This window comes from Shewanella oncorhynchi, from assembly GCF_030848765.1.
Taxonomy (GTDB): Bacteria; Pseudomonadota; Gammaproteobacteria; order Enterobacterales; family Shewanellaceae; genus Shewanella; species Shewanella oncorhynchi.
The window spans coordinates 1,326,441-1,384,111 of sequence record NZ_CP132914.1 but is presented as its reverse complement, the minus strand read 5'-3'; the positions used below and the strand labels follow the sequence as shown (position 1 = coordinate 1,384,111).

Here is a 57,671-nt window from a genome sequence, read left to right as displayed (position 1 = left end):
TCCAAAACTATCATGAACCAATGCCATAGGCTTGTTTAATCTTAACTTGGTATTATGTAGTACGGCTGCATCAAGTGAGTGAATGCAAATGGGGGTAGCAGTTGTTGAAGTAGATTGAGCGTTAATCTCTTTAGTTCTTAGTTTAAGTTTAGTAGCTGTAACCTTCCCAAACACTCTGTAGTTTACTTTAACTTGTTCTGTTTTGTATTCTCTCACATTAACAGGGAAACCAGTAAGAGGGTTGTTATAAGCAATACCATCTCTTTTCTTAGCAACTAGGTTGAACAGTTTGTTTGACCAGTTAAGGTAGTTGTTAGAAGCAGGGAAAGTAATACCAACTTGTAAGTGAACTAAACGATAGAACATATTCTCTTCTTCTTTGGTGAACTCGTTAAGTAATTCAGGTGCAACTTCTAATAAAGTTTCTTTCACTGAATCAGATGTTGTTCTTAACTTGGCTCCATAATTCGCAACTAACATACTTGGAGATTTAAACACTTTACGTGAAAATGCTTCTGGGTATTTAGTAGCCTTAGCTAGTGCTGATTGGGCTGTTTGAAGTTTATCAAAGATTTCTTCTCTGTTTTGTTTGGCTGCTTTGAGTGCTTTAACTAAAGTTTTTAATAATTCGTTTTGATTCATGATGATGTTTCCTTGTTGTAGATTTTAGGACTAGGTTTCCCTAGCCCTTTGTTGATTAGATAGAGTCGATTAGATCAAGCAAATCTTGGTCTGTAAGTAGTGCTGCTTCTTCTGCATTTTTCTTCATAGCGTTAGCAGTAATCATGTAAGCATCTTCAAGTTTATCTTCTGTTGGGTTGATAACAGATGTAAGCTTTAATGATTGTTCGCAATGTTGTAGTAAGCCTTGGATTTGAATAGCTGAACTAGCAGCAAGTCTTTATTGGGCATCTAGTTTTAAATACTCTCTTATTTTGTTGGTCAGTGTGTTGATAGATTTTGTTGATACGTTTATCGTTTCTGTGTAACCGTCTGGAAAATCTTCTTTAGCAACAACACAAGTATCAAAGGTTTCAAAAGCGAATTTTTCAAGTAGTAGAGGGTATTCACCATTGTTGAACCTAGAAGAAGTAACAAGAGTTGGTTTGAATCGTGTTTTAGTTGATTGTGTATAAACTCTCTGTTCTACTCGATCCCTGTTAGTTACTCCGAACTTTAAGAATGTTTGGTTTCCGTCTGTCCATTCAACTATGTAGAAATGACCAGCTTTGTTTTTATCATAGCCATTTTGTTTACAATTAGGACAACCTCTTCCACCGATAAGATTACTCATACTTGCTTCCCATGTTCCATGTATAGGGCAGGATGCAATTAATTTTGTCCTATCTGTCTTATCTTTTCTTATATGTTCTGCAAAACCAAGCAAATCAAAATTCATATCTTTTGTAGCTTTAACAACTTCTTCAACCTTTTTGTGTATATCTGCTCTCGAGTGATTCCCAACTGACTCTCTATGGCAGCTTGGGCAGTTTGTTATTTTTTTGTTTAAGAAAGAATCAATTGTTGCTGTTTCCCAAAGTAAATTATGTTTGTTGCAAGTAACAGAACATTTAGTAGTCTTCTTTTTATAAGGTTCAGCCCAGCCATTAAAAGTTAGCCCATTTTCTTCACAAACCCTCTTAACTAAAACTTTGTATTGTTCTTCTGTCCATCGTGGAGCTTTAGAGCACCCACAAGGTTTGTATCCGTTTTGTAGATTACCAAGTGTAGTGTTGAAATAACCTTCTCCAAACATTTCAGAATCTTTAGAACAAGTTTCACAATACACTATATACTGCAAGGTTCTAGTTTGTGGTCTACGTGTGAACCCTATGAATTTGTAACCTTCATAATCTTCTTTCTCTACTTTGGTGTATTCACCGAAATCTTTTAAATCCATAATAACTCCTAAATCTTAAATACTATCTATTAAATCAAGTAAATCCTTATCTGTCAGTGTTACTGCTTGGTTGGCATTATCTTTCATTGCATTAGCAGTTAACATATAGGCATCTTCTAAACAACCTTTAGTAGGGTTAATAATTGAGGTTAACATCATTGACTGTTCACAGTGTTGTAATAAACCTTGGATAGCAATTGCACTACTACAAGCATCATAATAAGCAATTACTTTACTTTTATAGTTAGGGTTGGTAAGATGGTTGAAGTATTCAATAGCAAAGGAAATACCAGTGAAGATTTCATCTTTATCCAATAACTCTAAGAACTTGTTTGATTTGCGCAATACAAAATCAAAGATTAGTGATTGATTATCGTTGATAACTTTAATACGTTCAGATTTTAATTTCTTGGAGTAACCATCGAACATAGTTCCGAAACAGTATTTGAAGTTTTCAAAACCTTGTTCACTCATACGTTCAGCTTCATCGAAACTAACTAATGCTTTACAAAGATTGTTTCCTTGTGGGTGAAAATCAGAAGTGTAGTAATAAACACGATCATTAGCACCGACAAAGATAGGTAAGTAGATTGATTTGAAATCTTGATACTTAACAGCAATATCTAATGTGCGTCTGTTAGCTTGTGCTTTAGATACGCGAGATTGTGCATCTGTTACAGGAGCTTTAAGTTTTTCAATCTTCTTCTCTACAGAATCTGCTTTGGTTAACGCTTCTCTAATTTCCTTACTTAGTTCTTCTGAAACATCACCCTTTTCATATTGGTCTCTAAGTGTGTAGTAATCTTTCCAAGCTTCCTTTTCAACCTCTTTCAAAGCAATCAATTCATCTTTAATAGATTCAAAAGCAGCACTTAGTTTAACCTTCTCTTTTTGAATATCGTGAAAGAGATAATCTTTCAGTAGTTCAGGTTCTTCAAAGTTTAAACAATCAAGGAAAGTAAGTAAGTTAGTGTTGACACTATAACCTGTTTCTTGAATACTATTCTTTACTTGAAAGTAAGAAGGATTAGAAATAGAGTTGAAAACAACAGGGGAAGTATTAGAACCATAGAACCTTTTATGCAACTCTGAATCCACTGTAAGGTATCCACCATTCTTATCAAGTAAGTTCTTATGCTTAATAGGTTTAACTACCATAGGTTCAAAAGTATTTTGATTGCTTGCAACTTGTTCATCATACTTATCAACAATGTTCTGAGCTACTTCACTTGAGAACATAAGAACATTACCACGAGGTAAGTCATCAACATAAACTTCTTCTACGTTTGCTGCTTCTTCCACGTTTAACAGTGGGGATAGTTCAGCAACAGATCTAACAAACTCTAATGCACCAATAAACAAAGTGCTTTTATCTTCATAATCAACCTTATCCATTCTGTAAGTTTTTGTGATTGCCTTTTCCAATTCTTTAGTTATGTTTAAGATTGAAATAGGTTTACCAGAGAATAGAACAGTTACGATTTCATTAGCAGCTAAGAACGGAACAAGTTCATAAGGTTCAGTGGTGTAGTTAACTGCGTTAGGGTTCTGTTCAACAATATCGTTGTAAGCTTTGTTAACAGGGGCAATCAAGTTGTTCCAGATCGCTTTCTTCTTTGCTTTGGTGGTGATACCTTGTGTATAAGATTCTTCCCAGAAATCACGAGCAGTGATAAAGGTTTTGTTAAGTAGGTTATTGTAAGAAGGTTTGGAATCTGTTTGACCTTTACCTAGGTTAGCCATGAACTTGTTATAGGCTTTTTCTTTGTTCTCTTGTTCGATTTGTTGTTGGAGTTCAGTAAGAGTACAAGTAAGAGTGTTAGGGTTGATACGTAATTCTTGTTTTAATAGTGCAGTCATGATGATGTTTCCTTGTTGTTAGTATGGTAAGTTAGAAAATGATGAAATAGTTTGTGTTTGTGGTCTTCTGTCATACCTATCGTTTAATCTGGTTTGTGCTATTGCTGCGTAATCTATTTGAGGTTGTGATTCGTTCCAGCTTCTAAAATCTTGGTTAAGTGTTTCTACTACAATGTCCTGTATAACATCTTCAGGTTCAGGTAAGGTGTTTGTATCAACTTCAGTAGAAAATGTCTCAGAATCGTTCTCAGGGGTTTCTAGAGGTATTACAACAGTAACTTCCACTTCTTCTTGTTCTTGGATAGTTAAAGATTTAAAAGTGTAGATCACAGAGTTATCATATCTAGATTCTTTTTCTATGTAGCCCAAAGATACTAGCTTGTTAGTGATTGTAGATATGTCAGATTTCTTAGTTCCGCTTAACTCGCTTAAAGTTGCTAGTGATGGGTAACACTTCCATTGTCCTTCACTTAAACCAAAGAAGTGTGATAGATAGATAAACAAATTCTTTTCACGCTGGGTAAGGTTCAAAGCTTTAGCTGGGGTTCCTATAATAGTTTTAGTAATATCGAACTGGGTTTTCATAGTTTAGTATCCTTAGCCGCTAATGGGCTTGTTGGTTATTAGTGAGGGTTAATCTTGAGTTAAAAGCTCAACTAGATATTTGGTGATTGTCTGGCCTTCTGCTTCTGCCTTGGCAATTAGGTTCTCCATTGCTTCACCTTTCAGCTTGATAGTTACATAAGGTTGACCTTTGTATACTTTGGTTTCTTGTTGTTCCATAGTCTGTTCTCCGTTGTTTTGTTTCTCGTATATGATTTACAACCGATTTTCAAAAAACTTTCAAAATAATGAGGAGTTTTTTACGATATATTGAAAATAAATTGAAAATAGTTAAAAATAAGTAGGTTTTTACTAAGTGAGGGTATCTTAGATAGGGGAGTTTCACCCCTAAACTATTTACTTGCGAGCTATAGAAGAGTTCTCTGACGCTGTTAAGAAGCAGCATGTTTCTTTGCTGTAAACCTTCTTAGGTAGTTTCAAAGCAGCACACATAAGGTCTTTGTCAATCTCATAACGCTCTTCGTTTTCTAACCAATCGTCATAACCAATTAACCATTGGATGTCTTCACAGAAGTTTTGGAAGTTATGCCAATCAGTAGCAACAGTAACACCTTCGTAGGATTTGAACTCTTTAGGGCGGTTAGCTACTTGGTAGCAACGACGGATCATATTGTTCCACATGTGGTACTCACGTTCATGAGTTGCAGAGTTGTATTCACCTTCTCCCATGAAACCTACACCACAAACAGTAGGGTGTGTTGGATCTGAGGCAGTGCCAGCGTTAACACGATAAATGGTAGTAGTAGTTTCATAACCTGTATTGTGGAACTTAATCCAAACTTCACGCTTATCATAAAACTCAGTAATTGTAGCTTTACCGTGTTGTGTATCAATCTCAGTTCCGATTAAATGATGTGATGCATAAGGGCCATTAAAATATAAAGACATGATGTTTTACCTTGTGGATGAATTTCGTTGTTGTATACTTATTATTTACAACGGCAGACCCCCAAAAACTTACACTCAAAGAAAATAAATGTAGGTAGTGTTTAAACGCAATAGGAAGCATTTTGAGAAGGTTTGTACTTTTCACGTAGGGTATTACCTACTTTGGAAGTAAAGGCCACACAGAGCTTCTGAGAGGCCTTAGCGTTGATGTTTCATAAGGGTTTTAACTCATCCATAAGATTCTTTTTAAAGTTGTTCGATTTCCTTTATTTTGGTTCGAACTAAATCAGGAGTAATCCTATCTCCTTCAAAAACTGTTGCTAGTTTGTCCCTTGTTGCTGTGTAGTCGTACTTATCAACTATGTTTGCATTGAAGGGGTTTAAGTAATAACCGAAATCACGTTGGAGTAGATCAAAGGCTAGTGCTTGTTTGATAGTTCCAAAATGATAGAGGGCTTTAGCGAAATGTTTAGTTGTATCTTCACCTTCCCAATAGTAGAGAGGGTTGATCATACCTCTTGTATGTCCCTTACCTACTTTAACCATTTTAAGTAGTCCTAACTTCTTGAGTTTGTCGAACTGTCTTGTAATGGTTGTGTGAGAAGATATGTCCAATGTTTCAGCAATCCCCCTAACTCCTTGTAAGAAGCAGTTGTTCTCTTTGTTGAAGATAGTTGGATTGTTGAACATTGTGTTGTTTAGGTTAATTTGGTTTTCAGTTAAGCTTCCTTTCTGTGTCATTGCTCGATTCCTTTTCGATTTGTCCTATTACTTTGTTGTATTCCTTTGGGTATTGTTTTTGAAGGTATACTAACCTTTCAGATACTTTATTGTTTAAAGCTGTTAAAGATTCTATATTCTTTTGATGTGCTGCTTCTAGTTCATCAGCAAGCGTAGCGAATGGCATTAAGAACAGGATTACTGATAGTAGGTATTTATTCATTGTTAATTACTCCGCTACTGAATAGATGTTGTATAATCCAATACGTTGGACTGTAAGGTATCCCTTGTCGATTAGTTCAAGTAGACGATCACACACTGTTCTGCGATCCATTCCTGATAATTTGGCTAGGTCTTTTTGTGAACCGATGAAACCAGAGGCAATAAACGTGTATAGAATCTTTTGAGCCATTGTTAGGTTTTGATCTTGAAGGACTGACACAGGGATTGTAATTTCAGTGAAGTCTGTGTTGGTGGTGAATCGTGGCGTATTTCTTGACATAGTTATTACCCTCGTTGTGAAATAGTTGTGTTGCTTAGTTCATGTGGACTCATTCCCATAAGACAAGCTTTAAAGTTCTTTTTAGATTCCATCCAATCTTTTTTAAGTTGTTGGTAGTGTTTGGTTAGAATATCAAACTCTTCTAGTGTTAATTCATCTGTCATAAGATGGTTTAGCATCCGCTTCTTGTATAGGAAGGGTTCAGGATTAACTCTTTTGTAAAAGTTAGAAGATGTACATAGGTAGGTTTTAGTTAATTCTTCTAGTGTTCTCATTTAATCAATTCCTTTTGATGATACCTTTTAAACGCCATAGGAAGCATTCTAATAGGTTTTATTGTTTTAATGTATGGTTGGATAAATTAGAGGAGAAAGCCCCACAGATAGTTCTTTTGGGGCGTTCCTGACAGTATTCTTAGTTAGGTAATAAGTGTTCTTTAATTTGGGTGAAAGTCATACCAATAGATAGAAGGGTTTGGATCTGGATTTGTACTTTATCTAGGTTAGAAACAGATTGAATATCACCCATACGAACTAGGAAGTCTCTGTTATCTTCCCCTTTCAGCTTCTCACCTTGAATATCTTTCAGTTCATAACCAGTAGCAACACGGAAAGCTAGTTTAGCAAAGTTAGAATAAGCGAACTTGTTATCAGATACAGCTTGAATAGCGTCTGTCATTGCTCGGTAGCTTTTCTTTGCAACTTCACGCTGAACCTTTGCTACGCTTTGAGCTATGGCTAGGGCTGTGTCTACATCACCGTCAATCAATGCGCTAAACGCTGCGTTAACTGCGTAGGCGAAATCTGTTTGAATCCATTGTGAATAAGCAACAACAGCTTCTTGTGTGCCGTGCCTAGCCTCCTCTTTAATAGCTCCACCATGAGCCATTTTCACCAGTGTCGGTTTTTCGACACCGGAAGCCATTTTTGGTGGGCGGTTATTTTCACCAGTTAGTACAACCATCTTACCTTCATCTTCATAACGCTTAGAAAGTTTGTTATTCCAACGAGAGGGGCGCTTGCTTGGTTTGAGTTCAGAAGAAGCGTTGAAAATGTCGTTCATGTTGTAGAACTCAACACCATTGATTTCAACAGCGTTCAGGGTGGTTTCTTTGTTAGCAAAAGTAATAGTTAAAGTTTTCATTGTTTGTTCTCCTAAAAATGGTAGGTTCTTGTGTTTCGTATAAGTATTATTTACAGTTGGATTTTTCGAATACTTACAAGATTTGAAAATAAAGTTAGATAGTGTTTAAACGCTCTCAGACGCATTCTAAGAGGTTTTAATAGTAGGTAAGGTGTTTGCTTGTATTGCTTACGAACGTGCCTGAGAATGCTTCTCACTGCGTTTAAATGATGCTTTGTTGTAATGTTGTAATCATCTTGTTGATAGTAGCAATATCGTTGATGTTTAAAGCGAATTCTTTGATTTGTGAATAGTCCATTTGATGATTTCCTTATCGTTTGTGATGTTTGATGATGTATTGATTGTTTGCTCCTAATTAGTAAAAAGAAGCTGCTACTTAAAACAGCTTCTAAAACAACAAGGAATATAAATTAAAGTTCATCACGCTTTAATCTAATGAAGATAGACCCTCCCTCTTCGCTAGTGTACTGCGATTCTATTAGGTGAAGATTTATCTTAAAATTCTGTATAGGGTATAGGGGTGACTACTCCCCTTCGCTAGTGTGCTGCGATTCTATTTGATTAAAAGAAAGGGGTTGATTAATCCCCTCTTCTTTGATTTGGCCTGATTAAAGCTTTCATTAGAACAGAGGTGAATTACTCCTCTACGCTAGTGTACTGCGTTTCTTCTTTTGTTAGATTCAATCATGTTTTCACTACCACTTATAAAACAGCAAGTTTCTTTACTGTACAGTTTATTCCCACTTATCAAAGTGTCTTTGTCCAGTTCAATAGGATTGCGTGAACCAATAGATAGGTGTGATAGATACTGTTCATAACCTTTTAGTGTTGGTAGATCATTAGCAAAGTTTTGATAGTTGTGCCAACGTGGATCAACAGAACAATCTTTATAGGATGGGTATCTTCCAGAATAGCAACGATTTAAAATACCAATCCAAAGTGAATAAGTTTTAGTTCGTTTACCTCGGATTGTAGATCTATGCTTACCCTCACCCATAAAACCAATACCAAACACTGAAGGGTGGTAAGGATCTTTGGTTTCACCTTTTCGAATAATGTGGGGGTTTGCGTATCGAGTATAACCAGTGTTAAGAAAGGATATTGTTGCTAATCTAGAGTTGTGATATTTGACTATTTTAAGATTGCCGCACTTCTTGGTTTTATGAATAGTACCCTCAACCATATCAGCAGGGGTTTTCATACCAACTCGCTTGTTTCATTTCTACAATGTAATCAACGTTATCATCAGATAGGTTTTCTAGGATTGCCCAATCAGTGTTAGTAAAATCATCAATTTCATCGTGGATAAATTTGTATACTACATCAAATTCATAATCAGTTAAGTCAGTCATAGTTTAGATTCCTCTTGTTGTGAGTTAGGTACTAGGGAAAAAGGTTGTTTGCACTTGGGGCATTTGATTTCACGCTCTGTAACGTAATACCCACCGTGTTTATGCTTAGAACACCCTTCGTTATCGCATACCAATAGTTTAAAAGGTTTGGGTTGTGTGTAATTAATGGAATAGTTTGTTGTTTTCATATTAGTTGTTCCTTGTGGTTTGCCTTCGCTAGTATGCTGCGATTGGGCAAGCCCCTGTTAAGAGGCTTCGTATTGTGCGTATAGGCGAGCGATAAACTCGCAGCTTTGGACTAGGTCGGCTGAATGCGTGTGAGTATCAGGTAATTGGTTGTAGAAGGATTGCATCAGTCTAGGGTGAGTTAGACCGAAGTGTGATAGCCAATTGAAGGCTTGAGCCAAACTTGAATGAGCAGTGACAGCAGGAATCTCCATACCAGAGATACGAGCCATTTGGACTTCTGTGACGAACTCGTCATCTGTAGCAACGAATACATTAGACTCAAGGACGGCCATAGCTGCGTCACGCTTGCTTAGGAGGATTAGGGCTTTGTTTAGGCGAATCCAATGGGCGTAAAGAGAGCCTGAGCGTGAACGAGTCAACGTGAAAGAGACTTCAGAGAAAGAGCCAGTCAGGGTGCAAGTGTCGCCTTCGATGGTTACGTCGATTTCAATTTGGAAAAGATTAGGCAGAGTAACGCCTGTGCAGCGGCTATGTGATTTTACAACAGGGGCTGTGTCGGTGTGGATGGTGAGTGTTTGGAGTTTGTCGAAGAGTGTCATAGCGTGCGCCTCGTGGTTGCGTTTTAATTTATAAATACTATTTACAGCGGGAGACCCCCAAAAACTTACAAAAAATAAAAATAAATTTTAGATGTTCAGGAAGCGGCCTAAAACACATCAGGTTAAACGTTAAGATTAATAAGGTAGTTTATCAAAGAAATTGAGAACGTTGATTAGGGTGAGTTACAGAGCGTTTAAAAGGTATAACCTCTTCCATATATGGGTAAGTATTTAAAGTGAGCTACGCCCCCGACTAGGTTAGGGCACTGGGTTTTTACACGGAGAAAGGAGGTTCACTGTTAAGGAAGTCCTTCATGGGAGTTTCCTAGATGGGTATATATTCTTATTTATAGTTATAATAAATAATAGTTTGTTAAATAGTTTGTTAAATAGTTTGTTAGTTACCCCGTTTGGGGTATACCCTTTACCCTTTTTAGGGTATAGCCTTTACCCCGTCTGGGGTATAGGTCTTCCTAATTAAATACAACTATATCCTTTTCTAGGTATAGGTCATCTTTACAGTGTGCTTTTAATCTATAAATACGATTAAACCTTCCTTAGAAACACTTCTAAAGAATAAGTAATAATTAATAAATAGTAAATAATAAATAGAATAATACTTAACCCTACTGTCTTCCTCAGTAGTAGTCATAACATACTAACCTAACCCTTGGCCTAACGCCTCCAAAAGATTAGTATGCTTCCGCGTGACTTAGTAGCATAGGTCAGCGAGACTAGAAGTATTACGTCAATTTTTAATTGCTACATAGTATAGTTACAAAAATTTCTCTCGAAAGCTTACATCAAACCAAACTATTTTCACCAACAACCTTCACTCTGACCGTGTTTTAAATATGCAATATTGCATAATTAGAATTAACTGTTCAATACTGCATACTCAAAATTTGGTAAAAACGTCTATACGTGCATTTAGGTTGTTGGTTTAGTTTATTCTAAAATCCACTCTTTAATGATGTTCATACTTTCAGTGTGATAACCACAGATCTCTTTTATCTCCTCCTCTGAACTCTTCAAGAAATCAATGTATCTCTCTTTTCTACCCTCTGTAAAATCCCACTTAACACCAGATTGAATAGCAGAGGCTCTACCGATTAGATAGGCTTTCGAGATCAAGAATGTTTCTTCAGTGATGTAACCCTTTTGCCTACAAACCTCAGCCCAAGTAGCGTACTTATTGATTGTATCTTTTTGTTTATCAGCAATAACTGAAAAAGGAGTAGCAACCAGTAAACCTACTAATAGTAACTTTTTCTTCAAAACAAAACCTCCATAGATTGTTGAGGTTCATTGTTCTTTAGTCTATTTTGTAAGTCAAATCAACCTTCCCCAAAACCTACCTACTCAACATTTTTAAAAGCTTACAAAGAAATTACTTGCAAAGGTAATAAAAGGTTTACTATTATCTTCTCCAACAACTAACAAGGAGTCTTATTCATGACCACAGCAGCAGAGCTAACAGAAGCTTTACAAACAAACCTAGCCAATACAGAGCTTAGTTCAGACCACGGTAGAGCAAGTTTTGTATTAAGAAACAAAGCATCAGTTAAAGCTTTCGTAGAATCTTTTGATGACATTAGTAAAGTTGAGACAATGATTAACCTCCTCACAAAATGTGTTGAGGAAGTCAAAGATGCAAACCTTCTCAAAAAGGTAGAAGAGGCTAAACAGTTCCTAGCACTCGCAGGTATTACCGTAGAGCAGTTTAATGAATTAGTGGGCGGTACTACACAACCATCAGTGAAAAGATCCAGTTCTTTAGCAGGTAAGAAGATTGAAGCGGAAGTAGGTGTTATTCAATTCACCGATGCAAATGGTGTTACTCATAGAACTGGTTTAAAGACTCTCAAACGTCCTAAGACGCAAGCATTTAAAGATTTCATGGCAGCCCAAGGGTTGGACTACAAAATTGATTATGAGCGTTATTTGGTTGAACCAACACCTGAAGAGTTAGCAGGTTATGACGGTGATTTGAAGTTTGTGAAATTACTTCCAGAAGGCTACACAAGAGATTAGGAAAGGGTGTGTATGCATTGTGTATTCATGGTGCATACATTCTTGCATACAGGGGGTTTTTGATGGGGTTTGGGAGGAGAAAAAGGGTGCTGTTGAGATTCGAACCCTCGATGGGAGTTAAAGCCCATACTCCCTTAGCAGGGGAGCGCCTTCGGCCACTCGGCCACCTCTCCGCGTTTAACGCTTTAAATCAACAAGACGTATCTCGTTAACTATATTGGTGCGCGTGGAAGGAGTCGAACCTCCGACCGCCTGGTTCGTAGCCAGGTACTCTATCCAGCTGAGCTACACGCGCATGTTAAACGGTAAAACATTAATACGATTTAAATCATATTAATTTAAATTGGTGCGCGTGGAAGGAGTCGAACCTCCGACCGCCTGGTTCGTAGCCAGGTACTCTATCCAGCTGAGCTACACGCGCATGTTAAACGGTAAAACATTAATACGATTTAAATCATATTAATTTAAATTGGTGCGCGTGGAAGGAGTCGAACCTCCGACCGCCTGGTTCGTAGCCAGGTACTCTATCCAGCTGAGCTACACGCGCATTTTAACTCTTTGCTATAAGCAATTATCTACAAAATTTCTTATGAAATTCAAAACTGATGAGTTAAAGATTAACTAATGCAGAGATGGTGCGCGTGGAAGGAGTCGAACCTCCGACCGCCTGGTTCGTAGCCAGGTACTCTATCCAGCTGAGCTACACGCGCGACTTGTATCTAAATTTACTTTTACATCAAACACTAATAAAAAATGGTGCGCGTGGAAGGAGTCGAACCTCCGACCGCCTGGTTCGTAGCCAGGTACTCTATCCAGCTGAGCTACACGCGCACTGTTTTCTATCTTTAAGAAATGGCGGAGAAGGAGGGATTCGAACCCTCGATGGGAGTTAAAGCCCATACTCCCTTAGCAGGGGAGCGCCTTCGGCCACTCGGCCACCTCTCCGTTTTCTTGGCGCACATATTACTGTTTGACGAAAATAAGTCAAACCCTTTTTCCGAAACAGATTCCATTTGAACTGTTTTTAATCACATTGCTGTTATATCAAGCCAATGTATTGATTTACGCCAATCTTTCGGTCTGAAAAATAAAAAAGCCAGTTAAAAAACTGACTCTTCTGTTGCCGTAGTACGCTTGCCAAAACAAGGTACTAAAAGTTACCACCTTCCGATGGTGTACCTGATTTTTCAGATTGAATGCGTTGGTAGATTTCTTCGCGATGAACAGAAACCTCTTTTGGTGCATTCACACCAATACGCACTTGATTGCCTTTTACCCCTAGCACTGTAACTGTGACTTCATCACCAATCATCAGTGTTTCGCCAACACGACGAGTCAAAATCAGCATTCGATAGCTCCTTTATTTCTTAATTCAGCTTACACACGGCACTCATCCGGTAGATGGGCTTATTATAAGGTCAGCTTAGTACAAATTAATAGTATTCAATACTCAAACGGTTATTTAATTACACCTTATTTAGCTCGAAAGCGTGATGTAACGCCCGAACCGCCTTGTGTAAGTCCCTTTCATCGATAACGGTTGATAATTTACTCTCTGACGTCGTGAGTAACTTAGCATGAATAGTTTCATTACCCAAGACTTCTAACATCTTAGTCAATAATCCCATTTTTGCCTGTAAACCTTTGCCAACTAAAGATACTTTTGCACGTTGACGTTCGATAATCAATGGCCCGAGTGCGAGGCTTTCACTTAAGCCTTCGAGCTCATTAAGTAGAGTATCGACCTTAGCCTCAGCGAGCATAAAACTGACGCGACCCGAAGGATCATCCTCATGGATCCTCAATGGAGAAATAAATTCCACATCGATTTCCAATCGAGTTAAGCAGCCTAACAACGCTTGATAGCGTTCACTGGTGGTAAACAGCCCTTCAATCGTCAGCGTTGCCAGTGCCTTATTAATCGCGATACCTTGCACTAACGAGGCAATCGTTAATTCCGACTCGTCGCCAAACTGGATTAACGTCCCCTGCCCAGCTTCAAAGCTCGACAATACTCGCAGCGGTACGCGAAAACGCTCGGCGTATTCAACAGAATCGGGATGCAATACTTTAGCGCCGAGCTTTGCCATTTCGAGCATCACATCAAACCCAATCACATCGAGGCGACGTGCACTGCTATCAATATTCGGATCTGTGGTAAATACCCCAGCCACATCGGTAAAAATCTGGCATTCATCGGCTTCTAACGCTGCCGCTAAGGCTACTGCAGTGGTATCTGAACCACCGCGTCCTAAGGTGGTCACTTCGCCTTGAGGATCGATGCCCTGAAACCCTGCAACGATCGGCACAACACCATCGGCAAGCAAAGACTGCAAATATTCAGTATCAACTCGCTCAATGCTGGCGCGGCCAAATTGACTATTTGTATGAATTTGCACTTGATCGCCCGTAAGGGATTTTGCTTTTATGCCGCGACGTTGTAGCGCCATCGACATCAAAGCAATACTCACTTGCTCACCCGTCGATACTAGCATGTCTAACTCGCGCGCCGAGGCGCGCGGATTAATTTGTGCTGCAAGTGCAAACAGGCGATTCGTCTCACCCGCCATCGCGGATAAAACTAAGACTTGCTGCTCACCATTGTGAGCTGACTTTGTAATCTGCTCAGCGACCGCTTCGATACGTTCAATAGAACCCACCGAAGTGCCGCCGAACTTTTTCACAAAAAGCTTGCTACCACTAAGCTTTCGTTTTTGGGGCACAGCAACCTCTTAAGCTAGACGCTCAGTAATCCAAGGTAATACTTGAGCCAATGCCGCATCCAGATTTTCTGGCTGGCTACCGCCCGCTTGAGCCATATCAGGACGACCACCGCCTTTACCGCCCACTTGTGCAGCGACCATAGCGACGAGCTCACCCGCTTTGACTTTACCGATCAGATCGTTACTCACACCCGCGATCAGGTTAACTTTCCCTTCCTGCGCTGTACCAAGCACGATAATGGCCGATTTCAATTTCTGTTTTAATTCATCTTGCAAGCCGCGTAATGAACTTGCCTCAACGCCGTCTAATTTTTTGATCAGTACGTTAACGCCATTAACTATAACGGCATCGCCCACTAAGTCTGCACTCGCTGCGGCCGCTAGCTTATCTTTCAGCTGCGCCATTTCTTTTTCGAGTTGCTTCATCTTATCGAGCTGCACTTTTAACTTAGCCACCACTGAGTTGGCATCACCTTTCAATAAGGCTGCAGCTTCTTCCAGTTCAGCTTGTTGCTGCGCCACAAAAGCCATAGCGGCAGCACCAGTCACGGCTTCGATACGACGTACACCTGCAGCAATACCCGCTTCTGAGGTGATCTTAAATAAGCCGATGTCGCCAGTGCGGCCCACATGTGTACCGCCACACAATTCGATAGAGAAATCGCCCATAGTCACAACACGCACTTGTGAATCATATTTCTCACCAAAGAGTGCCATAGCGCCTTTCTCTTTAGCTTCATCTATGCCCATTTCAGCGGTTTTTAGCTCATGGTTACGACGAATTTGAGTGTTAACTAATTCTTCAACTTCTTTTAATTCAGCAGCTTTTACACCTTCGAAATGGGAGAAGTCAAAACGTAAACGCTCAGGATCAACCAAAGAACCTTTTTGCGAAACATGAGTACCGAGCACTTGACGCAGTGCGGCATGCAGTAAATGCGTAACAGAATGGTTTAACTGAGTACGGTGACGCAGTTTTTTGTCCACTTTCGCTTCAACAACTTGGCCAACACTCAAGCTACCAGTAGCCAAAACACCTTGATGGCCCGTTGCTTGACCATACTTTTGCGTATCGTTTACCGTAAACTCAATACCGTTCGCAACCAATTGGCCCTTATCGCCTACTTGACCGCCAGATTCCGCGTAGAAAGGGGTTACATCGAGCACGACAACGGCTTCATCACCCGCTTTGATCGCCGTCACTGACTCACCATTTTGATAAATCGCGGTGACCTTAGCTTGACCCGCTAATTCGGTGTAACCACTAAATGCAGTTTCAGCATCAATTTTCAGCGCAGCGTTATAATCTGCACCAAAGTTACCGGCAGCTTGTGCGCGGCTACGTTGCTCAGCCATGGCGACTTCAAAACCTGCTTCATCGACAATGATGTTGCGCTCACGGCAGACATCAGCGGTCAAATCCATTGGGAAGCCATAGGTGTCATACAGCTTAAATACGGTTTCACCGTCTAAGGTGTCACCTTTCAACTCGTTTAAGGCAGTATCTAAAATGCCTAAACCACGTTCAAGCGTACGAGCAAATTGCTCTTCTTCCGCTTTCAGTGCTTTTTCAACAATCGCTTGAGTCTCAGCTAACCCTTTTGCTGCATCGCCCATCACCGCAATCAAAGACGGAACCAGCTTGTAGAAGAAAGCTTCGGTCGCACCTAACTTGTTACCATGGCGAACTGCGCGGCGAATAATACGGCGCAGCACATAACCACGGCCTTCGTTCGACGGCATAACGCCATCGGCAATTAAAAATGCACATGAACGGATATGATCGGCAATGACTCGCAGCGACTTTTCAGATAAGTCACTAACACCAATGACCTCTGCGGCTTTAGCAATCAAAGTACGGAAAATATCGATTTCGTAGTTAGAATGTACGCCCTGCATAATCGCAGCAATACGCTCAATCCCCATGCCTGTATCAACCGAGGGCTTAGGCAAAGGTAACATTTCACCCGATGCTTGACGGTTGTACTGCATGAAAACGATGTTCCAGATTTCGATGAAACGGTCGCCATCTTCTTCAGGACTGCCTGGACGTCCGCCCCAAATATGATCACCATGGTCATAAAAAATCTCAGTACATGGACCACAAGGACCGGTATCACCCATTTGCCAGAAGTTATCTGACGCAAAGGCAGCACCTTTATTGTCACCGATACGTATGATGTTCTCGGCAGCGACACCAATTTTTTTATTCCAGATTTCAAAGGCTTCATCATCTGTCTGATAAATAGTGACGCACAGACGTTCCTTCGGCAGCTTTAACGTTTCAGTTAAAAAAGTCCAGCCCAAACGAATCGCTTCTTCTTTGAAATAATCTCCAAAACTGAAGTTACCTAGCATTTCGAAAAAGGTGTGATGACGTGCTGTGTAGCCAACGTTATCCAAATCGTTATGTTTACCACCTGCGCGTACACAACGTTGAGCAGTGGTCGCACGCGTATAATTGCGTTTGTCCATGCCAAGAAACACGTCCTTGAACTGGTTCATGCCTGCATTGGTAAATAAAAGTGTGGGATCGTTGCCTGGCACTAATGAACTACTGTCCACAACTTGATGACCATTGCTGCGGAAAAATTCGAGGAAAGCGCTTCTGAGCTCTGCTGTAGTTTGATACATGAAATCATCCTGAATTGGGTAAGCATTACCAGCTACGCCTTAGGCTAGCCGTATTTCTATTTGCCCAGCATTATAAGCAGACTAAGGAAGGACGACCAGTCTTGATTGGTGATATACACATCAGGAATTTAATATTTTAGCGTGAATCGCCCACACCAGAGTCACTAGAAGCAAAACGACAGGATAAAGCACAAATAAAGACGGCGTAAGTTTATCGCGGCACGGACAATATTTAGGCAAGTGAGTCTAATGTGAAGTATGAAATTGACAATACCCATTGATGATATTTAAATGAGCTTTTACAGTATTAGCTTCAAATTTAATAATCTTCATCGAGATCATTGGGATCTGAATCTAGTGCGTAAGTGATTTGATCGTAGCTAAAGCCTTGGCCCATTAAAAAACGCACTCGTTTGGCCTTTTCCTTTGCGATGAGATCCCGAGCTTTAGAGCCCTTCACTTCTGTTACGCGAGGTACACCGTATTTCTTGGTGGCTTTATCTTTTGCTAGCTCAAACCAGTCACAATCACAATTAACCAAAGCGGCTTCAATACAGTCTTTAGATAAGCCTTTCTGTGCGATTGCTTGGCGGATGCGTATTGCACCGTGGCCTCGACTGATGTGGCTACGCACCAATAGTTCGGCATAGCGAGCATCATTAATAAAACCGGAGGATTCGCAAGCATCGAGTACAGGTTCGATATCGTTAAGTTCGAAACCTTTTTCGAGCAATTTATCGCGGATTTGTAAACGGGAATAATCGCGGCGCGCTAACAGCGCGACCGCAATTTGATGGGCTGACTGACTCAGAATACTTCGCCTGTCTCTAAATCAATATTATCCTCAATGCTATCATCAGCTTTGGCAGCCAAGGCACTAGGATTGCTCAAAAGCAACTCACGTAGCGTCTTGTCAATTTCAGCAGCAATAGCTGGGTTTTCAGTCAGATATTTGCCAGCATTAGCACGACCTTGGCCGATTTTATCACCTTTATAGCTGTACCAAGCGCCCGCTTTTTCAATCAACTTATGGGCTACGCCTAAGTCTACTAACTCACCAGTACGGTTAATACCTTGGCCATAAAGGATTTGGAACTCAGCCTGCTTAAACGGCGCTGCAACCTTGTTTTTCACCACTTTAACGCGAGTTTCGTTACCGACCACTTCATCGCCGTCTTTAATGGCACCAGTGCGGCGAATGTCTAAACGAACAGAAGCATAAAACTTCAGCGCGTTACCACCGGTTGTAGTTTCTGGGTTACCGAACATCACACCAATCTTCATCCGGATTTGGTTGATGAAGATAAGTAAGGTGTTAGATTGCTTTAAGTTACCCGCAAGTTTACGCATGGCTTGGCTCATCATACGCGCCGCTAGGCCCATGTGAGAATCACCAATTTCGCCTTCGATTTCAGCTTTAGGTGTTAATGCCGCCACGGAGTCGACTACGATAACGTCAACAGCGCCTGAACGAGTTAAAGCATCACAAATCTCAAGCGCTTGCTCGCCGGTATCCGGTTGTGAACACAGCAGGTTATCAATATCTACGCCCAATTTTTTAGCATAAATAGGGTCTAGTGCATGCTCTGCATCGATAAAGGCACAGGTTTTGCCTTCACGTTGCGCTGCCGCAATCACTTCTAAAGTCAGTGTTGTTTTACCTGATGATTCAGGACCATAGATCTCAACGATACGACCCATTGGCAAACCGCCAGCACCTAAAGCAACGTCCAGAGACAGAGAACCGGTAGAAATGGTCTCAACATCCATAGAGCGATCTTCGCCCAGCTTCATGATGGAGCCTTTACCAAATTGTTTCTCAATTTGGATCAATACCGCAGCAAGTGCTTTCTCTTTATTTGGATCGACCTTCATTCCTGTTCCCTCATCAAGACAAGCATTAAGCTGTCAAAAGTGATATTCAATTTACAAACGGGTAATTCAAAAAGCCGCGCTTTTTGTCTTAATTCTGCTGACTAGTATACTGTACAATCATACAGTATCAAGACCTGTGACTGAATTATTTTTAGCTGATAGGATTTTTAATATGACCAAGGTTTTAGCGAATATCAAATCAGATAATAGCTCCCTTTGATCAATATCCATCGTTAAGGGCTCAATTTTCGCTAAATTATTGCTAAGATTGGCGCAACAAATTTTGCGTGGTCTTTTTAGCTGAAAATTGTACAGCAGTCTTCCGCTTCCATAGCGCTTAATCACCCTTAACCACACAAACTGTATCGCCTTTAGGCAGTCACAACGGACGATAACGATTTAATGAATGTAATTGATACCGATGATTTAGAAAAACATACTCCTATGATGCGTCAGTACTTGACGATGAAAGCAGAACATCACGATATGTTGCTGTTTTATCGCATGGGTGACTTCTACGAGTTGTTTTATGACGATGCTAAACGCGCTTCTGAGCTATTAGGCATTTCACTCACTGCGCGCGGTAAAAGTGGTGGCGATCCTATTCCGATGGCGGGACTTCCTTACCATGCTGTGGAAGGCTATCTTGCAAAATTAGTTCAAATTGGTCAATCAGTTGCGATTTGCGAACAGATTGGCGATCCCGCTACATCTAAAGGGCCCGTAGAACGTAAAGTGGTGCGAATTGTCACACCAGGCACCTTAACCGACGAAGCGTTGCTACAAGAACGCCAAGACAATCTGTTAGCCGCGGTTTATCAAGGTAAAGTCGGTTTTGGTTATGCCACATTAGATGTTTCATCCGGACGTTTTGTGATTGCAGAGCTCGACACGCGAGAGTCATTAGAAGCGGAATTGCAACGCACTAATCCCGTTGAAATCCTCTACAGTGAAGACTTTGGCGAACTAGGTCTACTTAACGGTTTTAAAGGTAAACGTCGTCGCCCTGAATGGGAATTTGATTACGATACGAGTATCAAGTTACTACTGGCCCAGTTCGGCACTAAAGACTTACATGGTTTTGGTATCGCAGATGCACGTTTATCACTGCAAGCTGCGGGTTGCTTGATGCAATATGTCAAAGACACACAGCGCACGGCACTGCCCCATATCAATGCCATTATCCGCTTCAATCAAACCGATAGCATAGTACTCGATGCGGCAACTCGCCGAAATCTAGAACTCACTCAAAACCTTGCCGGTGGCCGCGATAATACCTTAGCCGCAGTATTAGATAACACGGCAACGCCTATGGGCAGTCGTATGTTACAACGCTGGATCCATCAGCCTCTGCGAGATCCTAAGCAAATTAAGGCGCGCCAACAGGCGGTGACTGAACTCCTCGATACCGCAGCCCACGAAGGTTTGCATGAGCAGTTAAAGGCACTTGGCGATATCGAACGTATCATGGCAAGGTTAGCCCTGCGCACTGCCCGTCCAAGGGACTTTGCACGTTTACGTCAAGCTCTGGGCTTATTGCCTGAATTACAACAGAGTTTAAGTACACTGAGCGCGCCGCACACGACTCAATTGCGTCAACACTTAGGCGAGTTCCCCGCTGAGCAAGCCCTACTTGAGCGCGCGATAGTCGATAATCCACCTATGCTTATCCGCGATGGCGGGGTGATCCGTGAAGGCTACAACAGCGAACTAGATGAATGGCGCGGTCTGAGCGAAGGAGCGAGTGATTACTTAGTACAACTTGAAGCCAGAGAAAAAGAACGTACTGGCATCAATACACTTAAAGTCGGCTATAACCGCGTACACGGCTATTACATCGAAGTAAGCCGCCTGCAATCCTCACAAGTACCGCTCAATTATCAACGACGCCAAACACTTAAGAATATGGAGCGTTATATCACGCCCGAACTTAAGGAATACGAAGAAAAAGTCCTCTCGAGCCAAGGTAAAGCGCTGGCACTCGAAAAGCAGTTATGGGAACAGTTATTCGATCTTATTCTGCCGAAATTACATGAATTACAGGCTTTTGCTAGAGCAGCGGCTGAGCTTGATGTACTGAGTAACTTTGCCGAGCGTGCCGAAACCTTAGGCTACACTTGTCCAGAGCTGAGCCAAGATATCGGCGTACAAATAGACGCAGGTCGCCATCCAGTGGTGGAGCGTGTTAGCCAAACGCCGTTTATCGCTAACCCAGTGACCTTGCACAATCAAAGACGTATGTTGATTGTGACTGGACCTAACATGGGCGGTAAATCGACCTATATGCGTCAAGTCGCCTTGATTACGCTGATGGCCCATATTGGTTGTTTTGTGCCAGCAGATCGCGCCCTGATTGGCCCGATTGATCGTATATTTACCCGTATTGGCGCATCAGACGATCTGGCCTCTGGCCGCTCAACCTTTATGGTAGAAATGACTGAAACTGCCAACATTCTGCACAATGCCACTGCCAGTAGTTTAGTGTTAATGGATGAAATCGGCCGTGGAACATCCACCTATGATGGTTTATCGCTAGCTTGGTCGGCAGCAGAGTATTTAGCCCAGCAAGTCGGGGCTATGACCCTATTCGCCACCCATTATTTTGAGCTAACTCAATTACCTGACTTAATGGCAGGTGTTTACAATGTGCACCTTGATGCCATAGAGCACGATGATACCATCGCCTTTATGCATGCAGTACAAGAAGGCGCCGCCAGTAAAAGCTACGGCTTACAAGTTGCGGCGCTTGCCGGCGTGCCAAACAAAGTGATTAAAGCAGCGAAACATAAATTGCAGCAATTGGAGAGTCGCGATCACCAACCAGAAGGAACGAGGACGCCCATTCAAAGCTTACTCGCTTTACCTGAACCGGTTGAAAATCCAGCTTTGACTAAATTAAGTAGCATTAATCCCGATAACTTAACGCCAAAACAGGCGCTTGATTTGCTCTATGAACTGAAACGCTTGAGCTAGACATCAGGTGATCTAAATAAAAGCCTAAAAATAACAACGCCCACTCTATAGTGGGCGTTTTACTTTATGACGTGATCTCACACTAAGTACATTTTCTGGATAGCTTCTCTGAAAGGCACCAGAAGACCGATATTAGTTTCTAAATAAAGCTTCAACAGATAAACCTTGAGAACCCAATAAATCACGTAAGCGTTTTAATGCTTCCACTTGGATTTGACGAACACGTTCACGGGTTAAACCAATTTCAGCCCCCACATCTTCAAGCGTAGAAGGTTCATAACCTAACAAACCAAAACGACGGGCTAATACTTCTCTTTGTTTTGTGTTCAACTCGTTAAGCCATTTCACCACCGAGTTAGAGATGTCTTCATCTTGCACTTTATAGTCAGGGCCAACACTATCATCATCGGCCAGTACATCTAATAATGCTTTCTCGTTATCGCCCCCCAAAGGCGTATCAACAGAGGTAATTTTTTCATTCAGCTTAAGCATGCGGCTCACATCAGAGCTAGAAACTTGCAGTTTTTCAGCAATTTCTTCCGCTGTAGGTTCATGATCCAGTTTTTGTGCTAATTCGCGGGCTGTGCGCAAGTATACGTTGAGTTCTTTAACAACATGAATCGGCAAACGAATAGTACGAGTTTGATTCATGATAGCGCGTTCAATCGTCTGTCTGATCCACCAAGTCGCATAGGTTGAAAAACGAAAACCTCTTTCTGGGTCAAACTTTTCTACGGCACGAATTAGACCTAAATTACCCTCTTCGATAAGATCGAGCAGTGCTAAGCCGCGGTTATTGTAACGACGTGCAATTTTTACGACGAGACGTAAATTACTTTCGATCATGCGATTACGGGATTTTGCACAACCTTTTAAGGCCTTACGGGAAAAGTAAACTTCTTCTTCTGCGCTAAGCAGTGGGGAAAAACCAATCTCACCTAGATAAAGTTGAGTGGCATCAAGATTTTTTTGCAGGTCATCTTGGACCTGTTGTTCTATTCCTAGCTCTTGGACTAGATCGGTGGCAACTTCTTCTTTTTCAAGATCAAAGTCTACGGTTTCTACGGAAAAATCTACTAGTGCTTCTGCGGCAGTGCTATTTATGCGGCTCATGATCAAATCTCCCAAACCTAATTAAACTGCTGAATTAGTGCAATTTCCTATCCTCCATTTGCCAACAAGGCCCCAAACAATCATTGTTTAGGTAAATAAGTAAGTGGGTTTACAGACTGTCCATGGTAACGAATTTCAAAATGTAACATTACCCGATTGGCACCTGTATTGCCCATTTTTGCAACAGTCTGCCCTGCGAGGACATGTTGCTTTTCTTTGACTAAGATCTTGTCCGTATGAGCATAAGCACTAAGGTAATCGTCACTATGTTTAATAATCACTAAATTACCGTAACCCCTAAGAGCACTTCCTGCGTATACCACCCGCCCATCTGCAGCAGCTTTGATGATATCTCCCCGATTTCCCGCGATCTTAATACCTTTATTTCCCTGCTCATTGGCAGAATAAGTTCCGATTAACTTCCCTCTTACTGGCCACTGCCACTGACTCACACTGGCTGGCAGTGTTGAGGTGGGTGGAACCATTAGTTGGTTAACATTTTGTTGGTAACTTGTTACAAGGTACGCGGGCTTAGCTTTCTGATCAAGTGTTTTTTTCAGATCGTCACTTGACTTAGCATTAGACTGATAAACCTTATCATCTAATTGTTTTTTATCACTTTTACTTGAGTTAGCATCTGAATTACCCGTTATATTTCCATCTAAAGTCGTAGATTTTGATTGGTTACTAGATTTAGCATTAGTTAAATATAAAATCTGTCCAGGGTAAATTGTATAAGGGTTATCTAATTGATTAAGTTTAGCTATTTCAGAAAAGTCTTTCCCTGCAGCCCAAGAAATAGAGTAGAGAGTGTCACCTTTTTTAACTTTATATGAATTCGATTTAATGTGGCCTTTGCTATTTTTAGAGTAGCTATGAGAAATATTTTCGACGGGTGCGGGTCTGCTGGCCTGAAAGCTACAGCCTACAAGCAGAAATATAAAGCAAAGGTTTAAGAGTAAACCCGCATTCAACAATAAAAACTCCTTGGTAAGGTTGTATTACTGTTTATGATGAGAAAATGACGCCTTCTGTGCAAAACAAGCACTTCGCTTAACACAGTAGCACAACACAAGGTTAAGCTAACTCTCCATTAATTAAAGGTACAAATTTAACCGTTTCAATGGTTTCAGAACTAAAGCGGTCAGCAGTGCGCGTAATACGCATCAATTGTTGAGTATCCTCTCCCACAGGTAAGACTAACACCCCTCCATCAGCCAACTGAGACAATAAAGCTTCTGGTATAGTCGCCGCCGCCGCAGTCACCATAATGGCATCGAACGGACTACGATTAGCCCATCCCAACCAACCATCACCATATTTGAACGACACATTATGCAAATCTAATCGTTTTAAACGCTGTCTTGCTTGAATTTGTAAACCTTTGATCCGTTCGATAGTACAAAGCTGAGGCACCAATTGAGCCAAAATGGCTGCCTGATAGCCCGATCCCGTCCCCACTTCTAACACTCGCAGTGGCATCTTGTGCAGTAAGAGTTCGCTCATACGGGCAACAATATAAGGCTGCGAAATGGTTTGCCCTTGTCCAATTGGCAAAGCCGTATTTTCATAGGCTTTATGGGCTAGCGCATTATCGAGAAACATTTCTCGCGGCGTATGCGATATCGCCTTTAACACGGCTTGATTACGGATCCCCGCATCTTGAAGCTTTTTAGCTAAATTCACCGCCGATGTTAAGGCAACTCGAGTCATATTTTATCTACCCAATTTTGCAATGCCGTTAGTTGTCCGTAGGCGGTTAAATCAACCGTCAAGGGCGTAATTGAAACATAGCCATTGGCGATAGCATGAAAATCAGTGCCCTCTGTGGCATCCTGCTCTTGTCCCGGTGGACCAAGCCAGAAGATTTCACGTCCGGCAGGATCTTGCGTTCGCACTATGCCTTCGGCCTTATGACGAGCGCCGAGGCGAGTCACTTTGATGCCTTTAATTTGATCAAGTGGCAAGTCAGGCACATTCACATTTAAGATCTGATCTTTTGCCAAAGGCTGGGCCAACAAACCTTGAACTATCCGCCGAGCATAAACAGCAGCCGATTGATAATGTTCGAATTTACGGCCATTAAGCGAAATCGCTATTGCAGGAAAACCTAAAAAGCGTCCTTCCATCGCGGCGGCAACCGTCCCCGAATATAAGGTGTCATCACCCATATTTGCCCCCGCATTGATGCCAGACACCACCATATCAGGTTCGCCATCACATAATTCTCGGATAGCCAAATGAACGCAATCTGTCGGTGTACCGTGAACGGAAATATAACCATTATCTAACCTATTAATTCTTAATGGATTAGTCAAGGTTAATGAGTTGCTCGCACCAGAGCAATTTCGATCCGGCCCCACAGTCAGCACAGTCGCAATTTCAGCCAAAGCCTCAGATAAGGCTTTGATACCTGGAGCATTAATCCCATCGTCATTGCTAACAAGGATACGGATCATGACTCTGCTTCAGTCTTAACAGTATCAATGTTAGCCACTACGTTAGCGTTAATTACCTCAGGCGCAGGCTCCTGCACCAATGTCGCTTGCCATTGCTGCTCTTTAACATCTTGATAATTAACCAACTCTCTCAATAACGATGTTGCAAAACTGCCCGCAGGCAACACAAACTCCAGCACTAAGCCATCGGCGGTTTGTTCGTATTTAAGGCCTTGGGGCTCAAGCAGTAACGGACGGCGTTCTTGCTCTAATCCGGCGTGCTCTAAACCATAGCAATCGTCAGCTAACTCACTCATGGCTAAGGTTTCCACCGCAGCAGCTTCACCTTGGGGTAACATCATGCCGCGCCCCCACAATGGTGCAGAAAGTTGAATGTCTTTTTCAATCAGACGCTTCAATACGATGAGATCCCATTCAGGCGTAACAAAGAAGCTTTTGCTGCCCGCTAACATCACACAATCACCCGCTAAAGGCTTAGTGCCATGGTTGGCTAATCGGTACGACACTACAGTGTTAAACAGATTTGAGCGCACGGCAGACAAATACATGCTGCGCTTATTTCTGTCTTTCACTTTTTTACCCGCCATCATTTGGCGACCAAACACTAAGTTTTTGCCATCGTGACCAAAGCGCTGCTCACCAAAGTAATTGGGCACGCCCACTTGAGCGACCTTTTCGATACGACTGATAATGTCTTCCACTTGGGTGACATTTCTCAGGGTAAGAATAAAGCGGTTACCGACTAAGGCACCAATTCGCAGTTTCTTGCTGTGGCGGCTGCTCGACAATATGGTCAAACGATCGCTATTGAGCTCCTTCCAAGTAGGCGTTTCTTTACCTGGAATACGCACCCCGAACCACTGTTCTGTGATGGCATTTTTATCTTTTTGCCCAGCGTAGGTGACTTCCTTTGGATGCACCTTAGCGAACTTAGCGATCATTTCAGCGACTTGTACTGTATTTAGCCCTTCTTTGCGTACATGCAGCATATGATGTTCACCTTCACCCGTCGGGCTAAAAGGCAAAATCTCTTTCACGATAAAATCGCTATTTTGGGTTCTTAGATCTGCTGTACCTAAAGGCTTACCATACAGATAATGTAATTCGCTCATGGGACTTTTTTACTCTTAAGTTAATCGTGTTTGCGTGCCATAAGTACCACGGCTTCTACCGCAATACCTTCTTTACGCCCGGTAAATCCAAGCTGTTCAGTCGTGGTCGCTTTGACATTAATATCGTCAAGTTCCGCGGTTAAATCGGCGGCTAATATCTGGCGCATTGCCTCTATGTGCGGTGCCATTTTAGGAGCTTGGGCTATGATAGTGACGTCAAGATTGCCGAGCACAAAGCCTTTCGCTCTCGCTAAAGCATAGCAATGACGCAGCAATACGCGGCTATCGGCCCCCTTATAGGCGGCATCGGTATCGGGGAAATGTTTGCCTATGTCACCGAGCGCTAAAGCACCGAGGATGGCATCGGAAATCGCATGCAGTACCACATCACCATCTGAATGTGCGACTAGGCCTGTTTCATAGGGTACTTCCACGCCACAAAGGATCAATGGCCGCGCCGCACCAAATTTATGCACATCGAAACCATGGCCGATACGGATTTTCATTTAATATTCCTAACGTATTATTTTACTTTGATTATGACTATTTAACGGCACGCATCAAAAACAGTTCGGCTAGCCCTAAATCGTCGGGATGCGTTACTTTTATATTATCAGCACGGCCCGAAACGAGTCCGGGTGATATCCCCGCCCATTCCATCGCCGAAGCCTCATCTGTGACTACCGCACCTGCAGCCAGAGCCGCATTGAGGTAATTTTTTAATTGCTGCGCTGGAAATAACTGCGGCGTCAATGCATGCCATAAATTATCGCGACACACAGTGGCACTGATTTCACCCTGTTTATTCGCGCGCTTCATGGTATCGCGTACAGGCATTGCCAAAATAGCACCTTGGGGAAATTGCACTCTGGATGCGAGTAACTTGTCGATATCTGTCGCGGTTAAACAAGGTCTTGCCGCATCATGCACTAAGGCCCAACTGTGCTCGGGCGCAATTTGCAGCGCCGCCAACACAGAATCAGCGCGCTCACCGCCACCTAATACTGTAATCAATTTGGGGTGCACGGCCTGTGGCAAGGTATCGAAGATAGTATCGTTCGAATGTAAGGCGACGATCACTTGAGAAATGTGCGGATGGGACAAGAGCTTATCTAAGGTATGAGCAAGAATACTCTGGCCGCACACCTCAAGATATTGCTTAGGTCTGTCGGCGCCCATACGGCTACCTATGCCCGCAGCTGGAACGATGGCAACCACAGCTTGAGTGACATGCTCAGCTTGGCGCTGCAATTCAATTTGTGTTACCAGATCAGATTGGCTATCGGGATTGGATTGTTCATTTAATCCAAGATCTAAATGTCCTAGCTCTGTCATCCTAACTCCATATTACTGAGATGGACTCGATACCGAGCGCTCACCACCCACGACGCGATAGAAGGTCTCGCCTTCTTTAACCATGCCAAGTTCGTTACGTGCGCGCTCTTCGATGGCTTCTGTACCACTTTTCAGATCGATGATTTCTTCCTTCAGCACTTGGTTACGCTCATTGAGTTTGGCGTTACCTTCTTGCTGGGCGGCAATTTGTTTTTGCAGAACGAAATATTCAGGAAGACTATTACCTCCCGACCAAAGACGGAATTGCAGTACACCGAGTAGCACTATGAGTGCAATGACAAAAAATTTCATGGAGGAATTAGCGTCAGTATCTTGGATTAAAAAAATATACAGCAGATAGTACAACAAAAAAGGCCACCAAGTGGTGGCCTTTTTACATCAAATATTAAATTACGCCTGACCTTTGATCTCTTTCAAACCACGGTATGGGGCTTTTTCACCTAATTGCTCTTCGATGCGCAGCAATTGGTTGTATTTAGCGACACGGTCAGAACGACACAGTGAACCGGTTTTGATTTGACCAGCAGCAGTACCCACGGCTAAGTCAGCAATGGTTGAATCTTCAGTCTCACCACTACGATGTGAAATCACGGCGGTATAACCCGCTTCTTTCGCCATACGAATGGCCGCTAAAGTCTCAGTCAATGAACCAATTTGGTTAAACTTGATAAGGATTGAGTTAGCAATACCGTTTTCAATACCACGGGTTAAGATTTTAGTGTTAGTAACGAATAAATCGTCGCCCACTAATTGGATCTTGTCGCCCATGATTTGAGTTTGGTAAGCCCAACCATCCCAATCTGATTCGTCTAAGCCATCTTCGATAGACACGATTGGGTATTGGTCAGCCAATGATTTTAAGAAATCAGAGAAACCGTTCGAGTCGAAGACTTTGCCTTCGCCCGCTAAATCGTATTTGCCGTCTTTGTAGAATTCAGATGCAGCGCAATCCAGCGCTAACGTGACATCAGTACCTAACTTGTAGCCAGCCAGTTCAACCGCTTCTTTGATAATGGCTAACGCATCAGCGTTTGACGCTAAGTTAGGTGCAAAACCACCTTCGTCACCCACAGAAGTGCTTAGGCCTTTGTCGTGCAATACTTTTTTCAACGTATGGAAGATTTCAGCGCCCATGCGCAGTGCTTCACGGAAGGTTTTCGCGCCAACAGGTTGCACCATGAATTCTTGAATATCAACGTTGTTATCCGCGTGCTCGCCACCGTTTAAGATGTTCATCATAGGCACAGGCATAGAATATTGGCCTGGTGTACCGTTTAATTCAGCGATATGCGCGTATAAAGGAATACCTTTAGATGCTGCTGCTGCTTTAGCAGCCGCTAAAGACACAGCCAGAATCGCGTTTGCGCCTAACTTGTCTTTGTTTTCTGTGCCATCTAGGTCGATCATGATTTGATCAAGCTCAGCTTGTGCAGTCGCATCTTTGCCTAATAATGCAGCGCGGATGACACCGTTTACGTTAGCAACAGCTGTTAATACGCCTTTGCCTAAATAACGGCTCTTATCGCCATCACGTAATTCTAACGCTTCACGGCTACCGGTTGATGCACCAGAAGGCGCCGCAGCCATACCCACAAAACCACCTTCTAAATGCACTTCGGCTTCAACAGTTGGGTTACCACGAGAATCCATAATCTCGCGACCAATCACGTTAATAATCTTAGCCATAACACCCTCGATTTAAGTTTAAAGATAAAAGAAAAAACCAATACCTATGGAAATAAATGGAAGTCACATACCGCAGAAAATAACAAAATTCCATTTACGGTTTGCGTCCATACAGATGCAACTAGTACGCATGCTGTTTATACCCAGAGGTATTAAGTTCTTATGTTTCAAGTCTGATGAGTGTAACAAAAGGCCGGCCCCACTGTCGCGGGTCCGGCCTCAAATATTCTTACTTCAGATCACGTTTTTGATGCGCACTTGCCGCAGCAATAAACCCTTCGAACAATGGGTGACCATCGCGCGGAGTTGAGGTGAACTCAGGATGGAATTGACCTGCAACAAACCATGGGTGATCTTTTAATTCGATCATTTCCACCAGCTTGCGATCAGAAGACAGACCGCTGAAGATCATGCCAGCTTGCTCTAAACGCTCTCTGTATTTGTTGTTCACTTCGTAACGGTGACGGTGACGTTCTACACAGCTATTGCCTTTGTAGGCTTGAGCCGCTTTTGAACCCTCGAGTAAATGACACAATTGAGCGCCTAAACGCATAGTGCCACCTAAGTCAGACGCCTCATGGCGCTGCTCAATATTACCTTCTTCGTCAATCCATTCAGTGATCAAACCCACCACTGGGAACGGTGTTTCTTTATTAAATTCAGTTGAATGTGCATCAGCCATACCTGCAACATTACGCGCAAATTCAATCAGTGCTACTTGCATACCTAAACAAATACCGAAATACGGTAAATTGTTTTCACGGGCAAATTTTGCCGCCAGTATCTTACCTTCAACACCACGCTCACCAAAACCGCCTGGTACTAAGATACCGTCTAAGCCTTGTAAGACTTCTTCGCCTTTAGCTTCTACGGTTTGTGAATCAATGTACTTGATGGTCACAGATACGCGGTTTTTAAGGCCAGCGTGTTTTAATGCTTCGTTAACTGACTTATAGGCATCTGGCAGTTCAATGTATTTACCCACCATACCAATAACGACTTCGCCGTTTGGATTAGCTTCTTGATAAATCACATTTTCCCACTCAGACAGATCCGCTTCACGGCATTCTAAACCGAAACGCTTAACCACTAAGTCATCCAAACCTTGTGAACGTAACAAAGCTGGGATTTTATAAATACTATCAACATCTTTTAATGAAATAACCGCACGCTCTTCGACGTTACAGAACAGCGAGATTTTGGCTTTTTCATTAGCAGGAATCGCACGGTCACCACGGCAAACCAACACATCTGGTGCAATACCGATAGAACGCAGCTCTTTCACTGAGTGTTGAGTTGGCTTAGTTTTCACTTCGCCAGCAGCACCTAAGAAAGGCACTAAGGTTAAATGCATGAAAAGAGTACGATCACGACCCAGCTCAACACCGAGCTGACGGATAGACTCTAGGAACGGCAAGGATTCGATATCACCCACAGTACCGCCGATTTCGACGATAGCGACATCATGGCCTTCGCCACCGGCTAATACTTTTTCTTTAATCGCATTAGTGATGTGTGGGATAACCTGAATGGTTGCGCCCAAATAATCGCCACGACGTTCTTTACGTAATACTTCTTCGTAAATACGACCGGTAGTGAAGTTGTTACGACGATTCATCTTAGTACGAATGAAACGCTCGTAGTGACCCAAGTCGAGATCTGTTTCTGCACCGTCTTCAGTAACAAATACTTCGCCATGTTGGGTTGGGCTCATGGTACCCGGATCAACGTTAATGTAAGGGTCCAGTTTCATGATGGTTACATTGAGACCGCGGGCCTCTAAAATTGCAGCTAATGATGCTGCTGCAATGCCTTTACCTAGTGATGAAACAACGCCACCAGTAACGAAGATATACCTTGTAGTCATGCTGAACCTGAGAAAATGAGTTTGAAAATACGTGCTTGTAAGAAAGCACTAGGACGGGGCAGTAGTATACCAAAGGCGGCGCGATTCGACAAACACCAATCGGGATAATTTGCCGTTTATCTCGTCTCCATCGCTTTTACTTGGTCCCAATAGGCATCGAGCTCCATTAATGTGTGCTCTTCCATGCTTTTACCGCTGTCACTCGCCAACTGTTCTACACCGCGAAAACGGCGTTCAAATTTAAGGTTAGCTTGGCGCAACGCTTGTTCTGGATCGACCTTAAGATGGCGAGCTAAATTCACCACGGCAAACAGCAAGTCGCCCATTTCGGACTGCACTTTAGCTTGGTCTTGCTCGTCTTGATTCACTTCATGCAAGACTTCATCGATTTCTTCATGGATTTTAGCGACCACAGGTTCAAGTTCGGCCCAATCAAACCCGACTCGCGCCACCCTTTGCTGAATTTTGATTGAGCGCGACAGCGCAGGTTGGGTACGCGGAATATTGTCTAACGCAGAAACCACAGTATCTGCTTGGGTTTCACCCGCCACTTGCAGGGCCTTTTGTTCACGCTCAATCGCTTTAATTGCTTCCCAATTGGCTTTCATCGCTTGGGCGCTATCGCCTATTTGCGGATTTTGTTCGCCAAACACATGGGGATGACGGCGGGTCAACTTGTCGCTGATTTTCTCAATCACTGTGGCAAAATCAAACAGCCCCTGCTCTTTACCGAGCTGACAATAAAATACGATTTGAAATAATAAATCCCCAAGTTCATCGGGCAACTCATCCCAGGCTAAACGCTCTATGGTATCGGCAACTTCATAGGCTTCCTCTAAAGTAAAAGGCACTATGGTTTGAAAGGTTTGTGCTTTATCCCACGGGCAACCCGTGTGCGGATCACGCAGTTTTTCCATAATGTTAAGCAGCGGCTCAACATCTGTTATAGAAAATCCCGTTGTAGAAGGTTCCGTGGTTGAAAATGAAGTTAATGGCGCAGTTTGGGAAGTCATGCTTACCTCCTTTAAAGATAAATGCTAAAACAGGCTAAATACTGAGGATGAACAAAAAGAATACGCCTCAGCAGTGCTTGTTAGTAAAAGGCTATAATAACGCGATGATAAGCGAGGTAAAATAAAAGCGCTATTTTGATGCTGAGATCAGATCTTAGGGTTCTTATTTAATAGGTCTTATTTTAACTAAAAGTGCATTCGCGCCATGTAGTGGTGAAATTCACCCAAAGAGCAATAAATCGACGATTTAACGACCCAATAAATTCTCATCTATGTCCTGCATACAAGTATTTAGCGCAAGCCATCTTAAATGATAAGATACGCAGCAATATTTCAATGAAGCTAAAACTCACTGAGTGAAGACCTAACAATTTCGGCCTAACTATACATGTGATGAATGCATGTGATAAATGCTCGTAATGAGCGCAGCGTGATAAATACGGTCATTCGATTTATTTGATTATGTTAGGTGTATTTCTATTCTGTCGCCCAAAATGGGGCGTACTCCCTTATAGATTTGAGCATTACTGGAGACAAAATTCATGACAAACGCGAATGTGGATGCCACGCCGTTAACGACTAAGCCATCACAAGATGGTTTTTATATGCCCGCCGAATGGGCGGCGCAGCAAGCCGTATGGATGATTTGGCCATATCGTCCCGATAATTGGCGCTCTGCTGGGGCTTATGCTCAAGCAACCTTTGCTAAAGTGGCCGATGCCATTGGTGGTGCAACGCCCGTGTATATGGGTGTACCTAAAGCCTTTTTAGCTGAAGCTCAAAAAGTGATGCCATCGCACGTCACCTTGGTTGAAATGGACAGTAACGATTGCTGGGCTCGCGATACAGGGCCAACCGTAGTTGTGAATGATAATGGCGAATGCCGTGGCGTTGACTGGGGCTTTAACGCTTGGGGCGGCCATAACGGTGGTTTGTACTTCCCATGGGATAAGGACGAACAAGTTGCACAGCAAATGCTTAAGCAACATGGGTTTGCCCGTTACAGCGCGCCGCTGATCCTCGAAGGGGGTTCTATCCATGTTGACGGTGAAGGCACATGTATGACGAGTGCCGAATGTTTACTCAACGCCAACCGCAACCCAGATCTGACGAAAGAACAGATTGAAGACTTACTGCGTGAATATTTGAATGTTAAGCAGTTTATCTGGTTGCAAGATGGCGTGTATATGGATGAGACCGATGGCCATATCGACAATATGTGCTGTTTTGCCCGTCCTGGTGAAGTCATTCTGCACTGGACTGATGATGAGACCGATCCCCAGTATCCTCGCTCAAAAGCGGCGCTCGATGTGCTGCAAAATACCGTGGATGCCAAAGGCCGTAAGTTAAAAATCCATCTGTTGCCACAACCTGGGCCGCTATATTGCACCGAAGAAGAATCAAAAGGTGTGACCGAAGGCACTGGCGTGCCACGCACGGCGGGTGAGCGTTTAGCCGGTTCTTATGTGAACTTTTTAATCACCAATCATCGCATCGTGTTCCCACTGCTTGATCCTGCAACCGATGATATCGCCGCCCAAAAACTGCAGGAAATCTTCCCAGAGCATGAGATTGTGGGTGTGCCAGCCCGTGAGATTTTATTAGGTGGCGGCAATATCCATTGTATTACCCAACAGATCCCCTCTGGAAAGTAACCCCAAGGAGAACATAATGACGATTGATGTCACTGTTGTTGTAACACCATTGGCTTTCAGCGGGAGGGCGTAAGATGTTTGAAGTTACTGAAGTTTCCATTGCCGAGCTGCGTGCAGCACTCGAATCTGGCCGCACCACCGCGATTGAGTTGGTGAAGTCGTATCTCGCGCGGGTTGAGGCGTATGACGGCCCAGCGACCCAGACTAAGCTCAATGCATTAGTGGTACACAATCCCGATGCGCTTAAAGAAGCTGAGGCGTCAGATGCGCGCCGCGCTAGAGGTGAAACCTTAAGCCCACTCGATGGTATTCCTTACACTGCCAAAGACAGCTATCTGGTTAAGGGACTGACGGCGGCGTCTGGCAGTCCAGCGTTTAAGAATTTGGTTGCCCAATACGATGCCTTTGCCGTTGAGCGCCTACGCGCCGCGGGTGCCATTTGCTTAGGCAAAACCAATATGCCACCCATGGCCAATGGCGGCATGCAGCGTGGTCACTATGGCCGCGCCGAAAGTCCATACAATGCTAACTACCTCACAGCACCGTTCGCCTCGGGCTCTTCTAATGGGGCGGGCACAGGCACGGCGGCAAGTTACTCTGCTTTTGGTCTTGCTGAAGAAACTTGGTCGAGCGGCCGTGGGCCAGCATCGAATAATGGTTTGTGCGCCTATACCCCGTCGCGGGGCGTGATTTCTGTGCGTGGCAACTGGCCGTTGACACCGACCATGGATGTCGTCGTGCCTTATACTCGTACTATGGCAGACATGCTCGAAGTGCTGGATGTGATTGTTGCGGATGACCCTATCACCCGTGGTGACCTATGGCGTCTACAACCTTGGGTTGAGATCCCTAAAGCCTCCACAGTCCGTCCAGCATCTTATCTGGCGCTTGCCGCTTCAGCCGACACCCTTAAAGGTAAGCGTTTCGGGGTACCGCGCATGTTCATCAATAAGGATGAATTAGCGGGCACCAGCGAAAACCCAGGTATCGGTGGCCCAACGGGCCAACGTATCCATACTCGCCAATCGGTTATCGATTTGTGGGAAGCGGCACGCAAAGCCTTGGAAGCTGTCGGCGCCGAAGTGATTGAAGTGGACTTTCCGCTGGTATCAAATTGCGAAGGTGATCGCCCAGGTGCGCCGACTGTCTTCAACCGCGGCATAGTCACGCCTCAGTTCCTCCATGATGAGCTATGGGAACTCTCCGGTTGGGCGTTCGATGAATTCCTGCGTGCTAACAATGACCCTAAACTCAACAAGCTTGAAGATGTTAACGGCTATCTGATTTTCCCCCACGATTTAGGCACCTTGCCGAATCGTGAGGGCGACCTCGCCGCGGGCATGGATGAGTACGTCAACATGGCCAAACGCGGTCTTAAATCCTATGACCAGATCGACAGCATTCCCGATGGTCTGCGTGGCTTAGAGAAGACTCGTAAGCTAGATCTCGAAGACTGGATGGACGAGCTTAAGCTCGATGCCGTGCTGTTCCCCACCGTGGCAGATGTCGGCCCTGCCGATGCGCATGTGAATCCGGCTTCCGCCGATATCGCTTGGAGCAACGGAGTGTGGGTGGCAAACGGCAACCTAGCGATTCGTCACTTAGGGGTACCGACTGTGACTGTGCCTATGGGCGTGATGGCCGATATTGGCATGCCAGTCGGTTTGACCTTCGCCGGTCGCGCCTATGACGATAATAACCTGCTTAAATTTGCAGGTGCATTTGAGTCAACAGGTGACAGGCGCATGATCCCGCCACGTACACCAAAGCTTGGCCAATAAGCGCTAAGACAATGCATAAACCTAAGCACTAAATGTATGAGCTTAAAAATGAAAACGGGATTGGCATCAATTTGCCAATCCCGTTTTTTTTAATACCGACGTCGATACCCTTTCAACAAAGCTGGATTCATGCTGCTATAAAACATGCTGCTGTAAAAAAGACAGCAACACTTAACACGTCTTATCTTAATGCCAAGAGTTCTTTTCTGACGATCTCTGCGCCTGCACTTAAGGCGTTGAGTTTGCCTCTTGCGATTTGATGAGATAAAGGCGTCATACCACAGTTGGTACAAGGATAAAGCTTGTCGGCATCGACAAATTTAAGGGCTTTTCGTAGGGTGTCAGCGACTTCCTCTGCGGTTTCAATCGTGTCGGTGGCAACATCAATCGCGCCGACCATGACTTTCTTACCGCGAATGAGTTCAAGTAGCTCCATTGGCACATGGGAGTTGTGACATTCTAGCGAGATAATATCGATATTCGATTTTTGCAGTTTAGGAAACACTTCTTCATATTGGCGCCACTCTGAGCCCAAGGTTTTTTTCCAATCTGTATTGGCTTTGATGCCATAACCATAACAAATATGCACCGCCGTTTCGCATTTTAGCCCTTCAATGGCTCTTTCTAAACACGCGATACCCCAATCGTTTACCTCATCGAAAAACACATTAAAAGCCGGCTCATCAAATTGGATAATATCAACACCCGCCGCTTCTAATTCTTTGGCTTCCTCATTAAGAATTTTGGCAAATTCCCAAGCAAGCTTTTCGCGACTTTTATAATGGTCATCATAAAGCGTATCTATCATGGTCATAGGGCCAGGTAGGGCCCATTTAATCGGTTGCGTAGTTTGCTTGCGTAAAAATTTGGCATCTTCAACAAACACCGACTTTTGGCGGCTCACTGGGCCGACAACCGTAGGCACGCTCGCATCATAGCGATCACGAATTTTAACGATTTTACGTTTTGAAAAATCAACGCCATTGAGGTGCTCAATAAAGGTAGTGACAAAATGTTGCCGCGTTTGCTCGCCATCACTGACAATATCAATCCCTGTTTGCTGTTGATCTTGTAATGACAAACGCAGTGCATCGTGTTTACCGGTAATTAATTCCTCTCCTTGCAATTTCCATGGAGACCACAGCGTTTCAGGCTCTGCAAGCCATAAAGGTTTAGGTAAACTGCCCGCAGTTGAAGTCGGTAACAGTCTGTTGTTAATCAGGGTTTTATTAAGTCGTGTTGTCATAATAATGATGCCGTATTGGGTTAATTATTGAGCGTGACGATTAGGCTCAGAGCGACTAATCGTAATTAGCAGACCATTGTTCAAAAAACGTTTGATAGGGTTTGATAAAGTGCTCCGCTGCAAATTTGCCTTGCTCATTCGCCAATTGGCTACGTTCAGCTCGATCATAAACAATTTGAGTCAGTGAATGATCCAAGTTTTTCAAATTAGGTTGATAGCATTTTCCGGCAACAGCATTGGCATTATAAATCTCAGGGCGATAGATTTTTTGAAAAGTTCCCATAGTGCTGATGGTGCTTATCAACTCAAGATGGGTGTAATCATTGAGTAAATCACCAACGAAATAAAAAGCTAAAGGCGCCACGCTATTTGGTGGCATAAAATAGCGCACCTGTAAGCCCATTTTTTTGAAATATTGCTCAGTTAAAGACGATTCATTTGGCTGATATTCAACCCCTAATACGGGATGTTGATTCTCAATTCTATGATAGGTTTTATTATCCGACACACTGAGGCAGATAACCGGTGGCTTATTAAAATTCTGTTTGTAAGTATCAGAATGAACAAAAGACTGAAATAGCTTTCCATGTAGACCACCAAAATCATCTGGAATACTAAATTTGGCTTGGCCCTTATTATGCTCTGCCAGTAATACGCTAAAGTCATAATCGCGTACGTAAGATGAAAAGTTATTACCGACAATGCCTTCAATACGTTTATTGGTTTTATGATCAATAATATTGGTTTTCAATACTTCAATCGATGGGAAGGTTTGGCCACTGCCGTCAATATCCAAATTAACGGAGATGATTTCCAACTCGACGCTATAACGATCGCCTTTAGGGTTATCCCAATGCGCTAAGGCATTAAAACTGTTATCAATCATCTTTAACGCGTTGCGTAAGTTCGCTTGGCGATGACTGCCTCTGGCCAAATTAGCAAAGTTGGTCGTGATACGCGTCTTGTCTGAAGGATGATAATTTTCATCAAGACAAATGCTGTTAATCGTAAATGTAAAATGCTTATTCATAGTGATCCAGTATCCCATTGTCTGATTTCAAACCTGAGTTTATGCCCTGCGCTTCTAGCTTCTCGACCCGACTCTGATAGACATTATTAGTGTTCTGTCTGAGGTTCTATTTAACTTAAGTGCCGATGACTTAAGTCCTGATGGTTTAGCTAGTGTGCAACTTCAAGCTTGTCTAATATTTCGCTTGGAGTCATTTATACGTGGTTCGGCACATGAACAAAAACGGTTTTATTTCACATAGAACATGAGCCATATTCATGATCAATTAGCATAGCGTTGTTGGTTAAATCATTCCGTAGCGCGTAATAACTCCTCGGAGGCTGGCCGATTAGATAATTTGCTTGCAAAAGGGAATACCCAGAATTGCTGGAGCACATTTTTCCTAATTAGTCATAAGTTGAGCAGTAATCTCATGGCGAATAGCACCATCAACTTTAGCTAATTTCGTTAAATTTATTAACGACCAATAAAAGCAATATACGCCAACTCACTTTCTGCACGACTTGTTCTTATCATTCTAATAATTCGCAAGATTGCTTTTAGAAACAACCGTTGATATGGTAGATTTTTAAACAACGCCACCAGCAAAACCTAGTGAAAACTATTGCTGTTCAGCATATCTCGGAGATGGATTTTTATGGTTGTTGAGCAGCAACTGGAACGTGCGCGTCTGGAATTACTTGATATGGGTCTTCGATCCAACCCTCAGCTGAATTACCGAAGTGGTAGTAAAGCCCTCGACATTATTGATGAGCAATCTGCCAAGATATTTGAAATGCTCGTTGAGCAAGAAAACACACTCAGCTTTTTACCACTGCCAGAAGCTTATCAGCAAAAAATTGCCGACAGTGAAGATGAAGGATCATTCTTTCAGACCGACGATGATTTGGAATTGCCACCTCTTGATTTATACCTCGAACAGAAAAAGGGAGTGGCCCGCTTCACCGACAAATACCTACAAACCGGATTAGTGCCCGCCAAGCTGGATAAAGCCCTGCTGAAACTGGAAACCGAAGCCCATACAATGCTGCAAGAACAAGGTGTTGAGGTTCTGTATTTAGCACTTGGTTTTTTACAGTGGAATGAGCCAACAAACTCATCTGTTTCAAGATATGCACCTTTAATTCTGATCCCAGTTCAACTAATGCGATCATCAGCCAGAGATAGCTTCAAATTGCGCTACACCGGCGAAGAGCTGGGTTCAAACCTGACCTTAGCTGCAAAACTAAGGACTGAATTTAAGTTAATGCTTCCCGCTTATTCTGATGAGATGGTCATCACAGATTATTATCAGGCGGTATCAGATGCGATTACTGTGCAACCTTCATGGCGAGTGCATCAGGACAAAATTGGTTTAGGGCTGTTCTCTTTTGGCAAGTTTCAAATGTACATGGACTTGGACCCTACAGGCTGGCCGGAAGGAAAAAAACCATCACAGTTACCTTTAATTGGCCGCTTATTTCGTGATGGCTTTCCCCACGATGCAGAGATCAATCCTGCAGATCTGAATCATCCAGAAAAACTCCACTTGGTAAAAGACGCCGATTCTAGCCAGATTGAAGCAATCTTAGCGATGAAATCTGGCGCGGACCTGATCATTCAAGGGCCGCCAGGTACAGGTAAATCCCAAACTATCACCAACATTATTGCCGAAGCGGTTGCGCTGGGTAAAAAGGTGCTGTTTGTTGCACAAAAAATGGCAGCACTTGAGGTGGTGAAAAAACGCCTTGATGAAACTCATATGGGCTACGCCGTACTCGAACTACATAGTCACAAAAGTACCAAGAAATCTGTGCTTGGTTCTATTGCTGAGTCACTTGAGCAAGGTCGGCCACAAACAGCAAACCGGGAGCAAGAGTTTTCAGATTTAGCGGAATCAAAAGCCTCGCTGGATGCTTATGTGCATGCCATCCGAGCCCCTATTCTGCGTAGCGGTATCAATTACATTGAAGCGTTGGGCTCATTGCTACAATTGAAGACAAAGGATCCCGACAACTCCTTACCAGCCCTCCCCTTTAGCTACTTCGAACAATGGACAGCTGAGGAGTACAGTAATGCGAGGAAACTGGTTACGGAATTAGTACAGCAACTAGCACGCATTGGCATACCTGCAGCGCATCCATTTGCGATGTCTGGTCGCACTGACTTTTCACCTGCATTGCAGCAGGCATTAACCTCTACTTTGGTAGAAATAAGCCAGTTGCTTAGCCAACTTGATACGCAAACTCAAACCGTCAGTGTTTTTCTGCAGCTTGATAAACCACAAAGCTTGCAACAAGTCGCACCGCTGATTTCAACAACGAGCTGGCTATCCGAAGTGCCAGATCTTAAAAGCGTTAAAGTAAATAACCCCATATGGGCTTTAGAAAAAAAGCGGATCGATAACGGCCTGACCTGCCTAGCTAATTTCTTATCACTCAAAGCCAGCTGCGAACAGCACTTTATCACGCAGGCGCTGGATGCCGATTTACTGAGTATCCGCCAAGGCTTGATTGGCAAAACAGATAAATGGTGGCGTTTCCTGTCGTCCAGCTATCGCCAAGCCAAAGCACAGCTAGCAGGGCTTTGGCTTGGCGCTCTGCCCGCTTCGTCTACCGACTGGCTTACTGCATTAGATACTGCTTTAACTTACCAAAGCACGAAAAAAGAGCTAACTAGCTACCACCCCCTGTTATCTGAAGCTTTTGGCGCGCAGTGGCAAGGCGAATTTTCGGAGCACAATGAATTAACGCAAATTCACAGCTGGATAAACACCTTTTATGCAAAGGTAAACCGTGTTGAATTGTCGCAGTCATTGGCTGAACTGATTGATACGGGCCTTGATAAAAAGCTGCTGCGTGACCAGACGAACTCACTGACAGCGCTTTGTAACGCTATTGCAGTGCAGGCACAAACGCTGCAAGAGCTGATACAAATCCCCGACAGCAATCCAAACCATGACTTAGCAGCAATGCAATTTACGCAACTAAATGTCTGGTTAGAAGGCTGGAAAAACTCTGCCCTACTTTACGATTTTGCACGCTACAACCAGATTATTAAGGCGTTTGAGCCTTATAACATCAAGGACTTCACTAAACATGCTTACTCATGGCATGCAGCCCCAGACTTGCTAATGACGGTATTCGAACTTAGCTATTATTCTGGTCTGGTTAACTATGCCTATGACAGCTCAGAAGCAATACGGCACTTTGACCGCAATAAACATGAACAAAGCCTACGCGACTTTAAACGTATTGATGGTAACAGTTTGTTTTTCGCTCAAGAGTTTTTAGTAAACAGCCTGTACGAGCGCTTGCCAAAGAAAACAGCTAAAGGTGAAATGGAATTAGTACTGCGTGAGTTAGGTAAGAAAAAACGCCATATTCCTATTAGGAAATTGCTGGCTGAAGCAGGTAACGTGATCCAGCAAGTAAAACCTATTTTTATGATGAGCCCTATGTCCATCGCCACCTACCTAAAACAAGGTGCGTTAGATTTTGACCTGGTGATTTTTGACGAAGCAAGTCAAATTCCAGCACCCGATGCCTTAGGCGCAATGCTGCGCGGGCGGCAAGTGATTGTGGTAGGTGACAGTAAGCAAATGCCACCAAGCAACCTATTTGGTAAAGCTGTTGAACTGGAAGAGGAAGAACTGGAAAACAGCGCCACCGCAGAAATGGAAAGTATTCTGGCATTAATGGAAGCCCGTGGTGCGGCAAGTAAAATGCTGCGCTGGCACTACCGTTCTCGCCACGATTCACTGATCGCAGTGTCCAACGACCAGTTTTATAAAAACAAGTTAGTGGCCTTTCCAAGCCCAGGCTTTCACCCCGATGCAACAGGACTGAAGTTTCATTATTTACCTGAAACACATTACGACAAAGGCAGCTCTCGCACTAATACTGGCGAAGTAAAAGCTGTTGTAGCAGCAGTACTGAATCACGCTTTAACTAAACCTCACCTATCGTTAGGCGTTGTTGCGTTTAGCCTTTCGCAGCGAGATGCTATCTTGCTTGAGCTGGAAAAAGTGCGCCGCTTACAGCCAGAAACTGACGAATTCTTTGCACGCCATGCAGGTGGCGATGAGTTTTTTGTAAAGAACCTGGAGAACGTGCAAGGCGACGAGCGCGACGTTATTTTGATCAGCATTTGTTACGGAAAAACCAGCACAGGCCAGCTGAGCCAGAATTTTGGCCTTCTGAACAAACCAGGCGGCGAACGGCGATTAAACGTATTGATTTCACGTGCACGATTGGCAATGGAAGTGTTTGCCAACTTCAAAGGTGATGAACTGAAAGTTGGCGCAGACAGCCCTTTTGGTGTGCGTTCACTGCAAATCTTTTTGCAGTTTGCCGAATCTGGCCAGTTGAACAAAGCCTATGAAAAACAGCAGGAACAAAACTTTGCTTTTGGCGCCCTGCTGCATCAGGCAATACAGCGTTTGGGGTATCAGGTAGCCACCCGAGTCGGCAGTCAGGGTTATTACATCGACTTAGCCATCAAGCATCCTGAAGACCCAAGTAAATTTGTATTGGCGCTGGAATATGACGGCGCAGGCTATTATGGAGCTACTTCGGCACGAGACCGCGAAAGGTTGCGGCAAAGTGTACTGGAAGGTCTTGGCTGGAGCTTTGAACGCATTTGGTCTACTGACTGGTTTCGAGATCCAGAGGCAGAGTTACATCGCCTGAAAGTACTCATAGACAAAGCCATAACCCAACATGACGAACTGATGGTAACAATGGCTGCACAAGCCACTAGCACCAGACAAGTGAAACACAAAGTTGCTGCGCCAGAGACCATTGCAACGCCAATAATGCGGGTTGAAGAAGAACAACCAGAATTTGAAGCCTGTACTACACCCTATAAAAAAGCCGATGTGTCTAAGCTCAATATTCCACATGTCGATGATTTCAGCGCCATCCCTTTAAGTATGTTGGTGTATGCGGTTGAACGTATTGTTGAAACCGAATACCCAATATTCACCAGCCTAGTTGCAACTCGTTTAGCCAACGCTGCCGGCCTGACAAGGGTTGGCGCCAAAATTAAACGCACTGTAGACCAAGCCATTACAGGCGCTGTTGCCAAAGGATTAATCCAGTTAGATAGCGATGAAGTGTTATGGCCGCATGGCCGCAATACAGTCAAGTTAAGAAACTGGAACAGCGTCGACACAGCCACCCGTAAGCTGGAAAACGTCTGTGATGCCGAGCTCACAAACGCCTTATTGCTGACAGTGCAAGACGCCCACGCTATCAGCGTAACGGACGCAGCATCAGCTGCTTTGGGCTTATTGGGTTTTCAGCGCGCGACAGCTCAGGCGGCAGAACGGATGGCGAAGTTAGCGCAGATTCAGTGTGATAAAAATGTGTTGGTTTGTGAGAATGAGCGGTTGAAAATATCAATCAATAAATCAGGCAACCAATAAATCAGGCCATATATGGCCTGATTTTCTCTGCTTAATAGGCACTTGTCAGTCTCATCTATCGGATAACAGGCCATATATGGCCCGTTAATCCTCTGAAATGAAAGCGTACAAAGGCGATCTTGAGAAGCATATCTTCGATTGGTAGGTGGGGATCTTCAACGCCCAGCGCAATCACATTAGCGCCTTCGCAGCTATCATATCTGTTGCATACCGTACAGACGGATACCTATGGTCAAGTCCAGACTGGCATAGGTTGGCAATATAAGTCGTCTCAATTTGCCCAATCATTAGCGTCGAAAATGAAACCCTTCTTGAGCAATTTTGATATTTAGGAGACACACCATGATTGAAAAAATCGCAACTATCCAATGGCAAGGTCAAGGTAAGAAAGGCCAAGGTAAAATAAGTACCGAGACCGGTGCACTGAAGCAATATCCTTACGGCTTCGGTAGCCGCTTCGAGGATGACCATCGTGGCACGAACCCTGAAGAGATACTAGCTGCCGCCCATGCCGCGTGTTTTACGATGGCGTTTTCATTCGCCTGCGACAAGGCAGGGTTTATCACCGCCAATATCGATACCAAGGCAAGTGTGCGTCTAGCTAAACAAGGCGAAGGTTTTGTTATAGACCGCATCGCGTTGACGATGAGCGCAGAGGTTGCGGGCATCGACGAAGCGAAATTCCAAGAGATTGCGGCTGCGGCAAAGTGTGACTGTCCGGTATCGAAGGCCCTTGCTGGTGTTGAAGAGATTACCCTGCAAGCGACACTGAAATAACTCATCTCCTGAGACACGGTATCAGCCAGCGCTATGTGGCTAAGCTGTACTAACACTAGCCGCCAGATCTGCCGCTAAAATTCATTTTTTAATTGGTGTGTTCATATCGCCCACTAAAAATGTTTCCCACAGCCCTTAAAACATTACCGATTGTCTTTTCTATGGTGAATGACCAGCGGTCTGGTGTCAGTGCATTCACGCACCCATTAATAGTTTGGATTTGGCTGCGAACTCGGCGACTTAGGCATCTGGCAGTTCGTCACTTCCACAAAATGATACTTACGTTAGATAGCGTACGGACAGCGTCGCCGCTTTTGCATACTACATAGGTATATCGACCCTCTAGGAAAACAAACATTCGAAGGAGACAGTGCTTATGTTACGCACAGTTAAGAATATGGAGGACTATGTCATCAGCGCTACAGATGGCAACATTGGTCATGTTAAAGATGTCTATTTCGATGACGAAACTTGGTGCATTCGCTATCTCGTTGTTGACACTGGCACTTGGCTTTCCAGTAGAAAAGTACTGATTTCGCCTATCTCGATAGGCCAAGCTAACTGGGCGGACAAGCTGTTGCCCGTCTCTATCACAAAAGTTCAAGTCGAGAACAGCCCCGATATCAGCACCCAAAAACCTGTCTCTCGACAGCAAGAAATTCGCTTACTTGAGTACTACGGCTATCCCTATTATTGGGGCGGTGACGGGATGTGGGGCGGGGGTGTGTATCCGAATATGATGTTAACGGGCTACGTCGGCTTAGCGTCTCCACCTGATGTCGAACATCCAGAAATGGCTAAGACTAATGTACAAACTAAAGCCAAGCAGCACCAAGATGACGACATTCATCTGCGTAGTTGTCAGGCGGTAATCGACTACCGCATTCATGCGACCGATGGTGACATTGGCCACATACAGGACCTGCTTATCGATGAAGAAACTTGGGCCATTCGATACCTGATAGTGAATACGAGTAACTGGTGGCTAGGTCATCAAGTGCTGATTCCTGCTGATTGGATCGAAGATGTGAGTTGGCCCGATGCCAAGGCGTCTGTCAATCTGACACGACAGGCAGTGAAAGACGCTCCGCCGTATAACCCAACGGTGCCAGTGGACCGTAAGACAGAAATGCATATTTACCATCATTATGGTCGCCCCAGTTATTGGCCGGATGACAAGAAACATGAAAGCATAAAATCCCCCCTAAAAGCACGTTAGACACAAACGACGATCATGTTAAGAGGTGCTAAATGTTAGTTGAAGCTATCTCTAAATCCACAGAATCATCTACAGAAGCGAAAAGTGTCGCTATTTTTGGTAGTGGTATTGCCGGACTAACGGCAGCGCATGAATTTGCAAAACTTGGGTATAAAGTGAAGATATTCGAGGCGAATGCGGATGCAGGTGGTTTTTTTAGAAGTGCCAGAAGAAAAGAAGATCAGGGTATGCCTTCTGAATACTCTTGGCATGGAATGGGCCCTTGGTATAACAATTTTTTCGAACTCATCAAGGAGATCCCCTTTGATGAGCATTCCAGTCTCTATGACAACATTCTTTCTCGGCCAGTCGTATTCGGCTTGGCGCCTAACTCAGGTTCGGCTCACTTTGGTGACTCTCACTCCAGCAATGTCGATTTGGAGAACCTGTTTAGTATGACGACCAAAGAAAAATGGCTTTGGTGTTGGCTGATGGGAAAAGCATGGTGTTCAAATACCCGAAGTAGCCAAAAGTACAGCAACATCAACGCTAAAGAAGCTTGGCGACCTTATTTAGCCGCTTCAACACTGAGTACCTGGAGTTCCACTTTTGGCCCTTGGGTGGGCTCTGACTGGTGTCATGTTTCTTTCCATCATGTGGCGCATTTTTTCCGTAAGCAATTGGTCACTAAGTATTGCTATCGTCATCAAGCAGACAGTGAAGGCGGGCCATGGGAACACAAGGCCCGTACGGGATGGCTGCTTCTGAACGGGCCCAGCAGTGAGGTTTGGTTTGATAAGTGGGTCGATGACCTGAAGCAAAAGCAGGTTGAGTTTTATTGGCAGACCCCACTTCATCGTTTGAGTTTTGAAAATAACCGCATAACAGCAGCAGAACTGGACAATGGCGAAACCGTTCAGGCCGATATCTATGTCCTCGCACTGAATCCCTTTTCTGCGGCAGATATTCTAGACAGAACCCCGCTTCTTCAAAATCAACCGCAACTCAATCTTTTTAAATCCTTGGTACAACAGGGGCCGCATACCCAAGTGTCCTTTAGAATTGGCTTCAAAGAAAAAATGTCTTGGCCGCGAAAGCGATGCGCGCTGGTTATTTCAGACTCCGCTTTTAATCTGACACTTTTTGCTCAGGAACAAGCGTGGGGAGAGTCGAGTTATCTGGGGGACGACATTCAATCACTGTGGACTGTCACCGCTTGTGTTTCAAAAGTCCCTGGCCCAGTCCATGGCCTTTGTTTGGAGCAATGCACTGAGGAGCAATTCCTTGATGAAGTGTTATTTCAATTAAAACAGAGTCATGCCCTCGATGAATTGGTCAAAAAGGCTAACGGCGGTAAAAGCTGGCAAGATTTTTCCATCGTAAAAATCAAAGTTTGGCATGAATGGGCGTTTTCTCCCGAAGGCATAACATCGGCGCAGCCCAAATGGGTGAATTCGACCCACACCCAACAATTTATGCCACAGCAAAAGACATCAATATCCAACCTGGTTCTGGCAGGCGCTCACACCCAAACGACGGCGGATGTGTGGAGCATTGAGGCCGCGGTCGAGAGTGGCAAGCTTGCGGTAAAGGTCTTTGAGCCGCAACTCAAGGTCATTCCACAGTCGAACTTTCTGGTGTTGAACATCCTTGGGAAAGTGGATGATGTGCTTTATTACTTCAAACTGCCTAACGTGTTGGATGTTGGCTTGGTATTAATAGTTTTGTTATCTGTGAGCGCCATCGCCTTTGGCATTGGCGGATAAAGCCTTGCTTATGTAAAAGACAAATAACGCAGGGTGTATGAATGACCATGAGGATAATGCTGGCTGACAAGGTCAAAGTGAATTGCCCAACAGCGATTCCTGACGTTGATTGCGGCCATCGTCATCACCTTTTTCTGCTTGTGGACATGGCGATCTATACGTCATCTCCAAGATCAAGTGGGTGCAAGGAGTCCCTTTTTTAATTACTTTAGTTCACTCGAAATATTCGCCCTCCATAGCTCGTTCATAAGCTTAGAATCCCTAGGCTTCTATCCACAGTGTCGGAGAGTGAATGCCATGGCACACCTGTATTGGTGATATCAGGCTAACACTAAGAACATCGCAGCTGAACTAACAAGTCATGCAGCTCAATTTCCATAAAAAATAAGCCAAATGAAAAGGCGGCAGGTGAAATTCACCCTGCCGCCCTAATCCTTGATTACTTTCTTTCTAGCTTCTAGATGGTTTCTAGATACTTACTGCTTCGAAAGGCGTTGCTAGCCTTAAAGTCGTCTTGCCTCGATCACACTATCGACTTGGGTCAGTTTAGATAACACTCGCGATAAACCATCGAGGTTATAAAGCTCCAGTTCCAACTCAATCGCGGCGGTCTGATTTTTAGTGTCCGATGACGAACTCATGGCCAGTACATTGGATTTTTCAGCAGCCAGCACTGAGGTTAAGTCGCGCAATAAACCACTGCGATCGTGGGCTAATACCCGCAGACGCATGCGATAACCGCCGGAGTAATTTTCGCCCCAGACCACATCGACACCACGCTCTGGGTGAACCCGCATTAACTCTTTAACTTGTTCACAATCAGCGCGATGCACCGAAATACCACGGCCTTTAGTGATAAAACCTAAGATCTCATCACCGGGAACGGGCTGACAACAACGGGCGATATGGTTAAGCAAGTTACCCACACCGTTAACTTCAACCTGACCACGGCCACTGGAGGTCGGCTTATGTTGGCCTTTCTTAACTAACTCTTCGACGGCATCTTCTTCTGACACTTCGTCGAGTCGCAGACGGCTTTGAATATGGTTAACCACTTGATGCAGACGCACATCACCGCCGCCAATGGCCGCCAGTAAGTCATCCATGCTCGCCATATTAAAGCGCTCGACTGCAATGGCCGCGTCTTTAATTTTAAGGCTCACCCGCGCCAGTTCAGATTCGAGCATTTCTTTGCCGGCGACAATATTCTTGTCTCTGTCCTGCTGCTTAAACCAATGCTGGATTTTTGAACGCGCCCGTGAAGTACGGATATAACCTAAGTTAGGGTTAAGCCAATCGCGCTTGGGGTTGGGCTGTTTCGAGGTGATGATCTCGATACGCTCGCCCGTTTCAACCTGATAGGTGAACGGCACAATACGGCCATCGACCTTAGCACCAATACATTTATGTCCCACTTGGGAGTGAATGTAATAGGCAAAGTCGAGCACGGTTGAGCCCAGTGGCAAGTCGACAACTTCACCGCTTGGGGTGAACACATAGACTCTATCTTCAAACACTTGGCTGCGGACTTCTTCGACCAAGTTGCCACTTTCGACCACGTCTTCCTGCCATTGCAGAATTTTACGCAGCCAGTTAATTTTTTCTTCGTAACCGCTTTGCTTACCGGAATGATTGCCTTCTTTGTATTTCCAGTGCGCGGCCACACCGAGTTCTGCATCTTCATGCATGTCTTGGGTACGAATTTGAATTTCAACGGTTTTGCCCTCAGGCCCCACCACAACGGTATGAATCGATTGATAACCGTTAGGCTTAGGGTTAGCGACATAGTCGTCAAATTCCCGTGGAATATGGTGCCAAAGCGTATGCACAACACCTAATGCACCATAACAATCCTGCAAACGCTCAGTCACGATACGCACGGCGCGCACGTCAAACAACTCATCAAATTTGAGGTGCTTACCCTTCATCTTGCGCCAAATACTGTAGATATGTTTCGGCCGGCCGTAGACCTTAGCGCGAATTTGATCTTCATCTAATCTTTGTTGCAACTGACTGACAAACTTGTCGATAAAGACTTCACGATCCAGTCGTTTACCATCTAATTGCTTAGCGATGTCTTTATAAGTATCTGGATGTAGATAGCGAAACGAAATATCTTCCAGCTCCCACTTTAATTGACCAATACCCAAACGGTTAGCCAACGGCGCGTAAATATCGGCAATTTCACGGGCCAGCAGCACGCGAGTTTCTTCGTCGGCATTTTTCACCGCCCGTAGCAAACACACACGCTCGGCAAGCTTAATCACCACGGCGCGCACATCTTCAACCATAGCCAGTAACATGCGGCGAATGTTATCGATTTGCGGCTCGGTTGAACGACTATTTGGATTGATTTTCAAGGCGCCGATGGCGTTCATGGTCACGACACTCGCCACTAAACGCGCCAGCGGCTCACCAAATTTCTCTTGGATGGCTTCTTCGGTCAGTAACCCAGCATCGAGCACCACAAACAAAATTGCCGCCTGCAGGGTTTCAATGTCCATGTTTAGCGGTGCGAGGATTTCAATCATCTCTCGAGCACGTTCGAGCAGTTCTCTCTTCGCCGCAGGACTCTTGGCTGGTAAGGCGTCAATCTGCCCTATCAAAGAGAGCAGCATCTGCGCTTCATCGGCATGACCAACATAGCGAGCTACCCAATCTTCTAAGTGAAAATCGGGATCATTAAAGTGCGCTTCGCGAACAGAGACCATCTAATTTATTTCCTTATCCGTGCTCAGAGAGAAAGTGGGCACCACTTCAGCTCTCCTATCTTCAGCATTGGCGCGAACTTGTCAAACCCAACCGACGTAATAATCACATTTTTTACGTTATTCAAACGCTTTGCTTACTTTGCCAGCGCAAATTACTTGGTTAATTCAAACAGTGCCATGGCTTCGATATGGTGTGTTTGTGGGAACATGTCGATAAGTCCCAATTGCTGTAATCGGTAACCGCGCTCCAACAGTACTGCGCTATCGCGAGCCAAACTCGCAGGATTACAAGATACATACACGACTTTGCGCGGCTTCATTTTCTTTAGCCATTGCAAGCTTTCAAATGCCCCAGCGCGGGCAGGATCGAGCAGTAATTTATCAATCTTGCCCATCCAAGGCTCAAGGGATAAATCCGCACTCAAGTCGCCGTGGTAAAAGGTCAGTTTATCAAGATTGTTAGCTTTCGCGTTCACCCGTGCCTGAGTCACCATTTCGGCAACCCCTTCGACGCCAATCACATCAGCGCCCATTTTCGCTAAGGGCAAACTGAAATTGCCCATGCCGCAGAACAAATCCAAAATGCGCTCATCTAGCGCTGGCGCTAACCAATCCATCGCTTGAGCGACCATGGCCTTGTTAATTTGTCCATTCACTTGCACAAAGTTACCTGGGGTGAAACTTAAACTCACCGCATCCGACTGCGCATTTTCATCTAACAGTTGATAAACCGGTAACACTAACTCAGCGCCAACGCCTTGGAATTGGCCTTCATTATCCTGCAGACAAATATGGATCTGATGCTGCTCAGCAAAGGCTGACAGCTTAGCGAGATCTTTATCGTTTAGCGCCTTAGTGATACGCAGCACAGCGAAGTGACCATTATCAGCGGCAATCAACTCAAGATGGCCTAAGCTGGCTTTAGCTGACAATTGGTTCAGCAACTTAGCAAAGGGGACGATCAAGTCCGATAACGGCTTAGCTAACACCAGACACTGGCTGATTGGCACCACATTGCTGCTACTGGCGGCGCGAAAGCCTAAACTTAAGTGCTTGGTATTTTTATCAAATAAAGTTGCAAGACGGGCGCGGCGACGATAATGCCAACCTTCCCCCGTGAGTGCGGGCGATAAAGCACCGCCTTCAGTGCCAGCAAACTTAGCCATAATATCCAGCAACGCGGCTTCTTTATGCTCACGCTGACCCGATAATGACATATGCTGTAAGTCGCAGCCGCCGCAGGTGTGGTAGTGTGGACACTCGGGCTCGACGCGCTCAGGACTTGATGAATCGACTTTAATCAACTTGGCACGGGCATAATTTTTCTTTTGCTCGGTGAGCTGTACCGTCACGGTTTCATCGGGCAAAGCTCCAGGGATAAACACGACTTTACCTTGATGTTGTGCTATACCAGCACCTAAGTGATCGAGCTGTTCTACGCTCAGCGATAACTTAGCCGACAACTGTTTGGAACTATTTGGTTTTGCTTTAAAAAATTGCGCCATTTCGGCCTCTAAATCAATAAAATACTGGCAAAGACCGCCCTCTTTCTGGCAGTCTTATAAAATTATCTTAGTCTCTGTCACAGGAAACACCGCCGCTGCTATGAACCCTGTCAACAACATGACCAAATACAGCCTACGTTCTTGGGTTCTTGTGCTGGCGCTCGCGCCAACAATCTTGGTCGGTATCCTTCTGGGCAGCTACTTTACCATAAACCGTTTTTATGAGCTCGAAGATACGCTCGTCGAACAGGGCAGCAATATTATAGAGCCCCTGTCGATTGCCAGTGAAATCGGCTTAGTGGCGAATGATCGCGAGGCGACCAAACGCTTACTCGCGGCGGCACAGCTCAACAAATCCACCTTAGTAAAATCCATCGCGATTTTCGATGCCAATAATCAACTCTTTGTGACCTCCCACTATCACAAAGACTTTGAGATTATGCGCTACAAAGAAGCCCTCAACACGCTGCATAAAACCGAAATTGAACATGTGGACGACAGCCTCATTTTACGGACGCCCATTTTTGCCACAGGCCCCATTGCTGCTCCCGCTAATTACGATATCCAGACAGACGATGGTCATCTTTTAGGCTATATCTCGATAATAATCAATAAAGAACGCGCCTTGTTAGAGCAACATAGAGCCGCAGTCGCCGCCTTTATTATCGTGTTGATCGGCGTGCAGTTAAACCTGCTATTTACTTTCCGGCTAGTGAAAAACGTCACTCAGCCCATTACTGAAATGGTGCGCGTCGTCGCTAAAATCCGTGAAGGTAAATTGGACGCCCGCTTAGATGGCAACTTGATTGGTGAGCTGGACTTACTCAAACGCGGCATCAATGCCATGGCAGGTTCGTTGTCAGAATACCATGATGAGATGCAGCAAAATATCGACCAAGCGACGTCGGATCTGCGGGAAACCTTAGAGCAGATTGAAATCCAAAACGTCGAGCTGGATTTAGCTAAAAAACGCGCCCTAGAAGCCAGCCGAATTAAATCTGAATTCTTAGCGAATATGTCTCACGAGTTACGTACACCGCTCAATGGCGTTATCGGTTTTGCTCGGCAATTAGTCAAAACACCATTGCATTCGAGCCAAGTCGATTACATCAAGACCATAGAACGCAGCGCCACTAACCTGCTGGGTATCATCAACGACATTCTCGATTTTTCTAAACTCGAAGCCGGTAAAATGGTGTTAGAAAACATGCCCTTCGGCCTTAGGGAAACCATAAGCGATACGATTACCTTGATCTCGGGCAGCGCACAGGCCAAAGGCCTAGAACTCGTCGTCGATATCGCCCCCAACGTGCCCGACAATGTCAATGGCGATGCCATGCGCGTATGCCAAATCATCAATAACTTGGTTGGTAACGCGATTAAATTCACTGACTCTGGCAGCGTGATGGTCAAAATCGAACTGCAGAGCCAGTCGGATGAACAAGTAGTACTGCGCTGTGATGTGGTCGACACTGGTATTGGTATAGATGAAAGCCAGCAGGACTTTTTATTCCAAGCCTTTGGCCAAGCAGACTCGTCGATTTCGCGTCGCTTTGGTGGCACCGGCTTAGGTTTAGTGATCACTAAACGTTTAGTGAATCAAATGGGCGGCCAAATCGGCTTTACTTCATCCCCAGAAAAAGGCTCAAACTTCTGGTTCAGTTTGCCGCTCGGCTTAGGTCAATTCCAAATCGGTGACTCACTGCCGCTCGAAAAACTCAAAGACAAAACTATACTGTTTTACGAACCGCGAGTGCTGACTCATGCTGTCTTGAGCCGCCAATTGAATCAATGGGATACAAAAGTCACCCATCACCAGCATATCCCAAGCTTGTTGACTACGCTCACCACGGCTGAAGCGCCATACGACTATGTTCTCCTGAGTTGCCATGGGTTTAGCGATTCAGCACAACTGGTAAGTACACTAAACTTAGCGAAGACCAAAACAGATTGCCTTATCGTGCTATACGATTGCCAAGAACAAGATGCCTTAACCCAATTTATTCGCCCGAATGCCGATGTGGTGTTGTCTCTGCCAGTTAGTGAGCATCAGCTTGCGCGCAACTTACTCTATCCACCGATGGAGTACGACATCATAGCCCCTGCGACAATATCCACACCGGTAGCTCGCCAATCCTTAACCGTGCTAGCGGTAGATGATAACTTTGCCAACTTAAAACTGATTGATACTTTACTCAGCGAATTAGTGACGACTGTGGTTGCCGTCAACAGCGGTGATGAGGCAGTTAAACAGGCGAAGATTCGCACCTTCGACTTGATCTTTATGGATATTCAAATGCCTGGCACAGATGGCATTAGTGCCACGAAGCAAATTCGCCAAGGCTCGATGAACCGCAACACGCCGATAATTGCCGTGACAGCCCATGCCATTGCAGAAGAACGCGAACTGATTTTAGGCAGTGGTATGGACGGATATTTGCCTAAACCTATTGATGAAGCGGCGCTCAAAGATATTATTCATCGCTGGATCACTCGACCTAAGTTCACCCATTTTGACCTGCATACGCTGAACTGGGATTTATGCTTAACCCAAGCCAACCACAAGGCCGATCTCGCCTTAGATATGCTTAGAATGTTGCTCGACTCATTGCCGCAAACCGTGGCGACGATTCAAACGGCGCTAAGTCAAAACGATCACCCAGTCATGCTCAGTACTATCCATAAGCTGCATGGTGCTAGCTGCTACTGCGGCGTGCCCACCACACAAAGGTTATGCCAAGAAATTGAATCGGCACTAAAACGTGAAACATCGGTTGAAGATCTCGAACCCGAAATACTAGAGTTACTTGATGAGTTAACTAAGGTAGAATCTGCGGCAAATCAAGTGATATCACAGCTATCAGCGGAAATAACAGATGACCAAAAAAACGGGCTTCTTTAAACGTCTCAAGGCGTTAACACTGCCACAAAAACAACTCTTTGCCACTGCACTTTGCCAACGTATGTTGCCCAACTATCAACTGTTTTCCGAAGTCTGTGAGTTTGGCGATCCTACTGTGTTGAGTACCGCATTAGAACTATTGTGGCAATCCCAGTACGACTCCAAGCTCAAATTCAATGTCGATGTGCATCTGCAACGCCTGGAAGATAACACCCCAGATCCTGCTGATTTTGAAGCCTATGGCGTCTACCCTGCTATGGATGCAGTGGTCGCCATATCGACCTTACTGGGTGCGATTCAAGGCAAAATTGAAGAAGACATAGTCAATATCAGCAAATTATCATCCAGCACAGTGGCTAACTACATCGAAGCGATCAGCGATGTCGATTTGGTGGATGAAGCATTAGATGATTTCGTTTTCGCCCATGAAGTCATGGAGGAAGAGAAAGAATTACAAAATTCTCTGCTGGAAATTATTGAAGAAAATCCGAAGATCACCGCAGAACTGGTCAAAGGCTTACGCAAAGACATTATCGAAGCTGGCGTATCAAATATCGGTATCAGCGTCGCTTAACTGATGAGGTGCTTGGGGTTACTCAAGCACCCTTATATCTAAACAATGTTTCTAAACAATAAGCCTCTAGTCTCGACTGCAATCACTTTCATGCAAGCCACAAAACGAGTAAGACCAAGGCTAGCAAGTTCCATCAGCCAATATTGAGTTATTCCAATGAAAAAGATTGTTTATCAAGGATTTGTCTTAACCAATAGCGAAGGACGAACCGACAGTTGGAAACTGACCATCAAAGATCAACAGCGTATCGGTTCTTTATTTGAACTGCGGCGTTTAGTGGGGTACTTCTTGGAACTCGGCATACTGCCCGCGACACGCTCCAGCCTGCAAGATGCAAAACAAACGCAAAACACCATGAGCAAAAACACCGTAAAACCTAAAAGACGCTAAAAATCAGTTCTCCTCAATAAATCAACGCATAGAAAATAACTCTGGCGCCTTTGACTGCATAAACTCAATAAAGACTCTTACCTTTAGCGGCTGCTGGCTGCGCTGATGATATAAAATCGAAATTCGCCTCTGTTCGCCAATCCATTCAGGCAGTAATACTTTAAGTTTTCCCTCTTTAATCTGCTGTTTTACAAATAGTTCAGGACCATACAAGATCCCGCCATGGCCTAAAGTAGCCTGAATCGCTCCGTGTAAGTCCGTGAGGGTGAGCTTAGTCGGGCCATTAAAATAAAAAGACTCGCCGCTTGGATGCTTTAAATGCCAATTAAACAGCGGCCAGACTTTTATCAGTTGATGGGCTTCAAGATCATCGGGATGCTCAAGTTTAGGTGCCTGAGCCAAGTATTCTGGCGTGGCAAACAGGCAATAGTCGAGCTCGCCTAAGGTACTCGACACCCAAGAAGAATCAGGCTGAGCCCCGCCAACAATCGCCACATCTATGCCTTTATCGATCAAATCGACTAACTCATTACTCTGGGAAATGTGCAAACGGATATCAGGATACAAACGGCCAAACTCATTCAATGCCTGAATAAACACAATGGAAATAATCGAAATCGGTGCGGCGATGCGCAGGGTTCCCTCGGGTTTATCACTGCCTAAACCACTTAGTTCATCAAATTGAGCAACCACACTCTGGTAGCGTTGAAAGAGCGCCAGCCCTTCCTCCGTCAATCGTAACTTGCGGGTACTGCGCATAAAGAGCTGTTTATCGAGCTTCTCTTCCAACTTCGCTAACTTGCGGCTCACAGTGGCGATGGGCATATCGAGCTCCTTCGCCGCCTGCGAAAAACTGCCCGCATTGACTAAATGCACAAAAAGATAGACAAGTTGTAGTTCAGCGCCTAAATCATCACTCATTGCATATCCTAATTTCACATATTGGGTATTGACGTTAAAACGCTAAATTCACTAAGTGATTGTGTTTTAAACATTGAATTATTCACTTATACGACCATAGCGCAATAGCCTTAGATTGAAATGGTATGTTATTTTGTGGCGAGTTTTACTGCGCTGGCGCTAGTTCTGGTTCTAAAGTGACATAAAAAAGGCAAGCGCCCACCTAAAATCATAGCGATAGTAGAAATGACGGTGGTGGCTGAGTTTATTCAAATTTAATCGTAAGGATGAGTGAGGGAAATGACCATTTTAACCCCTCTGTTTGCCGTCTTCGGGATCATGTTGCTCGGCACACTAGTGCAAAAATTAAAACTCTTGCCCGTCGATACGGACCAAGTGCTAAACCAATATGTGTACTATATTGCATTCCCCGCGATCATGCTTATCGCCCTCGCGCAGCAGCCGATTGGTGAGATTTTGCAATGGGGATTTATTGCGGGCTACAGCACGGCTATGGTGATCACTTATCTTGTCTGCCTTGGGCTCTCGCTGCTTGCTAACCCTAAACAGCATGCGGTTGCCGCTATTCGAGCCCTCAATGCCACCTTTGGTAATACCGCATTTATTGGTATTCCACTACTCATCATCCTCTTTCCGCAGCAGCAAAGCGCCTTAGTCGCCGCTGCGATTGCCAGCTTATTATACGTGCTGATGTTTGCCGTCGCCTTAGTCTCGATGGAATTGGCCACAAACACCCAAAGACAACACCACGCCTTAGTCATAATGGCGATGGCGGTCGGTAAAAACCCTATCGTTATTGGTAGCTTAATTGGTGTCGGCATTTCGGCGCTAGAGATAAAACTGCCCTCAGGGCTGGCGCTCATGATCCAGCAAATTGGCAATACCTCAAGCCCGTGCGCGCTGTTTGCCATCGGTATGGTGCTCGCCAAAGCGATGCGCTACCAGAAAGATAGCAGCGTATTTAGCCCCAAGAATTTTATCGAACTGAGCCTTATCAACCTCTTCAAGCTAGTTGTCCAACCGGCACTCGTCTACTTTATGCTTAGCCGTTTTGGTGTGAGCGGCGACTACCTGATCATGGGCGTGATCTTAAGCGCACTGCCCACTGCGGCGAGCGTGTACTTGCTCGCCCAGCGCTATAATACTCAGGCTTCTACCAGTGCTCAGGGCATTCTATTTGGCACCT

Annotated in this window: 47 protein-coding genes and 7 tRNA genes (2 of these 54 cut by a window edge); 12 read left to right on the top strand and 42 right to left on the bottom strand. The window is 44.2% G+C overall.

Annotated features, from left to right (window positions below):
* From RA178_RS06240 to RA178_RS06175, 14 genes are all read right to left on the bottom strand, one after another.
* Positions 1 to 642, bottom strand: partial view of a DNA-directed RNA polymerase gene (locus tag RA178_RS06240; protein WP_306684946.1) — the 5' portion only. Its footprint begins 237 nt before the window's first position; 642 of the gene's 879 nt are visible here — the first part of the coding sequence; the start codon lies at positions 640 to 642; its stop codon lies beyond the left edge, outside the window.
* 259 nt (positions 643 to 901) lie between these two features.
* Positions 902 to 1,900 (bottom strand): hypothetical protein, encoded by a 999-nt coding sequence (locus RA178_RS06235; RefSeq protein ID WP_306684945.1) that lies wholly within the window; start codon positions 1,898 to 1,900, stop codon positions 902 to 904.
* A 15-nt stretch (positions 1,901 to 1,915) separates the two neighbouring features.
* Positions 1,916 to 3,760, bottom strand: coding sequence for a hypothetical protein (locus RA178_RS06230; RefSeq protein WP_306684944.1), 1,845 nt, complete (start codon positions 3,758 to 3,760; stop codon positions 1,916 to 1,918).
* Between the two features lie 18 nt (positions 3,761 to 3,778).
* Positions 3,779 to 4,345, bottom strand: coding sequence for a helix-turn-helix domain-containing protein (locus RA178_RS06225; RefSeq protein ID WP_306684943.1), 567 nt, complete (start codon positions 4,343 to 4,345; stop codon positions 3,779 to 3,781).
* 48 nt (positions 4,346 to 4,393) lie between these two features.
* The gene (locus RA178_RS06220) at positions 4,394 to 4,543 is read right to left on the bottom strand and encodes a hypothetical protein (protein ID WP_306684942.1); all 150 of its coding nucleotides are present in this window, start codon (positions 4,541 to 4,543) and stop codon (positions 4,394 to 4,396) included.
* Positions 4,544 to 4,720: 177 nt separating this feature from the next.
* Positions 4,721 to 5,272: a hypothetical protein gene (locus tag RA178_RS06215; protein WP_306684941.1), complete on the bottom strand. Its 552-nt coding sequence runs from the start codon at positions 5,270 to 5,272 to the stop codon at positions 4,721 to 4,723.
* Between the two features lie 246 nt (positions 5,273 to 5,518).
* Positions 5,519 to 6,013: a hypothetical protein gene (locus RA178_RS06210; protein WP_306684940.1), complete on the bottom strand. Its 495-nt coding sequence runs from the start codon at positions 6,011 to 6,013 to the stop codon at positions 5,519 to 5,521.
* On the bottom strand, positions 5,988 to 6,215 hold the full coding sequence (locus tag RA178_RS06205; protein ID WP_306684939.1) for a hypothetical protein: 228 nt from the start codon (positions 6,213 to 6,215) through the stop codon (positions 5,988 to 5,990). The genes RA178_RS06210 and RA178_RS06205 overlap by 26 nt, the downstream gene beginning before the upstream one ends.
* Before the next feature lie 284 nt (positions 6,216 to 6,499).
* Positions 6,500 to 6,769 (bottom strand): hypothetical protein, encoded by a 270-nt coding sequence (locus RA178_RS06200; protein WP_306684938.1) that lies wholly within the window; start codon positions 6,767 to 6,769, stop codon positions 6,500 to 6,502.
* Positions 6,770 to 6,908: 139 nt separating this feature from the next.
* Positions 6,909 to 7,637, bottom strand: a complete 729-nt coding sequence (locus tag RA178_RS06195; protein ID WP_306684937.1) for a KilA-N domain-containing protein — start codon at positions 7,635 to 7,637, stop codon at positions 6,909 to 6,911.
* A 649-nt stretch (positions 7,638 to 8,286) separates the two neighbouring features.
* The gene (locus tag RA178_RS06190; protein ID WP_306684936.1) at positions 8,287 to 8,838 is read right to left on the bottom strand and encodes a hypothetical protein; all 552 of its coding nucleotides are present in this window, start codon (positions 8,836 to 8,838) and stop codon (positions 8,287 to 8,289) included.
* The gene (locus RA178_RS06185; RefSeq protein WP_306684935.1) at positions 8,822 to 8,989 is read right to left on the bottom strand and encodes a hypothetical protein; all 168 of its coding nucleotides are present in this window, start codon (positions 8,987 to 8,989) and stop codon (positions 8,822 to 8,824) included. The genes RA178_RS06190 and RA178_RS06185 overlap by 17 nt, the downstream gene beginning before the upstream one ends.
* A 245-nt stretch (positions 8,990 to 9,234) precedes the next feature.
* Positions 9,235 to 9,777 (bottom strand): hypothetical protein, encoded by a 543-nt coding sequence (locus RA178_RS06180; protein WP_306684934.1) that lies wholly within the window; start codon positions 9,775 to 9,777, stop codon positions 9,235 to 9,237.
* Positions 9,778 to 10,725: 948 nt separating this feature from the next.
* Complete coding sequence (locus RA178_RS06175) at positions 10,726 to 11,055, bottom strand: thioredoxin domain-containing protein (RefSeq protein ID WP_306684933.1); 330 nt, start codon at positions 11,053 to 11,055, stop codon at positions 10,726 to 10,728.
* Between the two features lie 177 nt (positions 11,056 to 11,232).
* Between RA178_RS06175 and RA178_RS06170 the strand changes: the two genes are divergently transcribed.
* Positions 11,233 to 11,811: a hypothetical protein gene (locus RA178_RS06170; protein ID WP_306684932.1), complete on the top strand. Its 579-nt coding sequence runs from the start codon at positions 11,233 to 11,235 to the stop codon at positions 11,809 to 11,811.
* Between the two features lie 74 nt (positions 11,812 to 11,885).
* Here RA178_RS06170 and RA178_RS06165 read toward each other — a convergent pair.
* From RA178_RS06165 to recA, 12 genes are all read right to left on the bottom strand, one after another.
* A tRNA-Ser gene (locus RA178_RS06165) sits at positions 11,886 to 11,984 on the bottom strand.
* A 45-nt stretch (positions 11,985 to 12,029) separates the two neighbouring features.
* Positions 12,030 to 12,106: transfer RNA gene (locus RA178_RS06160), tRNA-Arg, on the bottom strand.
* Positions 12,107 to 12,155: 49 nt separating this feature from the next.
* Positions 12,156 to 12,232: transfer RNA gene (locus RA178_RS06155), tRNA-Arg, on the bottom strand.
* 49 nt (positions 12,233 to 12,281) lie between these two features.
* Positions 12,282 to 12,358 (bottom strand) — tRNA-Arg (locus tag RA178_RS06150).
* A gap of 86 nt (positions 12,359 to 12,444) precedes the next feature.
* Positions 12,445 to 12,521 (bottom strand) — tRNA-Arg (locus RA178_RS06145).
* Between the two features lie 44 nt (positions 12,522 to 12,565).
* Positions 12,566 to 12,642, bottom strand: a tRNA-Arg gene (locus tag RA178_RS06140).
* 22 nt (positions 12,643 to 12,664) lie between these two features.
* Positions 12,665 to 12,756, bottom strand: a tRNA-Ser gene (locus RA178_RS06135).
* 205 nt (positions 12,757 to 12,961) lie between these two features.
* Positions 12,962 to 13,159 carry a carbon storage regulator CsrA gene (gene csrA, locus RA178_RS06130; RefSeq protein WP_006082602.1) on the bottom strand — a complete coding sequence of 66 codons (198 nt, stop codon included), beginning with the start codon at positions 13,157 to 13,159 and terminating at the stop codon, positions 12,962 to 12,964.
* Positions 13,160 to 13,277: 118 nt separating this feature from the next.
* Complete coding sequence (locus RA178_RS06125) at positions 13,278 to 14,534, bottom strand: aspartate kinase (protein ID WP_006082603.1); 1,257 nt, start codon at positions 14,532 to 14,534, stop codon at positions 13,278 to 13,280.
* Between the two features lie 9 nt (positions 14,535 to 14,543).
* A complete protein-coding gene (alaS, locus tag RA178_RS06120) occupies positions 14,544 to 17,168 on the bottom strand; it encodes an alanine--tRNA ligase (protein ID WP_306684931.1) in 2,625 nt (874 codons plus the stop codon).
* Positions 17,169 to 17,487: 319 nt separating this feature from the next.
* Positions 17,488 to 17,958, bottom strand: a complete 471-nt coding sequence (locus RA178_RS06115) for a regulatory protein RecX (RefSeq protein ID WP_371135013.1) — start codon at positions 17,956 to 17,958, stop codon at positions 17,488 to 17,490.
* A 17-nt stretch (positions 17,959 to 17,975) separates the two neighbouring features.
* Positions 17,976 to 19,043, bottom strand: a complete 1,068-nt coding sequence (gene recA, locus RA178_RS06110; protein WP_198572895.1) for a recombinase RecA — start codon at positions 19,041 to 19,043, stop codon at positions 17,976 to 17,978.
* A 402-nt stretch (positions 19,044 to 19,445) separates the two neighbouring features.
* Between recA and mutS the strand changes: the two genes are divergently transcribed.
* Positions 19,446 to 22,016 (top strand): DNA mismatch repair protein MutS, encoded by a 2,571-nt coding sequence (gene mutS, locus RA178_RS06105; RefSeq protein WP_263173231.1) that lies wholly within the window; start codon positions 19,446 to 19,448, stop codon positions 22,014 to 22,016.
* 132 nt (positions 22,017 to 22,148) lie between these two features.
* Here the strand turns inward: mutS and rpoS are convergent, their stop codons facing one another.
* The 11 genes from rpoS to mazG all read right to left on the bottom strand — a co-directional run bounded on the left by rpoS (position 22,149) and on the right by mazG (position 32,622).
* The gene (gene rpoS / locus RA178_RS06100) at positions 22,149 to 23,129 is read right to left on the bottom strand and encodes an RNA polymerase sigma factor RpoS (protein ID WP_028761361.1); all 981 of its coding nucleotides are present in this window, start codon (positions 23,127 to 23,129) and stop codon (positions 22,149 to 22,151) included.
* Between the two features lie 80 nt (positions 23,130 to 23,209).
* Positions 23,210 to 24,106 (bottom strand): peptidoglycan DD-metalloendopeptidase family protein, encoded by an 897-nt coding sequence (locus RA178_RS06095; protein ID WP_306684930.1) that lies wholly within the window; start codon positions 24,104 to 24,106, stop codon positions 23,210 to 23,212.
* A 100-nt stretch (positions 24,107 to 24,206) separates the two neighbouring features.
* On the bottom strand, positions 24,207 to 24,842 hold the full coding sequence (locus tag RA178_RS06090; RefSeq protein WP_306684929.1) for a protein-L-isoaspartate(D-aspartate) O-methyltransferase: 636 nt from the start codon (positions 24,840 to 24,842) through the stop codon (positions 24,207 to 24,209).
* Positions 24,839 to 25,588, bottom strand: a complete 750-nt coding sequence (gene surE, locus RA178_RS06085; RefSeq protein WP_105251808.1) for a 5'/3'-nucleotidase SurE — start codon at positions 25,586 to 25,588, stop codon at positions 24,839 to 24,841. Before surE ends, RA178_RS06090 begins: the two co-directional genes overlap by 4 nt.
* Positions 25,585 to 26,700: a tRNA pseudouridine(13) synthase TruD gene (gene truD / locus RA178_RS06080; RefSeq protein ID WP_168822946.1), complete on the bottom strand. Its 1,116-nt coding sequence runs from the start codon at positions 26,698 to 26,700 to the stop codon at positions 25,585 to 25,587. The genes surE and truD overlap by 4 nt, the downstream gene beginning before the upstream one ends.
* A gap of 20 nt (positions 26,701 to 26,720) precedes the next feature.
* Positions 26,721 to 27,206, bottom strand: coding sequence for a 2-C-methyl-D-erythritol 2,4-cyclodiphosphate synthase (gene ispF / locus RA178_RS06075; protein WP_168822943.1), 486 nt, complete (start codon positions 27,204 to 27,206; stop codon positions 26,721 to 26,723).
* A 37-nt stretch (positions 27,207 to 27,243) separates the two neighbouring features.
* Positions 27,244 to 28,035: a 2-C-methyl-D-erythritol 4-phosphate cytidylyltransferase gene (gene ispD, locus RA178_RS06070; protein ID WP_212601489.1), complete on the bottom strand. Its 792-nt coding sequence runs from the start codon at positions 28,033 to 28,035 to the stop codon at positions 27,244 to 27,246.
* A gap of 12 nt (positions 28,036 to 28,047) precedes the next feature.
* The gene (ftsB, locus tag RA178_RS06065) at positions 28,048 to 28,347 is read right to left on the bottom strand and encodes a cell division protein FtsB (RefSeq protein ID WP_105253074.1); all 300 of its coding nucleotides are present in this window, start codon (positions 28,345 to 28,347) and stop codon (positions 28,048 to 28,050) included.
* Between the two features lie 99 nt (positions 28,348 to 28,446).
* On the bottom strand, positions 28,447 to 29,742 hold the full coding sequence (eno, locus tag RA178_RS06060) for a phosphopyruvate hydratase (protein WP_105251763.1): 1,296 nt from the start codon (positions 29,740 to 29,742) through the stop codon (positions 28,447 to 28,449).
* Positions 29,743 to 29,971: 229 nt separating this feature from the next.
* Positions 29,972 to 31,609, bottom strand: coding sequence for a CTP synthase (pyrG, locus tag RA178_RS06055; protein WP_306684928.1), 1,638 nt, complete (start codon positions 31,607 to 31,609; stop codon positions 29,972 to 29,974).
* Positions 31,610 to 31,725: 116 nt separating this feature from the next.
* Positions 31,726 to 32,622 (bottom strand): nucleoside triphosphate pyrophosphohydrolase, encoded by an 897-nt coding sequence (gene mazG, locus RA178_RS06050; protein WP_306684927.1) that lies wholly within the window; start codon positions 32,620 to 32,622, stop codon positions 31,726 to 31,728.
* Positions 32,623 to 33,164: 542 nt separating this feature from the next.
* On the opposite strand from mazG, the gene aguA reads away from it, so the two are divergent.
* Complete coding sequence (aguA, locus tag RA178_RS06045; protein WP_306684926.1) at positions 33,165 to 34,277, top strand: agmatine deiminase; 1,113 nt, start codon at positions 33,165 to 33,167, stop codon at positions 34,275 to 34,277.
* Positions 34,278 to 34,351: 74 nt separating this feature from the next.
* Positions 34,352 to 36,058, top strand: a complete 1,707-nt coding sequence (locus RA178_RS06040) for an amidase (protein ID WP_306684925.1) — start codon at positions 34,352 to 34,354, stop codon at positions 36,056 to 36,058.
* A gap of 181 nt (positions 36,059 to 36,239) precedes the next feature.
* Here the strand turns inward: RA178_RS06040 and RA178_RS06035 are convergent, their stop codons facing one another.
* A complete protein-coding gene (locus tag RA178_RS06035) occupies positions 36,240 to 37,304 on the bottom strand; it encodes a methionine synthase (RefSeq protein ID WP_306684924.1) in 1,065 nt (354 codons plus the stop codon).
* 55 nt (positions 37,305 to 37,359) lie between these two features.
* Positions 37,360 to 38,334 carry a DUF1852 domain-containing protein gene (locus tag RA178_RS06030; RefSeq protein WP_306684923.1) on the bottom strand — a complete coding sequence of 325 codons (975 nt, stop codon included), beginning with the start codon at positions 38,332 to 38,334 and terminating at the stop codon, positions 37,360 to 37,362.
* Between the two features lie 637 nt (positions 38,335 to 38,971).
* Between RA178_RS06030 and RA178_RS06025 the strand changes: the two genes are divergently transcribed.
* The 4 genes from RA178_RS06025 (at position 38,972) to RA178_RS06010 (ending at position 47,482) form a co-directional block, all read left to right on the top strand.
* Positions 38,972 to 43,741 carry a DUF3320 domain-containing protein gene (locus tag RA178_RS06025; protein WP_306684922.1) on the top strand — a complete coding sequence of 1,590 codons (4,770 nt, stop codon included), beginning with the start codon at positions 38,972 to 38,974 and terminating at the stop codon, positions 43,739 to 43,741.
* Between the two features lie 342 nt (positions 43,742 to 44,083).
* A complete protein-coding gene (locus RA178_RS06020; protein ID WP_306684921.1) occupies positions 44,084 to 44,518 on the top strand; it encodes an OsmC family peroxiredoxin in 435 nt (144 codons plus the stop codon).
* 376 nt (positions 44,519 to 44,894) lie between these two features.
* Positions 44,895 to 45,737 carry a PRC-barrel domain-containing protein gene (locus RA178_RS06015; RefSeq protein WP_306684920.1) on the top strand — a complete coding sequence of 281 codons (843 nt, stop codon included), beginning with the start codon at positions 44,895 to 44,897 and terminating at the stop codon, positions 45,735 to 45,737.
* Positions 45,738 to 45,769: 32 nt separating this feature from the next.
* Positions 45,770 to 47,482, top strand: a complete 1,713-nt coding sequence (locus RA178_RS06010) for an FAD-dependent oxidoreductase (RefSeq protein ID WP_306684919.1) — start codon at positions 45,770 to 45,772, stop codon at positions 47,480 to 47,482.
* Between the two features lie 503 nt (positions 47,483 to 47,985).
* Here the strand turns inward: RA178_RS06010 and relA are convergent.
* Positions 47,986 to 50,193 (bottom strand): GTP diphosphokinase, encoded by a 2,208-nt coding sequence (relA, locus tag RA178_RS06005; RefSeq protein ID WP_028761378.1) that lies wholly within the window; start codon positions 50,191 to 50,193, stop codon positions 47,986 to 47,988.
* A gap of 152 nt (positions 50,194 to 50,345) precedes the next feature.
* The gene (rlmD, locus tag RA178_RS06000; RefSeq protein WP_306684918.1) at positions 50,346 to 51,698 is read right to left on the bottom strand and encodes a 23S rRNA (uracil(1939)-C(5))-methyltransferase RlmD; all 1,353 of its coding nucleotides are present in this window, start codon (positions 51,696 to 51,698) and stop codon (positions 50,346 to 50,348) included.
* Positions 51,699 to 51,798: 100 nt separating this feature from the next.
* Between rlmD and barA the strand changes: the two genes are divergently transcribed.
* From barA to RA178_RS05985, 3 genes are all read left to right on the top strand, one after another.
* Positions 51,799 to 54,600, top strand: coding sequence for a two-component sensor histidine kinase BarA (gene barA, locus RA178_RS05995; RefSeq protein WP_306684917.1), 2,802 nt, complete (start codon positions 51,799 to 51,801; stop codon positions 54,598 to 54,600).
* Entirely contained in the window at positions 54,575 to 55,174 is a 600-nt protein-coding gene (locus RA178_RS05990; protein ID WP_028761381.1) for a YjaG family protein, read from the top strand. Before barA ends, RA178_RS05990 begins: the two co-directional genes overlap by 26 nt.
* A 156-nt stretch (positions 55,175 to 55,330) precedes the next feature.
* Positions 55,331 to 55,564: a DUF3319 domain-containing protein gene (locus tag RA178_RS05985; protein ID WP_006082632.1), complete on the top strand. Its 234-nt coding sequence runs from the start codon at positions 55,331 to 55,333 to the stop codon at positions 55,562 to 55,564.
* 21 nt (positions 55,565 to 55,585) lie between these two features.
* Here the strand turns inward: RA178_RS05985 and lldR are convergent, their stop codons facing one another.
* Positions 55,586 to 56,485, bottom strand: coding sequence for a LysR family transcriptional regulator LldR (gene lldR / locus RA178_RS05980; RefSeq protein WP_105251752.1), 900 nt, complete (start codon positions 56,483 to 56,485; stop codon positions 55,586 to 55,588).
* A 279-nt stretch (positions 56,486 to 56,764) separates the two neighbouring features.
* Between lldR and RA178_RS05975 the strand changes: the two genes are divergently transcribed.
* On the top strand, positions 56,765 to 57,671 hold the 5' portion of the coding sequence (locus tag RA178_RS05975) for an AEC family transporter (RefSeq protein ID WP_306684916.1). The gene runs 56 nt beyond the window's last position; the window shows 907 of its 963 coding nt (coding positions 1-907); the start codon lies at positions 56,765 to 56,767; the stop codon falls past the right edge of the window.

What these genes read in the sequence shown, in the direction of transcription:
- RA178_RS05990 (WP_028761381.1), top strand. Translation starts at nt 54,575, where the DNA reads ATGACCAAAAAAACGGGCTTCTTTAAACGTCTCAAGGCGTTAACACTG.
- RA178_RS06180 (WP_306684934.1), bottom strand. Translation starts at nt 9,777, where the DNA reads ATGACACTCTTCGACAAACTCCAAACACTCACCATCCACACCGACACA.
- rlmD (WP_306684918.1), bottom strand. Translation starts at nt 51,698, where the DNA reads ATGGCGCAATTTTTTAAAGCAAAACCAAATAGTTCCAAACAGTTGTCG.
- alaS (WP_306684931.1), bottom strand. Translation starts at nt 17,168, where the DNA reads ATGTATCAAACTACAGCAGAGCTCAGAAGCGCTTTCCTCGAATTTTTC.
- lldR (WP_105251752.1), bottom strand. Translation starts at nt 56,485, where the DNA reads ATGAGTGATGATTTAGGCGCTGAACTACAACTTGTCTATCTTTTTGTG.
- surE (WP_105251808.1), bottom strand. Translation starts at nt 25,588, where the DNA reads ATGATCCGTATCCTTGTTAGCAATGACGATGGGATTAATGCTCCAGGT.
- mutS (WP_263173231.1), top strand. Translation starts at nt 19,446, where the DNA reads ATGAATGTAATTGATACCGATGATTTAGAAAAACATACTCCTATGATG.
- RA178_RS06210 (WP_306684940.1), bottom strand. Translation starts at nt 6,013, where the DNA reads ATGACACAGAAAGGAAGCTTAACTGAAAACCAAATTAACCTAAACAAC.
- relA (WP_028761378.1), bottom strand. Translation starts at nt 50,193, where the DNA reads ATGGTCTCTGTTCGCGAAGCGCACTTTAATGATCCCGATTTTCACTTA.
- RA178_RS06215 (WP_306684941.1), bottom strand. Translation starts at nt 5,272, where the DNA reads ATGTCTTTATATTTTAATGGCCCTTATGCATCACATCATTTAATCGGA.
- RA178_RS06035 (WP_306684924.1), bottom strand. Translation starts at nt 37,304, where the DNA reads ATGACAACACGACTTAATAAAACCCTGATTAACAACAGACTGTTACCG.
- barA (WP_306684917.1), top strand. Translation starts at nt 51,799, where the DNA reads ATGAACCCTGTCAACAACATGACCAAATACAGCCTACGTTCTTGGGTT.
- RA178_RS06090 (WP_306684929.1), bottom strand. Translation starts at nt 24,842, where the DNA reads ATGACTCGAGTTGCCTTAACATCGGCGGTGAATTTAGCTAAAAAGCTT.
- RA178_RS06030 (WP_306684923.1), bottom strand. Translation starts at nt 38,334, where the DNA reads ATGAATAAGCATTTTACATTTACGATTAACAGCATTTGTCTTGATGAA.
- RA178_RS06195 (WP_306684937.1), bottom strand. Translation starts at nt 7,637, where the DNA reads ATGAAAACTTTAACTATTACTTTTGCTAACAAAGAAACCACCCTGAAC.
- pyrG (WP_306684928.1), bottom strand. Translation starts at nt 31,609, where the DNA reads ATGACTACAAGGTATATCTTCGTTACTGGTGGCGTTGTTTCATCACTA.
- aguA (WP_306684926.1), top strand. Translation starts at nt 33,165, where the DNA reads ATGACAAACGCGAATGTGGATGCCACGCCGTTAACGACTAAGCCATCA.
- ftsB (WP_105253074.1), bottom strand. Translation starts at nt 28,347, where the DNA reads ATGAAATTTTTTGTCATTGCACTCATAGTGCTACTCGGTGTACTGCAA.
- RA178_RS06230 (WP_306684944.1), bottom strand. Translation starts at nt 3,760, where the DNA reads ATGACTGCACTATTAAAACAAGAATTACGTATCAACCCTAACACTCTT.
- RA178_RS06225 (WP_306684943.1), bottom strand. Translation starts at nt 4,345, where the DNA reads ATGAAAACCCAGTTCGATATTACTAAAACTATTATAGGAACCCCAGCT.
- RA178_RS06190 (WP_306684936.1), bottom strand. Translation starts at nt 8,838, where the DNA reads ATGAAAACCCCTGCTGATATGGTTGAGGGTACTATTCATAAAACCAAG.
- mazG (WP_306684927.1), bottom strand. Translation starts at nt 32,622, where the DNA reads ATGACTTCCCAAACTGCGCCATTAACTTCATTTTCAACCACGGAACCT.
- RA178_RS05985 (WP_006082632.1), top strand. Translation starts at nt 55,331, where the DNA reads ATGAAAAAGATTGTTTATCAAGGATTTGTCTTAACCAATAGCGAAGGA.
- recA (WP_198572895.1), bottom strand. Translation starts at nt 19,043, where the DNA reads ATGAAGGTCGATCCAAATAAAGAGAAAGCACTTGCTGCGGTATTGATC.
- RA178_RS06025 (WP_306684922.1), top strand. Translation starts at nt 38,972, where the DNA reads ATGGTTGTTGAGCAGCAACTGGAACGTGCGCGTCTGGAATTACTTGAT.
- RA178_RS06040 (WP_306684925.1), top strand. Translation starts at nt 34,352, where the DNA reads ATGTTTGAAGTTACTGAAGTTTCCATTGCCGAGCTGCGTGCAGCACTC.
- RA178_RS06170 (WP_306684932.1), top strand. Translation starts at nt 11,233, where the DNA reads ATGACCACAGCAGCAGAGCTAACAGAAGCTTTACAAACAAACCTAGCC.
- RA178_RS06235 (WP_306684945.1), bottom strand. Translation starts at nt 1,900, where the DNA reads ATGGATTTAAAAGATTTCGGTGAATACACCAAAGTAGAGAAAGAAGAT.
- truD (WP_168822946.1), bottom strand. Translation starts at nt 26,700, where the DNA reads ATGAGCGAATTACATTATCTGTATGGTAAGCCTTTAGGTACAGCAGAT.
- RA178_RS06200 (WP_306684938.1), bottom strand. Translation starts at nt 6,769, where the DNA reads ATGAGAACACTAGAAGAATTAACTAAAACCTACCTATGTACATCTTCT.
- RA178_RS06220 (WP_306684942.1), bottom strand. Translation starts at nt 4,543, where the DNA reads ATGGAACAACAAGAAACCAAAGTATACAAAGGTCAACCTTATGTAACT.
- RA178_RS06020 (WP_306684921.1), top strand. Translation starts at nt 44,084, where the DNA reads ATGATTGAAAAAATCGCAACTATCCAATGGCAAGGTCAAGGTAAGAAA.
- RA178_RS06205 (WP_306684939.1), bottom strand. Translation starts at nt 6,215, where the DNA reads ATGAATAAATACCTACTATCAGTAATCCTGTTCTTAATGCCATTCGCT.
- RA178_RS06015 (WP_306684920.1), top strand. Translation starts at nt 44,895, where the DNA reads ATGTTACGCACAGTTAAGAATATGGAGGACTATGTCATCAGCGCTACA.
- ispF (WP_168822943.1), bottom strand. Translation starts at nt 27,206, where the DNA reads ATGAAAATCCGTATCGGCCATGGTTTCGATGTGCATAAATTTGGTGCG.
- eno (WP_105251763.1), bottom strand. Translation starts at nt 29,742, where the DNA reads ATGGCTAAGATTATTAACGTGATTGGTCGCGAGATTATGGATTCTCGT.
- RA178_RS06185 (WP_306684935.1), bottom strand. Translation starts at nt 8,989, where the DNA reads ATGACTGACTTAACTGATTATGAATTTGATGTAGTATACAAATTTATC.
- RA178_RS06010 (WP_306684919.1), top strand. Translation starts at nt 45,770, where the DNA reads ATGTTAGTTGAAGCTATCTCTAAATCCACAGAATCATCTACAGAAGCG.
- ispD (WP_212601489.1), bottom strand. Translation starts at nt 28,035, where the DNA reads ATGACAGAGCTAGGACATTTAGATCTTGGATTAAATGAACAATCCAAT.
- rpoS (WP_028761361.1), bottom strand. Translation starts at nt 23,129, where the DNA reads ATGAGCCGCATAAATAGCACTGCCGCAGAAGCACTAGTAGATTTTTCC.
- csrA (WP_006082602.1), bottom strand. Translation starts at nt 13,159, where the DNA reads ATGCTGATTTTGACTCGTCGTGTTGGCGAAACACTGATGATTGGTGAT.